This is a genomic window from Alteromonas sp. ABV4_515 (genome assembly GCF_056160345.1).
In genome coordinates this window covers 57,672-115,342 of the sequence record NZ_JBSWWZ010000008.1, presented here as the reverse complement: position 1 = coordinate 115,342, position 57,671 = coordinate 57,672, and the positions used below count along the sequence as shown (strand labels likewise).

The 57,671-nt window shown below is 50.4% G+C and carries 49 protein-coding genes (2 of these 49 cut by a window edge); 20 read left to right on the top strand and 29 right to left on the bottom strand.

Annotated features, from left to right (window positions below):
- A protein-coding gene (locus tag ACXAGX_RS18440) for an efflux transporter outer membrane subunit (protein ID WP_474840151.1) crosses the window boundary here: on the top strand, positions 1-1,030 show its 3' portion. Its footprint begins 374 nt before the window's first position; the window shows 1,030 of its 1,404 coding nt (coding positions 375-1,404); the start codon falls outside the window, past its left edge; it ends in the stop codon at positions 1,028-1,030.
- Positions 1,031-1,044: 14 nt separating this feature from the next.
- Here the strand turns inward: ACXAGX_RS18440 and ACXAGX_RS18435 are convergent, their stop codons facing one another.
- A complete protein-coding gene (locus tag ACXAGX_RS18435) occupies positions 1,045-1,764 on the bottom strand; it encodes a hypothetical protein (protein ID WP_474840149.1) in 720 nt (239 codons plus the stop codon).
- A 300-nt stretch (positions 1,765-2,064) separates the two neighbouring features.
- On the opposite strand from ACXAGX_RS18435, the gene ACXAGX_RS18430 reads away from it, so the two are divergent.
- Entirely contained in the window at positions 2,065-3,855 is a 1,791-nt protein-coding gene (locus ACXAGX_RS18430) for a tetratricopeptide repeat-containing sulfotransferase family protein (RefSeq protein ID WP_474840147.1), read from the top strand.
- Positions 3,856-4,139: 284 nt separating this feature from the next.
- Complete coding sequence (locus ACXAGX_RS18425) at positions 4,140-7,247, top strand: TonB-dependent receptor domain-containing protein (protein WP_474840145.1); 3,108 nt, start codon at positions 4,140-4,142, stop codon at positions 7,245-7,247.
- Between the two features lie 182 nt (positions 7,248-7,429).
- Here ACXAGX_RS18425 and ACXAGX_RS18420 read toward each other — a convergent pair whose 3' ends face one another.
- Genes ACXAGX_RS18420 through ACXAGX_RS18410 form a run of 3 tightly spaced genes read right to left on the bottom strand, consistent with a single transcriptional unit; the run spans position 7,430 to position 10,269 of the window.
- Positions 7,430-8,449 (bottom strand): amidohydrolase family protein, encoded by a 1,020-nt coding sequence (locus tag ACXAGX_RS18420; RefSeq protein ID WP_474840143.1) that lies wholly within the window; start codon positions 8,447-8,449, stop codon positions 7,430-7,432.
- A gap of 28 nt (positions 8,450-8,477) precedes the next feature.
- A complete protein-coding gene (locus tag ACXAGX_RS18415) occupies positions 8,478-9,566 on the bottom strand; it encodes a 4-oxalomesaconate tautomerase (protein WP_474840141.1) in 1,089 nt (362 codons plus the stop codon).
- A gap of 4 nt (positions 9,567-9,570) precedes the next feature.
- Complete coding sequence (locus ACXAGX_RS18410; protein ID WP_474817640.1) at positions 9,571-10,269, bottom strand: 4-carboxy-4-hydroxy-2-oxoadipate aldolase/oxaloacetate decarboxylase; 699 nt, start codon at positions 10,267-10,269, stop codon at positions 9,571-9,573.
- A 120-nt stretch (positions 10,270-10,389) separates the two neighbouring features.
- On the opposite strand from ACXAGX_RS18410, the gene ACXAGX_RS18405 reads away from it, so the two are divergent.
- Positions 10,390-11,601, top strand: a complete 1,212-nt coding sequence (locus ACXAGX_RS18405; RefSeq protein ID WP_474840139.1) for a LysR family transcriptional regulator — start codon at positions 10,390-10,392, stop codon at positions 11,599-11,601.
- Positions 11,602-11,646: 45 nt separating this feature from the next.
- Here ACXAGX_RS18405 and ACXAGX_RS18400 read toward each other — a convergent pair whose 3' ends face one another.
- A complete protein-coding gene (locus ACXAGX_RS18400) occupies positions 11,647-12,531 on the bottom strand; it encodes a helix-turn-helix domain-containing protein (protein ID WP_474840137.1) in 885 nt (294 codons plus the stop codon).
- Positions 12,532-12,636: 105 nt separating this feature from the next.
- On the opposite strand from ACXAGX_RS18400, the gene ACXAGX_RS18395 reads away from it, so the two are divergent.
- Together ACXAGX_RS18395 and ACXAGX_RS18390 are read left to right on the top strand one after the other, a co-directional pair.
- Positions 12,637-13,038 carry a protocatechuate 4,5-dioxygenase subunit alpha gene (locus ACXAGX_RS18395; protein WP_474817637.1) on the top strand — a complete coding sequence of 134 codons (402 nt, stop codon included), beginning with the start codon at positions 12,637-12,639 and terminating at the stop codon, positions 13,036-13,038.
- Positions 13,031-13,876, top strand: coding sequence for a class III extradiol dioxygenase family protein (locus tag ACXAGX_RS18390; protein ID WP_474817636.1), 846 nt, complete (start codon positions 13,031-13,033; stop codon positions 13,874-13,876). The genes ACXAGX_RS18395 and ACXAGX_RS18390 overlap by 8 nt, the downstream gene beginning before the upstream one ends.
- Before the next feature lie 95 nt (positions 13,877-13,971).
- Here ACXAGX_RS18390 and ACXAGX_RS18385 read toward each other — a convergent pair whose 3' ends face one another.
- From ACXAGX_RS18385 to ACXAGX_RS18370, 4 genes are all read right to left on the bottom strand, one after another.
- Positions 13,972-14,958, bottom strand: a complete 987-nt coding sequence (locus tag ACXAGX_RS18385; RefSeq protein WP_474840136.1) for an aldo/keto reductase — start codon at positions 14,956-14,958, stop codon at positions 13,972-13,974.
- A gap of 182 nt (positions 14,959-15,140) precedes the next feature.
- Positions 15,141-16,082 carry a Gfo/Idh/MocA family oxidoreductase gene (locus ACXAGX_RS18380; protein WP_474840134.1) on the bottom strand — a complete coding sequence of 314 codons (942 nt, stop codon included), beginning with the start codon at positions 16,080-16,082 and terminating at the stop codon, positions 15,141-15,143.
- A gap of 69 nt (positions 16,083-16,151) precedes the next feature.
- Complete coding sequence (locus ACXAGX_RS18375) at positions 16,152-17,045, bottom strand: amidohydrolase family protein (RefSeq protein ID WP_474817633.1); 894 nt, start codon at positions 17,043-17,045, stop codon at positions 16,152-16,154.
- 301 nt (positions 17,046-17,346) lie between these two features.
- Complete coding sequence (locus ACXAGX_RS18370) at positions 17,347-18,234, bottom strand: helix-turn-helix domain-containing protein (RefSeq protein ID WP_474840132.1); 888 nt, start codon at positions 18,232-18,234, stop codon at positions 17,347-17,349.
- 120 nt (positions 18,235-18,354) lie between these two features.
- On the opposite strand from ACXAGX_RS18370, the gene pobA reads away from it, so the two are divergent.
- Positions 18,355-19,563, top strand: a complete 1,209-nt coding sequence (gene pobA, locus ACXAGX_RS18365) for a 4-hydroxybenzoate 3-monooxygenase (RefSeq protein ID WP_474840130.1) — start codon at positions 18,355-18,357, stop codon at positions 19,561-19,563.
- A gap of 92 nt (positions 19,564-19,655) precedes the next feature.
- Here the strand turns inward: pobA and ACXAGX_RS18360 are convergent, their stop codons facing one another.
- Entirely contained in the window at positions 19,656-21,236 is a 1,581-nt protein-coding gene (locus tag ACXAGX_RS18360) for an L-lactate permease (protein ID WP_474840128.1), read from the bottom strand.
- A 328-nt stretch (positions 21,237-21,564) separates the two neighbouring features.
- Here ACXAGX_RS18360 and ACXAGX_RS18355 point away from each other — a divergent pair, with 328 nt between their 5' ends.
- Positions 21,565-22,308 (top strand): class II aldolase/adducin family protein, encoded by a 744-nt coding sequence (locus tag ACXAGX_RS18355; RefSeq protein WP_474840126.1) that lies wholly within the window; start codon positions 21,565-21,567, stop codon positions 22,306-22,308.
- Between the two features lie 163 nt (positions 22,309-22,471).
- Here ACXAGX_RS18355 and ACXAGX_RS18350 read toward each other — a convergent pair whose 3' ends face one another.
- Both ACXAGX_RS18350 and ACXAGX_RS18345 read right to left on the bottom strand, forming a co-directional pair.
- On the bottom strand, positions 22,472-23,374 hold the full coding sequence (locus tag ACXAGX_RS18350) for a lactate/malate family dehydrogenase (protein WP_474840124.1): 903 nt from the start codon (positions 23,372-23,374) through the stop codon (positions 22,472-22,474).
- A 385-nt stretch (positions 23,375-23,759) separates the two neighbouring features.
- Positions 23,760-24,710, bottom strand: coding sequence for a LysR substrate-binding domain-containing protein (locus tag ACXAGX_RS18345; RefSeq protein WP_474840122.1), 951 nt, complete (start codon positions 24,708-24,710; stop codon positions 23,760-23,762).
- 93 nt (positions 24,711-24,803) lie between these two features.
- Here ACXAGX_RS18345 and ACXAGX_RS18340 point away from each other — a divergent pair, with 93 nt between their 5' ends.
- Positions 24,804-25,718: a dimethylarginine dimethylaminohydrolase family protein gene (locus ACXAGX_RS18340; protein WP_474840120.1), complete on the top strand. Its 915-nt coding sequence runs from the start codon at positions 24,804-24,806 to the stop codon at positions 25,716-25,718.
- Positions 25,719-25,728: 10 nt separating this feature from the next.
- On the top strand, positions 25,729-26,967 hold the full coding sequence (locus ACXAGX_RS18335; protein ID WP_474840118.1) for a M20 family metallo-hydrolase: 1,239 nt from the start codon (positions 25,729-25,731) through the stop codon (positions 26,965-26,967).
- A 74-nt stretch (positions 26,968-27,041) separates the two neighbouring features.
- Here ACXAGX_RS18335 and ACXAGX_RS18330 read toward each other — a convergent pair whose 3' ends face one another.
- The 6 genes from ACXAGX_RS18330 to ACXAGX_RS18305 all read right to left on the bottom strand — a co-directional run bounded on the left by ACXAGX_RS18330 (position 27,042) and on the right by ACXAGX_RS18305 (position 35,475).
- The gene (locus ACXAGX_RS18330; protein WP_474817624.1) at positions 27,042-27,362 is read right to left on the bottom strand and encodes a 2Fe-2S iron-sulfur cluster-binding protein; all 321 of its coding nucleotides are present in this window, start codon (positions 27,360-27,362) and stop codon (positions 27,042-27,044) included.
- Between the two features lie 108 nt (positions 27,363-27,470).
- Positions 27,471-28,607, bottom strand: a complete 1,137-nt coding sequence (locus ACXAGX_RS18325; protein WP_474840116.1) for an aromatic ring-hydroxylating oxygenase subunit alpha — start codon at positions 28,605-28,607, stop codon at positions 27,471-27,473.
- A 186-nt stretch (positions 28,608-28,793) separates the two neighbouring features.
- The gene (locus tag ACXAGX_RS18320; RefSeq protein WP_474840114.1) at positions 28,794-30,167 is read right to left on the bottom strand and encodes a YjiH family protein; all 1,374 of its coding nucleotides are present in this window, start codon (positions 30,165-30,167) and stop codon (positions 28,794-28,796) included.
- 391 nt (positions 30,168-30,558) lie between these two features.
- Positions 30,559-31,416, bottom strand: coding sequence for a hypothetical protein (locus ACXAGX_RS18315; protein WP_474817621.1), 858 nt, complete (start codon positions 31,414-31,416; stop codon positions 30,559-30,561).
- Positions 31,410-33,020 (bottom strand): tetratricopeptide repeat-containing sulfotransferase family protein, encoded by a 1,611-nt coding sequence (locus ACXAGX_RS18310; RefSeq protein WP_474840112.1) that lies wholly within the window; start codon positions 33,018-33,020, stop codon positions 31,410-31,412. Before ACXAGX_RS18310 ends, ACXAGX_RS18315 begins: the two co-directional genes overlap by 7 nt.
- A 79-nt stretch (positions 33,021-33,099) precedes the next feature.
- Positions 33,100-35,475 (bottom strand): TonB-dependent receptor, encoded by a 2,376-nt coding sequence (locus tag ACXAGX_RS18305; protein WP_474840110.1) that lies wholly within the window; start codon positions 35,473-35,475, stop codon positions 33,100-33,102.
- A 319-nt stretch (positions 35,476-35,794) separates the two neighbouring features.
- Between ACXAGX_RS18305 and ACXAGX_RS18300 the strand changes: the two genes are divergently transcribed.
- Positions 35,795-36,700 (top strand): LysR substrate-binding domain-containing protein, encoded by a 906-nt coding sequence (locus ACXAGX_RS18300; RefSeq protein ID WP_070127323.1) that lies wholly within the window; start codon positions 35,795-35,797, stop codon positions 36,698-36,700.
- Entirely contained in the window at positions 36,700-37,521 is an 822-nt protein-coding gene (locus ACXAGX_RS18295; RefSeq protein ID WP_474840108.1) for a response regulator transcription factor, read from the top strand. The genes ACXAGX_RS18300 and ACXAGX_RS18295 overlap by 1 nt, the downstream gene beginning before the upstream one ends.
- On the opposite strand, the gene ACXAGX_RS18290 is transcribed toward ACXAGX_RS18295, so the two are convergent.
- The 3 genes from ACXAGX_RS18290 to ACXAGX_RS18280 all read right to left on the bottom strand — a co-directional run bounded on the left by ACXAGX_RS18290 (position 37,510) and on the right by ACXAGX_RS18280 (position 39,418).
- On the bottom strand, positions 37,510-37,929 hold the full coding sequence (locus ACXAGX_RS18290; protein WP_474840106.1) for a type II toxin-antitoxin system YhaV family toxin: 420 nt from the start codon (positions 37,927-37,929) through the stop codon (positions 37,510-37,512). The genes ACXAGX_RS18295 and ACXAGX_RS18290 overlap by 12 nt on opposite strands.
- A gap of 47 nt (positions 37,930-37,976) precedes the next feature.
- Positions 37,977-38,306 carry a type II toxin-antitoxin system PrlF family antitoxin gene (locus tag ACXAGX_RS18285; RefSeq protein WP_474840104.1) on the bottom strand — a complete coding sequence of 110 codons (330 nt, stop codon included), beginning with the start codon at positions 38,304-38,306 and terminating at the stop codon, positions 37,977-37,979.
- A 161-nt stretch (positions 38,307-38,467) separates the two neighbouring features.
- On the bottom strand, positions 38,468-39,418 hold the full coding sequence (locus tag ACXAGX_RS18280; protein WP_474840102.1) for a LysR family transcriptional regulator: 951 nt from the start codon (positions 39,416-39,418) through the stop codon (positions 38,468-38,470).
- A gap of 97 nt (positions 39,419-39,515) precedes the next feature.
- On the opposite strand from ACXAGX_RS18280, the gene ACXAGX_RS18275 reads away from it, so the two are divergent.
- Positions 39,516-40,958 (top strand): NAD-dependent succinate-semialdehyde dehydrogenase, encoded by a 1,443-nt coding sequence (locus ACXAGX_RS18275; protein ID WP_474840100.1) that lies wholly within the window; start codon positions 39,516-39,518, stop codon positions 40,956-40,958.
- A gap of 3 nt (positions 40,959-40,961) precedes the next feature.
- Positions 40,962-42,248 carry a 4-aminobutyrate--2-oxoglutarate transaminase gene (gene gabT / locus ACXAGX_RS18270; RefSeq protein WP_474840098.1) on the top strand — a complete coding sequence of 429 codons (1,287 nt, stop codon included), beginning with the start codon at positions 40,962-40,964 and terminating at the stop codon, positions 42,246-42,248.
- A gap of 156 nt (positions 42,249-42,404) precedes the next feature.
- On the opposite strand, the gene ACXAGX_RS18265 is transcribed toward gabT, so the two are convergent.
- Both ACXAGX_RS18265 and ACXAGX_RS18260 read right to left on the bottom strand, forming a co-directional pair.
- Positions 42,405-42,836: a hypothetical protein gene (locus tag ACXAGX_RS18265; protein WP_474817612.1), complete on the bottom strand. Its 432-nt coding sequence runs from the start codon at positions 42,834-42,836 to the stop codon at positions 42,405-42,407.
- Between the two features lie 135 nt (positions 42,837-42,971).
- The gene (locus ACXAGX_RS18260) at positions 42,972-43,370 is read right to left on the bottom strand and encodes a rhodanese-like domain-containing protein (RefSeq protein ID WP_474817611.1); all 399 of its coding nucleotides are present in this window, start codon (positions 43,368-43,370) and stop codon (positions 42,972-42,974) included.
- A 104-nt stretch (positions 43,371-43,474) separates the two neighbouring features.
- Here ACXAGX_RS18260 and ACXAGX_RS18255 point away from each other — a divergent pair, with 104 nt between their 5' ends.
- A complete protein-coding gene (locus ACXAGX_RS18255; protein WP_474840096.1) occupies positions 43,475-44,419 on the top strand; it encodes a GlxA family transcriptional regulator in 945 nt (314 codons plus the stop codon).
- A gap of 35 nt (positions 44,420-44,454) precedes the next feature.
- Here ACXAGX_RS18255 and ACXAGX_RS18250 read toward each other — a convergent pair whose 3' ends face one another.
- The 5 genes from ACXAGX_RS18250 to ACXAGX_RS18230 all read right to left on the bottom strand — a co-directional run bounded on the left by ACXAGX_RS18250 (position 44,455) and on the right by ACXAGX_RS18230 (position 50,560).
- On the bottom strand, positions 44,455-46,002 hold the full coding sequence (locus tag ACXAGX_RS18250; protein WP_474840094.1) for a tannase/feruloyl esterase family alpha/beta hydrolase: 1,548 nt from the start codon (positions 46,000-46,002) through the stop codon (positions 44,455-44,457).
- A gap of 57 nt (positions 46,003-46,059) precedes the next feature.
- A complete protein-coding gene (locus tag ACXAGX_RS18245; RefSeq protein WP_474840092.1) occupies positions 46,060-47,025 on the bottom strand; it encodes an alpha/beta hydrolase in 966 nt (321 codons plus the stop codon).
- Positions 47,026-47,311: 286 nt separating this feature from the next.
- Entirely contained in the window at positions 47,312-48,298 is a 987-nt protein-coding gene (locus ACXAGX_RS18240) for an alpha/beta hydrolase (protein WP_474840090.1), read from the bottom strand.
- Between the two features lie 141 nt (positions 48,299-48,439).
- The gene (locus ACXAGX_RS18235; protein WP_474840088.1) at positions 48,440-49,636 is read right to left on the bottom strand and encodes an MFS transporter; all 1,197 of its coding nucleotides are present in this window, start codon (positions 49,634-49,636) and stop codon (positions 48,440-48,442) included.
- Positions 49,637-49,777: 141 nt separating this feature from the next.
- A complete protein-coding gene (locus tag ACXAGX_RS18230; protein WP_474840086.1) occupies positions 49,778-50,560 on the bottom strand; it encodes an alcohol dehydrogenase catalytic domain-containing protein in 783 nt (260 codons plus the stop codon).
- Positions 50,561-50,795: 235 nt separating this feature from the next.
- Between ACXAGX_RS18230 and ACXAGX_RS18225 the strand changes: the two genes are divergently transcribed.
- The 3 genes from ACXAGX_RS18225 to ACXAGX_RS18215 all read left to right on the top strand — a co-directional run bounded on the left by ACXAGX_RS18225 (position 50,796) and on the right by ACXAGX_RS18215 (position 55,521).
- A complete protein-coding gene (locus ACXAGX_RS18225; protein ID WP_474840084.1) occupies positions 50,796-52,145 on the top strand; it encodes an MFS transporter in 1,350 nt (449 codons plus the stop codon).
- Between the two features lie 2 nt (positions 52,146-52,147).
- The gene (locus ACXAGX_RS18220) at positions 52,148-54,487 is read left to right on the top strand and encodes a beta-glucosidase (RefSeq protein ID WP_474840082.1); all 2,340 of its coding nucleotides are present in this window, start codon (positions 52,148-52,150) and stop codon (positions 54,485-54,487) included.
- An 86-nt stretch (positions 54,488-54,573) separates the two neighbouring features.
- A complete protein-coding gene (locus ACXAGX_RS18215) occupies positions 54,574-55,521 on the top strand; it encodes a helix-turn-helix domain-containing protein (RefSeq protein WP_474840080.1) in 948 nt (315 codons plus the stop codon).
- 2 nt (positions 55,522-55,523) lie between these two features.
- Here the strand turns inward: ACXAGX_RS18215 and soxR are convergent, their stop codons facing one another.
- A complete protein-coding gene (gene soxR / locus ACXAGX_RS18210) occupies positions 55,524-55,955 on the bottom strand; it encodes a redox-sensitive transcriptional activator SoxR (RefSeq protein WP_474840078.1) in 432 nt (143 codons plus the stop codon).
- A gap of 158 nt (positions 55,956-56,113) precedes the next feature.
- Between soxR and ACXAGX_RS18205 the strand changes: the two genes are divergently transcribed.
- On the top strand, positions 56,114-57,196 hold the full coding sequence (locus tag ACXAGX_RS18205) for an efflux RND transporter periplasmic adaptor subunit (protein WP_474840076.1): 1,083 nt from the start codon (positions 56,114-56,116) through the stop codon (positions 57,194-57,196).
- A 2-nt stretch (positions 57,197-57,198) separates the two neighbouring features.
- On the top strand, positions 57,199-57,671 hold the 5' portion of the coding sequence (locus ACXAGX_RS18200) for an efflux RND transporter permease subunit (protein WP_474840074.1). The gene runs 2,599 nt beyond the window's last position; 473 of the gene's 3,072 nt are visible here — the first part of the coding sequence; its start codon is at positions 57,199-57,201; its stop codon lies beyond the right edge, outside the window.

Here is a 57,671-nt window from a genome sequence, read left to right as displayed (position 1 = left end):
CGGCCTGTCGTTAAGTTGGAATGCTGACCTCGCCGGTGGCCTGAAGCGTGCGCAGGAAGCCGCTTCAGCCCAGGCGCAACAGGCAACCATGCTATGGCAAGACGCGAAATTGCAAATTATCAGCCAGGTAGCTGCCAGCTATGGCGACTATCGCGGTGCCCAGCGCCGCCTGTTCTACGCCGAGATGAACCGCAATTTTCTGCAACAAAGCATGGACGTGATCCAGGCACAGATTGAAGCAGGCAGCGCTACCGAATTTGAAAAAGCCCAGCTTGAAGTTCAGATGCGCCAGGTAGAAACGCAGATCCCCGCCATTCGGGTAACGCAGAAAACTGCGCACAATACGCTGGCAGCTCTACTGGGCCAAACGGCTGAATCACTCACCATCGGCGGTGGTGCGGGTATTCCCGCACTGCAAACCCCGGTAAAAATTGATGACAGCATCAATTACCTGCAATATCGTCCTGACGTGGCCTCTGCCGAACGGAATCTGGCTGCCATGACCGCCCAGCAGGGTGTGGCGACTGCCGAGCTTTACCCAGACGTTTCAGTGAGCGGTTTTCTTGGCTTTTTATCTTCGCCGTCACTTGCGCTGAACAGCGCCAGTCAGAGCTGGAATGTCACACCGTCAATTAGACTGTTACCACTCAACCTGGCCGCAGTGAATACCCGCATTGATATGGCAGAAGCCGATACTGCCATCGCGCTTTCTCAGTTTGAGCAAACGGTTGTTGAAGCGGCCAACGACATGCAACTGTCTTTCGACACCTATGGCCTCACCCGGGAACAACTGGTAAGTGCACAAAGTCAGTTCGAAGCCAGTGAACGGGCGGCCAAAATTGCCCGGGCGCGCTATCGCTCGGGTACTACAGACTTCCTGCAGTTACTCGACAGTGAGCGGGAATTGCTAGATAGCCGGGATCAACTCGCGGTGGTAGAAGTGGCGCACTTTCAGCGACTGGTCGGGGTATACCGGGCGTTTTCCGGTGCTTTACAAACCGAATCTGAATTACAGGCATCAGCCCGATAACAGTAAGGGGCGCGTTACGCGCCCTGTGCTGTAAACAAAGAAGAAGAGACTGTTTGTGTTCTGGGCGTTGGCGACACATTGAACACAATAAACATCAGAAAGGTGCAATATACAGTCGCGACAAGCAAAATAAACGCACTGAGATCCTGTTGTATCAGCATTGCCAGCGGCACAAACAAGGCTACCGGCACGAAGGCCAGAAAGGTTTTCCAACGTAGCATCAACGTCAGCCAGATATGCTCACCCTGCTGACGGGAAAGGTTCAGGCCGTTACAGAAATGGGCAATCACGTATGGCATTAGTTGGGCAACACAAACTGCCGCGCCTGCGACCACAATTCCCATCACCGAAAAACCGTCCCACGTCATCGCCTGCTCCCCTCCACCAGAAAGCATCATCCCGGCTACAGACGTCGCCACAACATAACCCAGCCAACTCAGTGCCGTCATCGCCACAACGGCTGGCAAGAATAAGCGTTGCTGGTGTTTCAGTTCGTCAAATAATCCAGTCAGTGTTCCAAAACGATAGTGAATACTTACACAACACACTACCAATGTAACCAGTAGTCCGTAGGCACCCATTTTGAGTGGGAACAGAGAAAAAGGAATTGCCGTAACCGCAAAAGCTAATAGCAGTAGCGCACCCGACACAATGGGTGCATTGCCGATAAAGCGGCACATTTCCTTGTAGCCCCGGATATAATCCTTAGAAGAAAGATTAGTATTAATTTGCATAAGGAAGACCTCTGAAGACAAGTGGTTACTATATGCACAACGCTTAAAATTTGAAGACTTCAAACATTAAACCGGGTATCACTAACACTACCCACGTATAGCTTTGAATACCTTTTGAGTTTTATCCATCTACACAAATTGCCTGCAAATCAGCATGTTCGGTTCTCGCCAACCACACTTCCGCATTAAATAATTGCTGCAGCGATAAATAATTGCTGTTAGCCTTTTCGGTGAAATTTCCGCTGCATGCCACCATCGGTCTTATTACAACAACCATTACTCAGGGCTTTTTATTTACCCATGTCTCACGCACCTAAACAGCAACTGCTAGATCAGGCTAATCACTTCATTGATGCGCAACAATGGGACGAAGCGGTGAAGGTGCTGTACATAGGCGTTAAGCAATTCCCTGAATTTTATGAGGCGTGGTTGCTATTTAGCCGCGGCTTATATGAGGTGGGACATATGAGGGAAGCCGTGCAAATTGTCCAGCATGCTGAACAGTTAGATCCGCTACAATCCGACTTTAAATATATTCAGCAGTGTATGCAACGCCAGGCGCTCGCTGAGGCAGAGCAGAGAGCCAGACAAATGCTCTCACACACTGCAAATCACCCGAAAGCGTGTTTTAGCCTGGCGAGTATCGCGTTAACGCAAAATCAACCCGATGAAAGCATTGCCTGCCTGGAGCCAGCAACAAGGGTGCACCCTGCTAATGCAACCCTATGTCATTTGTTGTCTACCAGCTACGATAAGGCCGGGCGCTTTGAGGATGCAATAAAAGAGGCGACAAGGTTAGTCTCACTCGATAATGGGCTAGACCCATTGTGGATGCTCATCAATTTGCTACTCAAGTATGGTCAATACCCGGCACTACTGGCTCGCTGTGACGAGGCAGAGAAACACCTTGCCAGCAATTCCGAAGAGCTCAGCAAACTCAATGTTATTCGCGGTCAGGCGTACCGCATTTTGGGTAAACGTGAGCAGAGTATTCGTTGCTTACAGGCCAGTCTTAACGCCAATGCTAATAATGCCGAAGCCTGGTGGGCGCTGGCAGACTTTAAAAATTACCATTTCAGTGACGACGACAAAGCAAAATTGGGCAGCTTAGTTAATAGTAACGTTCCTGCCCACATTCGTTGCCCGGCCACCTTTGCTTATGCCAAATTAAGTGAAGCTGACAACCGTCCCGCAGAATCGTTTGCGCTATACAAACAAGCCAATGCATTAAAAGACACGGCAGGTTTTACCCCGATGGCAATGCAGAAAGAATGTGAAAATCGCATTCATACGTATCGTCGTTCATCGCTCGCTTCCCAAGCCACAATAAACCACCAGCAATCGGTGCCCATATTCATTGTGGGCCTGCCCCGCTCCGGCTCCACGTTAATCGAGCAAATGCTGGCAAGTCACACACAAATTGAAGGCACAATTGAACAGCCCACGCTGCCCGCCATTGAACGCCAGGCAGAACGGCTGGCAGCGAAGCAATATGGCTGCAACTTGTCGGACGCGCTGTACCAGCTCAAATCGGATGAACTTGCCTCACTTGGGCAAGCCTATCTCGATAATGGCAGATTATTCCGTACAGGCGAACGTCAGTTTTTTACCGATAAACAGCCCTTCAATTACCGTTTGGTGGGGCTCATTCATAAAATTCTGCCGCAAGCGAAGATCATCGATGTCAGACGCAATCCCATGGATTGTGGGTACAGCCTATATAAGCAGTACTTCCCCCACGGTGTTTATTTCAGTTATGACCTTGTCCATATTGCCGATGCGTTCAATGCCTATGAGGCGTTAATGCATCACTGGGATGATGTGTTGCCTGGAAAAGTGCTAAAGGTGCAATATGAGAATCTGGTGGCTGCGCCGGAAGACGAGTTAACGCGTATTTTGCACTATATTGGTTTGCCCTTTGAACAAGCATGCCTCAACTTTCAACATTCCGGGCGAGCCGTTCACACTGCAAGCAGCGAACAGGTGCGCCAACCTATCAATTTTAATGGTATTGATAGATGGAAGCCGGTTGCAAACGAGCTTGATGATCTAAAAAAGCGGCTGAATTCACTTAAAATGGTGCAAAAATAGTTATTCAGCCAAATGATATATCTATTCAACTTGATTAGTTATCCATTCAACGATAAATTCCCGCCCAAAAAACACAGACTGCTGTAAGTGCACCTTAAAAGTGCAAACTGTCGCACCAAATTGGTATATCACCCCATTTTTTTGCTCTTTTCGTGCTCACTGACCGCACCATCCAGCTTCATTAAACTTGGTATGAAGTGTGCTCAGTACATTACTTAGTCTTACCGTGTCATAAAAATTACAAAAACATACATAAATAAAAATCTGTTTCACAGGAAACCACTATGAAAGAACACACACATCAACTTGGCAGAAAACGTTCTGCGGTCTCTTTATGTATTGCTGCGGCGTTAAGCTCAGGATATGCCTTCGCTCAGGAAGCCGAAGAAAACCTGCAAGACGTTGAGGTGGTGAATATCACCGGTTCACGCATTCCTACCGATCCTAACGTGATTTCTTCTGTACCCGTTCAATCGCTGAACAGCAAAGATATCTCAATGTCCGGTGAGCTTAACCTGGCTGACGTAGTGGCCGACATTCCTGCACTGATTTCCTCGTCTACTGCAGAGAACTCTTCTACCGGAGCTAACTCTCTGAACCTGCGTGGCATGGGCGGTGAAAGAACCCTGACTCTGGTTAACGGTCGTCGTCACGTTGCTGGTTTCCGTGGTACCTCTGCGGTTGATATCGGTACCATTCCTCGTGCCCTGGTTGAGCGTGTTGAAGTGACCACTGGTGGTGCTTCTGCAATTTACGGTGCCGATGCGGTAACCGGTGTGGTGAACTTCATCCTGAAAGATGACTTTGAGGGTGTTCAAATTAATGCGACCGGCGCGCTGCCAGAAGAATCGGGCGGTGACTCCTATGCGTTAGACGGCGCGTTCGGTAAGAACTTCGACGATGACAAGGGTAACATTGTGCTTACCTTGTCTTACGAAAAAGAACAGGAACTGCTGCACGGCGATCGTTCCTGGTCTCGAAACAACGGCATTTCTCGCATTGTTGCTAACCCAGGCGGTGACACTCAACTACAGTTAGCTGATGACGTTCGTTATTGGCTCACCTCAAACGAAGGGTCTGTAGCGCCTGGTTTTGGTGGTCGTGATGTCACTTACCTTGATATCAACAGCAATGGTGTTGCTGACTGTCAGGAGTCTTTAGGTGGTCAAACTGGCTATCTGGCAGGCTGCTGGCTCACAAATCCTGACGGCACTATCCGTGTAAACAGCGATGGCCCGATTTATGACGGCCTGTTAAGTAGCGGTGGCGATGGCGCGAAAGCAACGTTCGATAACGACACACTGATGCCAAATACCGATAAGGTAATCGTTAACTTAAATGGTAACTATCAGATTAACGATGAGTTAAATGCGTTTTTTGAAGCAAAATATGTGAAGGCGGATACCACGTCTTACGCAGAATACGACTCATACTACGACACTCTGGCTATCCTGCCAGATAACCCGTTTGTCCCGCAACAATTACAACCTGTAATGGATGAAACCGGCTATTTGTTGATTACCCAGGATGCCATCGGCTGGGATGACGATGAAACCACATACACCCGTGAAACTCAGCGCTTTGTAGGGGGTTTCACCTGGGATTATTCTTACGACCACTCGTTAGAATTTGCTGTTAACTATGGCCGTTTTACCCGTGAAGACGAATACTCTGAACAAATCACCGACCGCGTATTCGCGGCAATGGACGCCACTACCGATGCGAATGGAAACATTGTTTGCCGTTCCGACATAGACCCTACTGCGGCATACGAAATCGATTATTTCGTAGCGGGTAACAACTATGCCAATGGTGCTTATTCCAGCAGCAACTATTACACCTTCACGCCTGGCGATGGCCAGTGTGCGCCGCTGAACCCTTTCGGTACTTTTGCCGCAAGTCAGGCAGCACAAGACTTCATTACTGCCCGTATGCACGACAAAACCACTCTTGAGCAAACCGTGGTTAGCCTTACCGGTGTTGGTCAGTTTGAAGTGATGGAAAGCGTATTGGACGGCCCACTGGGTTATGCCGCGGGTCTTGAATACCGTGAAGAGTCGAGTGAAAGCATACTGGACCCACTTGCCCGAGGCATCCTGCCAGAAGGCACGCCTTATACAGCTGGCCAGTCGGTTAACGAAGTATCGCCGTGGTTGTACTTCCTTACCGGTATCGATAACGTTCAGCAATTCAACACGTCGGGTGAATATGACGTGATTGATGCATTCTTAGAAGTGCGCCTGCCAATCTTTATGGACCGTAAGTTTGCCTACGAATTTACGTTGGATGGCGCCATTCGTATGGCTGACTACTCCACGTTGGGTAATGCAACCACCTGGAAAGTCGGTTTCTCTTACAGCCCCATCGAAGACCTGAACCTGCGTGGTACCTACTCTGAAGCGGTAAGAGCACCTAACATTTCAGAGCTGTACGACCCGCAAATTCCTATGACGGTTAACCTGAACCTGGACCCGTGTGATCCAAACAACATAGACGCAGGCACTTCATCACGGGTTGCAAACTGTGTTGCTGGCCTTGAAGCCGCTGGCGTACCTACTGAAGATATCGTCGACGCCGATGGTAACTACATCTGGCTTAACCCGCTGACAGCCCGTTTCTCAGGCACTTCAGGCGGTAACCCGGATCTCGATGTTGAAACTGCTGAAACCGTAACTATCGGTACCGTATATCGCCCAAGCTACCTTGAAGGCTTCAGCGTAACATTGGATTACTGGAGTGTAGAAATTGAAGATGCTATCGCCGCGGTTGGCTCGGCAGACATTCTTCGAGGTTGTTACGATTCAGCAAACTACCCGGGACTGGAATACTGTAATCAGTTTACTCGTCGTGCCGATGGTGGTCTAAACAGCCTGACAACCTTCTCACAAAACTTCGCTTCAATTGAAGCTGAAGGTTATGACTTGTCTGTCAACTACCTCTTCAGTATTGGTGCTAACGACTTCGGTGTAAGTTTAGTGGGCACCCGTCAGGAAAAACTGAACCGTTATGTTAATCCGCTTGATATGTCTGACGTTGATGTTGATCTTGAAGAAATCCGTACGCCGGAAACAACAGGAAACATCGAACTTAGCTGGACTCGTGGCGACCTGAGCATGTCATTCCAAACTACCTATCAGAGCCGTCAGGCTTATCGTGAAGTAGAAGAAGCGCTGGGTACAAACGGTTATCAACAACTGTTTGGCGCCGGTGGTGGTTTCTTTGGCAGCACGCTTATTCACGATATCAACGTAAGCTACCAGCTTGAAGAAGGTCTGGCAGTATTTGGTGGTATCAACAACCTGGCTGATGAAGAACCGTTCGCTACGCAAACAGCATGGCCTGTTGGCCCACGTGGTCGTACCCTGTTCTTAGGTGTTAACTACACCATGTAATTCACCTTGCAACGTGTAACTAACGGCGGGCCGGTAAGCATTATCGTTCCGCCAATCCAGTTCAGTGTATAGCAGCAAAAATAAAAACGGTTGGTTACATCAGTAACCAACCGTTTTTTTATTGAGTTTCGGGGCAACACTCTCAAGAGAAAGCAGAATGTGACAACCTTCCCTGTCAGGCGTTACATGCCCATAGATTTGAGCTTAGCGTCGAGCCGTGGGTAGACCCGTCGTGCATTGCCTGAGTAAACCTGCTCGCGGTGGGCATCGCTTAGATCCAGCGAATCCACATACCGCTTTGTATCATCAAAATAGTTACCGGTTTCCGGATCGATACCCCGCACTGCACCCACCATTTCTGAGCCAAACAGAATGTTGTCAATGTCGATTACGTCGAACAACAGGTCGATCCCCGGCTGGTGATACACGCAGGTATCAAAATATACGTTTTTCATTACATGCTCACGCAGTGGCGGTTGACCCAGCATGTCTGCAAGTCCACGATAGCGGCCCCAGTGATAAGGCACCGCACCACCGCCGTGAGGAATAACGAAGCGTAGCTCAGGAAAGTCTTTAAACAAGTTGCCTTGCAGGAATTGCATGAAAGCGGTGGTATCCGCATTCATATAATGGGCACCGGTGGCGTGGAAGTTGGCATTACAGGAACCCGATACGTGCACCATCGCAGGCACATCCAGCTCTACCATTTTCTCGTAGAACGGATACCAGCTTTCATCGGTCAGCGGCTTTGATGTCCAATGTCCACCTGATGGATCAGGGTTGAGGTTACAACCAACAAAGCCCAGCTCTGTCACACAGCGCTCCAGTTCTTCCACCGAGTTTTGAATTGGTACGCCGGGCGACTGGGGCAACTGACAAACGCCAATGAACCGTTCAGGGTAAAGATCCACCACGCGCTTGATCAGGTCGTTACATGCCCTGGTCCACTGCTTGGATACAGCCTCATCACCTACGTGATGTGCCATGGCAGACGCCCGGGGGGAGAAAATCGTCATGTCCAGACCACGCTCGTTCAATAATCTGAGCTGATTCTTCTCGATACTCTCTCGGATCTGTTCATCGCTGATATGAGGGACTTCCGGTAGCGCTTTACCGGTCTTGTACGCTTCAATCTGCGCTTCGCGGAACAACTGAAGCGGTTCCGGTGCCGTGGTGTAATGGCCGTGGCAATCAATAATCATAATGCTTCCTACCTACTTGAATTCAGGTTCAGCGCGAAAAAAACGCGCTTTCAGGGATCATCACTTCACCGCGCATTAGCAGTCGGGCAGTTCGCACCAATGCTGCTTTTTCAACGGTGAGCGTATCCAGCGAATCAGCACCGCTAACCTGCATAGCAACAGTAAACTGACCGGTGGGATGTTCAACCTGAATGGATGACAGGTTGCCCCAGCCTTTGCAGTATCCGTAGGCGATGGAACCGTCTACCACGCAGGCTGTTGCAACACTAACTGAACCGAGAACACCAATTGCATCGTGAACCCGGTGTGGAATAAAGGAGCGGGTATTTATTTGCCCGCCGTTCTGTGCCGACGAGACCAGCGTCATCTTCGGCACCGTTTTGCTGGTAACGTCGCCCAGGTTCATTGCCTTACCTGCTTCCAGACGAATAGCTTCAACTTTTTCTTTCAGCGCAGAGTTGGCTTCGAGCGTTTCCGGACTTTCGTCACCGGTAACCCCTAAAGCAGCGGCATCGATGATGACTACTGGCATACCGTTATCGATGCAGGTGACTTCTACACCCGCGAATTCGTCTTTCACGTTACCGGTAGGGAACAGTGCGCCGCAGCTCGAACCGGCCACATTTTCAAAGTCGATCAGCACCGCTGCAGCGGTTCCTGGCACGCCGTCGATGGCGGTATCACCTTCATATACCGGCTTGCCATCACGCACTTCTACCTGAGCCGTTGCCAGCGCACCCGTATTTACCATGTGGATACGCACGTTGGTTACGCCGTTTTGCACCTCCACCAGGCCATGTTCAATGGCGAACGGGCCCACACCTGCGAGGATATTGCCGCAGTTCTGCGCGTCACTCACCACGGCTTTATCAACAACCACCTGTAAAAACAGGTAGTCAACGTCGGCATCGTCACGGGTTGACGGACTGACCACCGCCACCTTGCTGGTGAGCGGATGGGCGCCGCCAACACCATCAATTTGTCGGGGATCGGGAGAACCCATGGCGGCAAGTAGCACCGCATTACGGGTTTCAGCATCGGCGGGTAAATCGCTGGCCATAAAATACAGGCCTTTAGATGTTCCACCGCGCATTAAACTACAGGGAATGGCGCGCACTGCCCTATTCTCCTTTGCTGTGTTCTTCGTAGGTCACATATTTGAGACCTTTCTCAGCCAGGCGGCCACGCATGTTGTAAATATCTAGGCCTAACTCGCCAGCAGCTAATCGGTCACGCTTAGAGGCTTCGTTTTCAACACGCTTCAATACTTTCTCGTGCACGGCATCGGCTTCGTTGCGAGCAACCGCCACCACACCGTCATCATCCGCCACAATCATGTCGCCGGGATTAATCAGCGCACCTGCACACACCACCGGCACGTTAACGCTTGCAATGGTTTCTTTAACTGTGCCCTGTGCAAAAATCGCTTTTGACCATACCGGGAATTCCATTTCTTTCAGCGTCGCTGTATCGCGCACGCCGCCGTCAATGATCAGGCCCTTCACGCCACGGGCTTTTAACGACGTCGCTAGCAAGTCGCCAAAGAACCCATCAATACACGGGCTGGTTGGCGTAACCACCAGCACATCACCGGGCTGACACTGTTCAACCGCAACGTGAATCATCCAGTTGTCACCCGGCGCTACCTGACAGGTTACCGCAGGACCTGCAATGGCAGCGGGTCGATAAATCGGACGCATATAGTCGGCTAACAAGCCTTTACGGCCTTGCGCTTCATGCACGGTGGCCGTTTCGGCTCCCTGATAGTTTGCAATAGTTTCGTCGCCCGGACGTGGGCAGCCAGTCACACAAATTGCCATGTTAATAACCTTCTTTGTTCTGATGACAAAAGTATGCGCCTGCGGACGTAACAAATCCGTTTAGAAAGATGTAAAAATCCATTAGTATTTGCTATATCGAATTTAAAATGCGAGATAACTGTGCAGCTACTGAATATCCGCCATCTTTACTGCGCCCTTGAGATACGGAAGTTTTCCAACCTTTCCGAAGCGGCAAGACAGGTTCACCTTACCCAGTCTGCCCTCACCCAAAGCATTAAGAAGCTGGAAGATAAGATTGGTTTCCGGCTGTTTTCACGGGGCACTACCGGTATGTATGTCAGTGAAGAAGGTGACGTGTTCCTTAGGCGTTTTGAGCGGGCTTTTGCGCTACTTGAGCAATATGCCAACGGGCAATTCACCACCGATCGCACGGCCCGTATTACCTTTTTGCGTGGCATTAATTCCCGCCAGCTTTCAGCCATTATAAAAATGGTAGAGCTACAAAATTATACCCATGCCGCACGTGTGCTTGATATTGCTCAGCCCACCCTGCATCGAACCATACGTGATTTAGAAGCACTGTGCAGTGTCACCTTGTTCAATCGTTCACCTTCCGGCGCGGAACCCACGTGGCGAGCCCGGCGTCTTGCCCGTGTGGCAGGCTTGTATTTTGCTGAATTGCAGCAAGGCTTTGATGAGGTAAAAGCCCTCGACGGTAAACACTTTGGTACTCTCAAAATCGGCAGCTTGCCACTGGCACTCACTGAACTGGTGCCCGCAACGGTGCTTAAAGTCATGGACGCAGTACCGCAGTCAGACGTGAGTATTGTCGATGGTCCGTACGAGGAACAGCTACATGCCTTACTGCATGGTGACATTGATGTGTTGATTGGTGCGCTACGCCCACCGGATATGGAAGACCTTCTGGAACAGGTGCCCTTGTTTGAAGACAGGTTGTCTTTGGTCGCTCGCGCCAACCACCCCATTTTACATGCCGACACCATGGAAAGTGGCGACTGGCAACAGGTTCAGTGGATTGTGCCGAAAAAAGAAACCCCTGCCCGGCTTATCTTCGACGAATTTATTGTGTCGCGTCAACTTCCGGTGCCCCATGATGTGATTGAATGTAACTCTCTCACAGCCATTCGCGGCCTGCTGATGAAGAGCGATCGGGTTGCCATGCTACCAGCCAGACAAGTAGAGGTGGATGTTCGTGCGGGCTTACTGGCGATTTGTGATATGAAATTAAAAGATCCGCCGCGGGCCATTGGCTACACCATTCGTAAAGACTGGGTACCCACCAAATTGCAAAATATGTTTATTTCCGTACTGCACGCCGAATGCGCTGCAGGGTCGATAATCTCCATTTAAATAAAATATCGCACCAGCACGAAACCCGCGAGGGAACGAAAGCCGTCAAGCTTTCCCTTCGCGATCATGGTTTCGTGACTGTTCTCGAAACCCTTTTGGCGACACCTTTTCGTGCTTGCGAAAAAAACGAGAAAAATGTGAGGGCTCGTTAAAACCGAGGCGGTCCGAAATAGTAGCAATACTCATATCAGCGAACACCAGATAGCGTTTGGCCTCTGTTAACAAAAACTGATGAATGAGTGCCAGCGCATTTGCGTTAGTGGCGGTTAAACAAATTTGATTAAGATGCGCGGCGGTTACACCAATTTGCTGTGCGTACCATGCAACATTGTGGCGACTTGCGCCATGCTGTTGAATGAGCTGCCTGAACTGGGTAAATTTTTGCTCCGGCTTCGATATGCGACCAGATTGTTCGGGCATCGATCGCTTAATACGAGCCAGCGATATAAACAACTGCTTTAGCAGCACCTGAATCATTTCAACACGATAGCTGTGCCAGTTGGAATCTTCCGTTTCGAGCCGCGAAGCCACTTCAGCAATATCTTTCTCATCACCCGGCGGTACCGCAATTACTTTACCTTCGCTTAGAAATTCTGTGCCCGCAGCAGGTAGCCACAATTCATTGACAATAGGCGACGCCACTGAAAACACCGTGCCTTCTGATCCTTCCCGCCAGCGAAAACCGTGTATAAGCCCCTCTGGCACCGATACCACGCACGGCGCGTTCACCGATGAGGTTTTGCCATCAAGCACAACTTCTCCGCCACCTTTTAACACCAGAAAAAGTTGATGTATGCCTTTATGCCGGTGGGGACTGATTAACCAGTCATGCCGGGCACTGCGGGAATAAAGTGGCTCGCTGTAAAAGAACTCTTTGTGACTGGTTTGTGGATCTCCATAGAAATCCACATAGTCCATGGGAGTTAACATTAAATTAATAAATACGCGAAATTGACAAGTAATAGCTAAATATAGGCATTCTTTAGTTAAAAAATCTACCTAAAATACAACAATCTTTGTCAATAGGAGAGCATCATGGGATGGCAGGAACGAGATTATGACAGCATTCCAGGCACGTATGTGTTCGACGGCAAGCGTGCTAACCCAGCGTATGCGCTAAATAAATTACTGTATACCCTCAACGAGGAGCACTGTCGTTTGGAGTTTGCTGCAGACCCGGAAGCATACTGCGACAAACTCGGTGTAAAAGGCGAATTTAAAAAAGCCGTTCTGGAAGAAGACTTCCTCGGCATGCTTCGGATGGGCGCCAATATTTACTTCATGGCTAAAATGGCAATTCCACGGGGCACCTCTGTTCAGGATGCAGGGGCAGCATTTCAGGGTATTACCACCGAAGAGTTTATCGCCAATCTGCAAAAACGTGCGGAAGGCCTGTCTGACAAGATTAAATCAAGAGGAGACTACTGGAATGGCTAAAATTATTGGCGGAATCACCAGCTCCCACATTCCTGCGGTTGGCAATGCCATCAGCAATAACCTGCAACAGGAACCCTATTGGAAGCGCTTTTTCGATGGCTACGGCCCAGCGAAAGAATGGCTGAAAAACGCGCGTCCAGATGTTGTTATCGTGGTGTATAACGACCATGGTCTTAACTTCTTTTTAGATACCGTGCCGACCTTTGCCCTTGGCTGCGCCGACGAATACCACAACGCTGATGAAGGTTGGGGGCTAAAACCGGTTGCACCGTTCAAAGGCAACGCACCACTCTCCTGGCATCTTGCCGAATCATTGGTGGAGCAGGAATTCGACATCACCATGTGTCAGGAGATGAAAGTGGATCACGGCTTTGTGAACCCCATCCGCGCACTATATGGCGACCACGAAATCTGGCCAGTAGAGGCCATTCCGCTGGCAGTGAATACCGTGCAACATCCCGTGCCTACGGCTCGCCGCTGTTACAAGCTGGGTAAAGCGCTCGGTAAGGCGCTGGAAAGCTATCCTGAAGACACCCGCGTAGTGATTCTGGGCACCGGTGGTATGTCGCATCAGTTACAAGGGGAACGGGCCGGTATTATCGATACTGATTTCGATTTGGAGTGTATGGACAAAATTGCCACTGATCCAGAATGGTTTGCCAACCTCTCTAATACCGACATCATGCGGATTGCCGGTACCGAAGGTATTGAAACCATTATGTGGATGGTAATGCGCGGTGCACTAAAAGACGATGCCAAAGTCATTCACAAGCACTATCACGCACCTATTTCAAACACGGGAGCAGGTGTATTAGTGCTGGATAACGAAGCGGAGTAAAGGCACTTTTCTATTTCTTCGTTATAACATTCGCCCATAAAAAAAGGCCTGTCAGTGAAAACTGGCAGGCCATTTTTTTATTTGCGATAACGCGTTTAGAAATCTTCGGTATCGATATCTGCTTGAGCGCCCGCACCATAACGTGCGCCCTGCACACTTTGACGGTTAATAATGTCGTCGGCGTGGGCCAGTACAGAATCTGCGATGTCAGCGTCACTGGCACCGATATCTTCAGTAAGATGGGCTTCACTTTTTGTACCAGGCAGCGCATGAATATGTTCACCCTGCGCCAGTACCCAGGCAATCGCCAACTGCGCCGGTGTCACGCCGTTGTTTTTCGCCAGGTCTGCAAATTCTGCGTAAAGGGATTTATTGGCAATCCAGTTTTCGCCCTGGAATCGCGGCATCCCTTTTCGAATATCGCCCTCAGCCAAAGCAGCCGGATCATCAATACCTCCAGCCAGGTAGCCCCGAGCCAACGGGCTAAATGCCACAAAGTCGATGCCCAGATCGTTACAAGCGTCCAGAACGGCAATTTCTGCATTACGCGTCCACAGAGAATATTCGGTTTGTAATGCTGCAATGGGATATTCTTTATGTGCCCTTCGCAAAGATTCTGCGGACACCTCAGACAAGCCAACGGCGGCAATTTTGCCTGCTTTCACCATATCGCCTAACACGCCTACGCTTTCTTCCACGGGTACGTCTTTGTCGATGCGGTGCAGGTAATACAAATCGATTTGCTCTACCTGCAGATTTTGTAATGCGGTATCTAACGTTCTCACCAAGGTTTCAGGACGACCGTCGATAACACGTTTGCCGTTAACGCCGGTCATGCCGCACTTACTGGCCAGAAAAATCTCGTCGCGGAAACCTTTGATGGCTTCGCCCACCAGTTTTTCATTCTCGCCAAAACCATAAAGCGCGGCAGTATCGAAATGGGTAATACCCTGCTCAAATGCAGAGGCCAGCAAACTGCTGGCCTGTTGTTGAGAAACGGAATCACCATAAGCATGGTTGAGGTTCATACAGCCGAGACCGATCTCGGACACTGACTTACCTGCCAGTACTCGTTGTCTCACTTTTTCTCTCCTTAGCTCAGACAAAGCCGCTTCTTCTTCTGTGCGCGCAGGTAAAGGCAAAACACGCCGTGAATCCATCCTTGGAGGCTCTGCTGCAGCATCCATGCTGCAGAAGGTTTCTGACTTTACCCGCGCTCCCATCAGCGAGGAAGCAACCTGCCCTTATTTGCGTCTGTCGTGAATTACGCGTTTAACTGCTGCTCAAGATCGTGCAGGACTTTGTAGCAGTTAATGACTTTATGTACGCTGCTGTTCGGTTCACGGCCTTCTTTAATGGCTGCCAGGAACTCGCGATCCTGCAATTCGATACCGTTCATAGACACATCTACTTTAGAGACATCGATCGCGTTTTCGCGACCATCTACCAAATCATCGTAACGGGCAATGTAAGTGCCGTTGTCACAGATATAACGGAAGAAAGTACCTAAAGGACCATCGTTATTGAACGACAGCGACAACGTACAAATTGCCCCATTTTCTGCCTGTAGCTGAATAGACATATCCAGTGCAATGCCCAGTTCTGGGTGAATCGGTCCTTGGATCGCGTTCGCTTTCACAATGGGTGAACCGGCTTGGTATTCGAACAGGTCGACGGTATGCGCAGCATGGTGCCACAGCAGGTGATCGGTCCACGAACGGGGCTCCCCTTTGGCGTTAATGTTCTTGCGGCGGAAAAAATAAGTTTGTACATCCATTTGCTGGATATTCAGTTCGCCTGCGGTAATTTTGTTATGCACATACTGGTGTGACGGATTGAAACGGCGAGTATGACCCACCATACAAATCTTGCCGGTTTCCTGCTGGGTTTTTACTACCGCTTCAGAATCTTCCCAGCTATCAGCCAGTGGAATTTCAACCTGGACATGTTTGCCCGCCTTCATACATTGAATTGACTGGGCCGCGTGTTGTTGCGTAGGGGTACAGAGGATAACGGCATCCGCATCTGATTCCAGCGCGTCTTCCAGCGAGGTGTAAACGTTTGGAATGCCATATTCGTTAGCAACGTCTTGGTTTTTTTCTGCGTTGCGCCCTACCAGACCGACGACTTCTGCGCCGTCGATGTTTTTCAGGCCATCCAAATGTTTAATCCCGAACGCGCCGGGACCTACCACGATTACTTTCATTTTGTTCTCCCAAATACTGTTCTGCATTCACTCGGGTAGCGCAATCTAAGTTTGCTACCCTACTGAAAATTAATCCGCCCAATAAAGGCGCATAGGGTTATCAATCAATAATTTTCGTTGAAGTGCCTCGGTAGGCGCTATTTTCGGTATCACGTCAACCAAGTGACCATCATCAGGCATATGGTTTTTCATATTTGGGTGCGGCCAGTCGGTGCCCCACAGTACGCGATCTTCAAAGCGGGTTACCACTTCGCGGGCAAACGGCACCACATCGTCATAACGGCCTTCAGGACCCACCAACGATAACCGTTCCGGACAGCTCACCTTCGACCAGAAGTTCTTGTTCTCTTCCATTAATTTAAGGAACAGCGCAAACTCAGGGCCATCAACCGGTTTGGAAATATCAGGACGGCCCATGTGATCGACCACAACCGTAGTAGGCAAGCTGGTAAAGAAATCATACAGCTCCGGTAACTCCTGCGATTCGAAGTAAATCACAATATGCCAGCCCAGCGGCTTAATCTTTTCTGCAATGATGCCCAGTGAGTCGAAGGGTAATGCATCAACCAAACGTTTTACGAAGTTGAAGCGAACCCCACGAACGCCAGCGGCATGTAGCGCTTGCAGCTCTTCGTCGGTAATGTCGGCTTTTACCGTAGCGACGCCACGGGCCAGCCCATTGGAATGATTCAGCGCATCCACTAGCGCACGATTGTCAGCACCATGACAGGTAGCCTGCACAATGACATTGCGACTGAAGCCAAGGTAATCTCTCAATGCCCAAAGCTGATCTTTAGAGGCATCGCAAGGGGTGTATTTTCTTTCGGGTGCAAAAGGGAACTGATCGCCAGGACCAAATACATGACAGTGCGCGTCGACCGCACCTTCCGGCACTACAAATTCTGGTTTTGACGGCGACTGATGCCAGTGCAACCAGTCAGCATCAACAGTAAATTTACCCATTCGGTAATCCTTGGCTTGCAGATTAAATTGTACAATCAGTACATTAAGAAAGACGCTGTTCGCGGTAACTGGCCGATAGTTCAGGCGCGAAATACCGTGAACATATTCACATATCACCAGTATGCCTAATTGGGGTGCATGCTGCTCTTTAGAAATTCGTAAACAGACATTATTTTTTTCTATAACTAAACCTTAAAATAGCCACAACAATCCTTCACGACACCATATGTTGTGCGGTTCTCGCTGTAATAAATAAATCTGATATTCAGTTTTAAGACACAGACGATGCGCCCCGTTGATGTTAAAGGTCGCTGTTGCGCCGGAAGTCACCTGCGGTAACACCTTCAGACTGTTTGAAGAAGCGGCAAAAATAGCCGGTATCCTTGAAACCTAACGTTGTCGCAATTTCTTCCAGTGACTGCCGGGTATAAATAAGCCGCCTTTTGGTTTCGTTAATGAGTTTCTGATGGATCAGTTTTTTGGGTGTGGTATGCAGGTGATGCTGACAAATACGACTTAACGTAGATACCGAAATATACAATCTGGATGCGTAATCCGCCACAGTAAGATGCTCGGTAAAATGCTTATCGATAAGCTCCCGAAATCCCAGCAAAACTTTCGAATCACGGCCAGAAATGCTGGCGTGAGAACTGCCTTCTTTGACCTGGCGGGCAATAGAAATGAACAACAATTTGATAATCATGTTAATACTGAGCGCCGCCCCTACACCAGGGTTTTGCATTTCTTCGGCCAGTAATTTCAAGTAGTTGGAGAAGCGCTGCGCCTGCTCCTTCCCATTAAATTCAATGGCTCTTGGTGTCCACACTGCCTGGGTAAATTCAGCGATGTCACCGCCAGAACTGATTTCATTGATCACATCGGTATTCACCGATAACACATAGCCATGGGTGTAAGGGGCAAAATTAAACCCATGTACCACGCCAGGCGGAATGGTCACCAGCCAGTCTCCCGAGAGTTGCAGCGTTTCGTCGTCTAACTGCACTGTCCAGTTGTTGTCGAACACACAAAGAATTTGTAACAGTTTGGCGTGCCGGTGAAGCGAAATTTCCCATTCCAATCCCGCGCTGCGGGCACGAATATCTTCCAGATGCACGAAATCGGCACTGAGCTTGAGAAAAGATTCACCATATAAATCGTAAAACGGGATATCCGCAGACTTAGAAACCATTTACATTAATTACAAACCGTTAACTTGATTAAAAAGTACAATAGAATGCATCGAATTTGAATTATTCTTTGCAACTTTTTTACGCACTATGAAGCATATTCCCCTGTGTCAGGAAAGATTATGCAAACCATTAAAACGCAAGTCGCCATTATTGGTGCCGGTCCTTCAGGGCTGCTTCTGGGTCAGTTACTGGCAAAAGCCGGTATCGACAATGTGATTATTGAAAGGGTATCGGGTGAGTACATTCTCGGTCGGATCCGCGCTGGTATTTTAGAACAAGGGTTTGTCGATTTAGTTCGCGAGGCCGGTGTGAATGCGCGAATGGACGCTGAAGGCCATGTTCACGACGGTTTTGATATTGCCTACTACGGCAAGCGCTTCCGCATTGATTTAAACAAACTCACCGGTGGTAGCACCGTAATGTGTTATGGCCAGACAGAGATCACACGCGATCTGATGGAAGCGCGTGAAAGCAGTGGCCTCACAACTTATTATGAGTCGTCAGACGTTGAGTTACACGACGTTAAAGATGCACCTCATGTAACCTTTACGCAGAATGGCGAAAAGATCACCGTGCAGTGTGATTTTATTGCCGGTTGCGATGGCTTCCACGGCGTTTCCCGTAAAACCATTCCCGAGGAAAAGCGCAAAGAACATGAACGCGTTTACCCGTTTGGCTGGTTAGGCGTACTCAGTGATACGCCACCGGTTAGCGATGAACTGATTTATTGTAAAACGGCCCGCGGCTTTGCTTTGGCCAGTATGCGTTCAGAAACCCGCTCACGCTATTACCTGCAAGTGCCCCTTACCGATAAAGTGGAAAACTGGAGTGATGAGCTATTTTGGGAAGAGCTGAAGAAGCGTTTGCCAGAAGATGCCGCCAACCGTTTGGTAACCGGCCCGAGTATTGAAAAATCTATCGCGCCGCTGCGCAGTTTCGTATGCGAACCCATGCAATGGGGCAACCTGTTCCTGGTAGGCGATGCCGCTCACATTGTACCGCCTACCGGCGCAAAGGGACTGAATCTGGCAGCCTCAGATGTTTCCACTCTGTATAAATTGCTGCAGAAGTTCTACAAAGATGGCGATGAAAATGCGCCTACCCGTTACTCAGAAATTGCATTACGCCGGGTGTGGCATGGCGAACGCTTCTCATGGTGGATGAGTAATATGCTGCATGATTTTGATGAAACAAACGCATCAGGTATGGATAAAGCCACCTTCGACCGCTTTATGCAGTCTGAACTGGATTTTTACCTCAATTACGAAGAAGGCCAAAAAGTAATTGCCCGACAATATGTGGGCATGCCTTACGAAACAATTGAATAACCAGATTCGGTATCATGCTGTCAGCCGGGCGCCAGCCCGGCTTTGCCAACTCACTTTTACCGCACCGGAGCTTCACCCACTCTTTGGCGCTTTTATATAAGCACGCGCAGAATAACCTGCCCCATAAGCGCGGCAACCACCGCATAAACCAGCATGGGCAGAATAGTCCGCTTGATCATCGCGCCCTCCTGGTTATTGATCCCCAGAATCGAGCACACGGCGATAATATTATTCAGGCAAATCATGTTGCCCATGGAAGCGCCAACTGACTGCAGCGCCAGCACTACGCTCACCGGCAAGCCGGTCTGCTGAGCAATACTGTACTGGATGCCGCCAAAGGTCAGGTTAGATACCGTAGCGGAACCGGAGAAGAACGAACCAAGCGCGCCCAGCAATGATGCTACATAAGACCAGTTCGCCCCCAGGGTGTCTGCCAGCGTATTGGCAATGATGAAAATGGGCGCATTATCCTCCCCCTGCATCATAAAGTTCACCATCATCAACGCCCCGATTAACGCAATGACGGGAAGCTTTATGCGTTGCCAGGTATCGGACGTGGCTTGCTGTAACTGACTCCGTGAAAGCGAAAGTACTGGAATGAGTATCAGAACCGTTACCACAAACGGAATCATGGCGGGTACATAAAGGGTTTTATACGTCCATCCGACTGCGGTATCGAAGATAGTGTGCCAGGACAAAATAAGCGCCCGGCTGATGCCGAAATCACCAAAGGAAAATAGTAGCGTGGTATCGTTCAGCCAGCCTTTTACCGGCCACTGCTTTATCCGGGTAACGATAAGAATCACGATCAGTAACAAAAAAGGCGACAGCGCTTTTAAGACCTCAGCAGGATGTAACGCTACGCCTTGCGAGACGTGTTCATCACTTTGCTTTGCCAGACCAATATGAAACTTCGCAGCCAGAATAGAACCACAGAGCCCGACCGCGCCGCCAATCAGTGATGGAAATTCATAATTAACCTGCGCCAGCAGAAAGAAAGGTACCGTACAGCTCAGTGCGCTGATGAGAATAAAAATCAGATTAGTGCGAATCGCCTGCCAGCTAACCAGAAAACGCAGTGCCAGAACCGGAATAAAAAGACTGGCCACCAGATGAATTAACGCCGTCCATGCGGACGTTTCCAGCAACTGCGCCTCGCTCAACGCCAACGCCTCAAAGCCGAACCAGGCCGGCGTTCCCACCGCACCGAACGACACCGGCACGCTGTTCATCACCAATGTAAGCAGTGCAACCCGCATAGGATTGAACCCCAGCCCCACTAAAATTGGTGCCGCAATCGCTGCCGGGGTACCAAAACCAGACGCCCCCTCAAGCATAAACGCAAATGCCCAGCCTATGATCATAAGCTGAGCCACCTGATTATGGCTGATGTTTTCCAGCCATTGCTTTAAGGTATTTTCGGCACCGGATATTACCAGCACACGATTAAGTAGAATGGCACCGGCAACAATGGAAATAGGCGTAAGCACAGACAGCCCACCCGCCACTGCATTAGCCAATAAGGTGAGCTTGTCTGCGTGAAAATAGAAAACCTGTAGCAAACCCGCGAAAAGCGCAGTAAGTGGCAAGGCCACATGGGCAGCCAGGGGATGCTGCTTAGTCATACTCCAAACGAGAAATATCACGGGAAGTATAGCGATTAACGTATCCATGTCAGGCTCCGGAATAAATAGTAGGCAGGCGCGCCGAATCGCAGTGATTTACAAGTACTGTATCATTGGTCAGGGCTACAATGATGACTTCACTGTCCATACTCCCAAATATTAAGTCAGCATGTATTGATCTTCGTCCCTAAATGCTTTGCTGGTAAACAGTCTCCCAAAACGACTCAACCATACCAGCAAACCTTGCTAGATCCTTTGACCTGATACCCGTTGCCATGAACTTTATGCATAGCATCAGAAAAATAAATTAGTTGTGACAGAGCTAAAGAATTATTACCGTTTACGGCAAACCATTTAATGACTTAGGAATAAACGAATGGCAGTGAGTGACCAGGACGAAAAGCAGTTGAGGATCGACCTCGCCGCGGCATACCGATTATTGGATCTGAATAACTGGAGCGACATGATCTTTACCCATCTGTCTGCCCGTGTGCCAGGTTCAGAAGATCGCTTCCTGCTAAACGCCTATGGCTTGCTGCCAGAAGAGGTGTGCGCTTCAAACCTCATAGAAGTGGATGTTAAAGGTGAAAACGCTAACATCAGCCCTGAGTCGGTTAACCCGGCGGGCTTTACCATTCACAGCGCTCTGCACCTTGCCCGTGAAGATGCACACTGCGTCATGCACACCCATACCATGGCTGGCATGGCCGTGTCGGCGCTGGAAGAAGGCTTACTGCCAGTTAACCAGACCAACATGGAATTCTATAACCGCATCGCCTATTACGATTATCAGGGCGTACCGCTGGAATGTGATGAGCGTGAAGCCATTGTTGCCGCCATGGGTGATAAGAACAGCATGATCCTGCGTAATCATGGTTTATTAACCGTAGGCCGGAGTGTGGAAGAAGCCTTCTATCGCATGTATTACCTGAACAAAGCCTGTGAAATTCAGGTAGAAGCGATGAAGACCGGTGGCAAACTGCTGTTACCGGAGCCGGACGTGTGCGAGCACGTTGCTGAGCAAATGGCGAACCCACGTTACAACGCACAAAGTATCGACCTTATCTGGAAAGCTATGCTGCGTAAGCTGGACCGCATCGACACCAGCTATCGCGATTAACCGAACCTGGCATTGAGCGGATAACTGAAGCGGTGAGCGAATTATTTCTCACCGCTTTTTTGTAGAACAACTAAGTGAACTGAAAAAAAAGACCCGCAACGAGGCGGGCCCAACGGAGAGCGAAAAAACCGGAAATCTGGCCTTTCGCGAACACTCAGGAAATCTATTGATTGACAAATTTGCGGATTATCGCCGCCGAACCATCAAACTTAATTTGTTCCTGTTCATTTAGACCAAGGGTAAAACGCATCCCCAGCCCGTTTCGCAGAATCTGCGTGGGATGGCTGATATAGCATCCCGTCGTCTCGTCGAACACCGACACCGAAAACACCTTTTCGCTGTCGTCAAAAATCGCTTCACAAATTTTACTGGTGATACCGGCAATACCATATTCAGTACACTTTTTGCCGTTGTATATGGCTGTAGCAGCATGCGCAACCTGTCGTTCCAGCTCGTCTTTCGCCCCTTGTGGAATATCCCAGCTATCGATGTGACGATTTGCCACATGCACCGACGACCACACCACAAATTGTGAATCGCCATGCTCACCGCCCATGAAACCGTGCACATCGCTGGGACTTACCTTCAGCAAATTACCCAGCAGGCGTTGCAGGCGCAGGGTATCCAACGAGGTACCAGTACCGAAAACACGACTTTTCGGTAATCCGGACGCTTCCTGCAACACCTGTGTGATGACGTCACATGGGTTCGTGATATTAAGGACGATGCCGGCAAACCCAACCGTCTTAAGCTTGTTGGCAAGCTCAAGTATACCGGCGCTGTTCTCATAGAACTCGTCCAGACGATCAATCGACGTAATCACCTTCGGACCGATGGCCACGACGATAATATCGGCGCGAAGCATGGCAGACGTGTCGTTTGCGCGGATAGTCACATTACCGTCAAACGCGATGTTAGCATCCTGGAGATCAAGGGCATGACCTTCTGCCTTGCCGTTGTCTGCATCCATCAATGTGAGTTCTGAAACCATTCCTCTGGTTACCAAAACGTGTGCCAGTGATGAGCCGACATTCCCACAGCCAAATATCGCTACATGTCTGTTCATTGTTACTACTCCGATTAATCTGCGTACAGTTTAACCAGCTAAAAACTGCTGGTTCTAACGGCGTTTTTTAATGGTGCTATGCGTTTTTGTAATGGCATTTGCGGGGCGGTGCCGTGGACGGGATAAGATATTGAGAAAATGAACCGTGTATTGCAGGGCTGAGGCCGCTTGAGGGAGGAGGTGTTGCTAAAGCGAAACTTATCGAGCGGTGCCGTGGACGGGATAAGATATTGTGAAAATGAACCGTGTATTGCAGGGCTGAGGCCGCTTGAGGGAGGAGGTGTTGCTAAAGCGAACCGTCAGCCGCAGGGATGCGGCTGTCGAGCTCCCAGGGATGGGTTCACAGCGTGTTCGCTTTAGCAATTCCTCCTCCCTCTTACAGGCCTCAAATCCCCTCGATGGCTTCGTAGACGGCGCGATTCAGGCGCGCACCGCCTTTTTCCAGGCTGCTGATGATGGTTTTGAGTACGAGCAGCGTGCGCTGGTTCATCCGTTCTCTTGACTCGGTGACGAGGTAGACGGATTCGCCAATCTGGTGGCCGGTTTCAATTATTTTCATCAGCCTGCCCTGCTGAATGTCCTCCCGCACTTCCATCACGTCAGCCAATGCCATTCCCATCCCCAGACGTGCCGCTTCAATGGCCTGATACGCGTAATCAAAATACGTGTGTCCGGCAGCATCGCGTCTGTCGAGACCATGAGACGCCATCCATTGCTGCCACTGATTCAATCTGTCGTGCAGAAGCGGATGAGCCAGCAGCGCTGCCGGTGATGCCTGACGCTGACCGTTAACCAGCTTAGGGCTGCACACTGGCACATAGTATTCATCATAGAGCTTGCGAATAACCCGGCTTTTATCAACAGGCGCTCCCAGCGTCAGGGCAATATCAAATTCCTGACTCAGCGATTCCTGCAGTGGCTCCAGCGTTTTGATCCGCAGGGTAATTTCCGGATATTGTTTCTGCACGTTGGTAAGTACCGGCAACAGCCAGTTCATTGAGATAGTCGCTGTACAGGCGATTGTCAGTTCGCCCTCGATCTGTGTGGGGTTCATATAGTGCAACCCGCGATTCAGTTCCTGGAACGCCGCCTGCACCGACTCCAGCAAGCGGCTTCCGGCTGGCGTTAACTGGATACCGTTAGCCTCGCGGTGAAACAGGTTAATACCCAACCGCTCTTCCAGCTGTCGGATATGCCGGCTCAGAGCCGAATGGGAAACATGCAGCTCTTCGGCGGCCCGGCGCACATGACTATGCCTGCCTGCCGCCTCGAACGCCCGCAATGCTGTTAGCGGTATTTGTCGCAAATCCAGATAAGGAGATTGCTCTGGTCTCATTTTGTCACCAAGGTGGTAAATTTTCGTTACTTGCCTACACCAATTAACACCATAAACTGGAAAAAACATCAATGCTTATGGAGCAAAAAGTCGATGACTGATACCAGTTTTTTCCGTCGCCGTGTTGAGAACGGTGGCACTGAGAGAATGCCTCATTGGGGCATGAATTCTGAATACGGCGTTCTGCAGGACGTGCTGATTGGTCCCATGGACCACTACACCTGGCAGACGGGTAATGCCATGTCACGCCGCTCTATGCGCCTGGGTCGCAGCTTCGACAAAGAAGTCGCCAGACAGCAATATCAGGAAATGGTCGATATTTACGAGCACTGCGGCGTGAAAACCCATTTCCTCAAACCAGATTCAAACCTGCCGTATCAAATTTATGCCCGTGACTCATCGGTGATGACGCCGTGGGGCCCAATCGTTACTCAAATGTACAGCCCCTGGCGTCGTGGCGAATGGCTTGAAGTCGTGAAGTTTTATCAGCAAGCCGACATTCCCCTATACGACGTGGTGACCGCCGGTACTTTTGAAGGCGGCGATTTCATGGTGCTTGAGCCGGGTGTGATCCTGTGTGGTTACACCGGCGAGCGTACCAGTCAGGAAGGTCTTGACCAGGTGCGAGGCTGGCTGGAAAAAGAAGGCTGGGAATTTCGCGCTTATCAGTTCGACCCTTACTTCCTGCATCTCGATGTAAAAGTGGCCATGCTGGCCGAGAAACTTGCCGCTGTATGTACACAGGCTGTTGAACAAGAACAGCTGGACTGGTTTAAATCCCGGGGTATCGAGATCATCGATCTGTCTTACCGCTCTGTACTGGAACTGGGTGTAAATGTAGTAGCGCTGGGTAACGATCGCGTACTGGTGCCAGCAGGCAGCACCGAGCTGGTTGAAAAAGCCAGGGCACACGGTCTGGAAGTATTCAGCCCGGATATGTCTCAGTTCACATCAGGCGGCGGCGGTGTTCACTGCATGTGCCAGCCATTAAGCCGCAAAGACGCGTAGGAGAATAACAATGACAGCATTAGCAATAAATGGCGAACGCCTGTGGTCTACCCTGATGGAAATGGCCGAAATCGGCGGCACCGCTAAAGGTGGGTGTAATCGCCAGGCATTAACCGAAGAAGATAAAATTGGCCGTGAATTGTTTATTGGCTGGTGTAAGGATATAGGTTGCACGCTGCGCGTTGATAAAATGGGCAATATGTTTTTGCGTATGGCCGGTCAGGATAACTCTTTGGCTCCGGTGATTACTGGCAGTCACCTCGACACCCAGCCTACCGGCGGTAAGTTCGATGGTGTTTATGGCGTACTCGCTGGTTTAGAAGTACTGCGCACCCTTCATGACGCAAGCATTACTCCGTTGCGCCCCATCGAAGTTGCCGTATGGACCAACGAAGAAGGTGCACGCTTCTCCCCGGCCATGGTTGGTTCTGGCGTTTGGTGTGGCGAGTTTGATCTGGAATACGGATTGAGCCGCACCGACAAACAAGGCGTGTCGATTAAACAGGCGCTTGAGCAAATCAGTTTCCTGGGCAACGAGCCATGCAAACCATTCCCGGTAAAAGCAGCGTTTGAGCTTCACATTGAACAGGGCCCGATTCTGGAGTCACTGAAAAAGCCCATCGGCGTGGTGAAAGGCGTACAGGGTATGCGCTGGTATGACTTAATTATCAATGGTCAGCCGGTTCACGCGGGCCCGACTCCCATGGAGCAGCGCCGTGATCCGTTCATGGCACAGTCTGCTATCGTAACGGAATTGTATGCATTGGCAGCCGAATATTCGCCCTTAGCGCGCGCCACGTTTGGTGATATTAAAGCCGAACCAGGTTCACGCAACACGGTTCCTGCTCGCATTACCATGGCCGTTGATTTACGCCATCCCGATCAGGCTACCCTCGATGAAATGGACGCTAAGTTCCGTGAAATTGCAAAAAATGTCTGCGAAAAATTCAACCTCGACTTTGAAATCAAAGATGAATGGAACTCTCCCGCTGTGGAGTTTGATAAAACCTGTGTCGACGCCGTACGTGAGTCAGTGCAAGAAAAAGGCTATGCCTTCGAGGAAATGTTCTCGGGGGCCGGCCATGATTCGGTGTACACGTCGCGGGTTATTCCCACATCAATGATTTTCATCCCATGTGAGAAAGGCATCAGCCACAATGAAGCCGAGAATGCCACGCCCGAAGATATCGAAGCAGGCTGCAATGTGTTACTTGGGGCCATGCTGAAAGTGGCGAATAGTGCGGAATAAGCAGGATTTCAGTTTCCTAAATTAAACATACATAAAAAGGGCGCATCAGCGCCCTTTTTGCTTTGATAAACGACTTACCACTCGGCTTCAGGCACATGAATAATGGCACCGTCTAGAATGTCGGTCACTTTGATCTGGCACGACAGACGGCTGTTTGGCTGTGGCTCTATTGCGCTTTCCATCACCGACAATTCTACCTCGTCAGCGGTACCAATTTTGTCAATCCAGGCATCATCAATGATGCAGTGGCACGTGGCGCAAGAGCTGTTACCGCCGCAATCTGCAGTGATTTCCTCAATTCCCGCATCCACCGCTGTCTGCATGATTGAATCGCCCTCGAAAGCATCAACAACTTTAATGCTTTCGTCTGGCAGGATAAATGTAATATTTGGCATTGTGTTACTCCAACAGGGCTTTTTCTTCGCCTGATATAAACGGTTGAACGTGCGATGCAGCAGTGGTAACTGACTACGCCGCAGCAATAAAAGAAGGCTGTTGAGCGCTTATTTAGCCTGCATCTTAGTCAGCCACATTTTGTGGAATGCCATGCCCACCTGATCCCAGGCTTGTACCAGATGGCCTTGATCCGCCACGGCTGATGTACGGGTATGCTGCAGCTTATCTAACAGTTCGATGTCCTGCTGATTTACCTCGTTTAACACCTCGCTTAAGCGAGTGCGTTCTTCTACGAACTCGTCACTAGCCGCTTCATCACTGGTAACGTAAATCGTCAGTGTTTCATCGGTTTTCGCTGAGCCATTTGGTTTCACCACAATAGTTTGTACCCAACAAGGATCAACGAAAAACAACGTATTCGGGAAAATGCAAAACCACTGTTGCGTGCCTTGCTTTTCTTCGAGCAAACCGTTCCAGTGTGGTAGTTGTTTCGCGGTTTTCGCCGGCTTATTACTGGCACCGTGAGGCAAACGCAGGCCAACAATATCGTTAGACAGAAACAAATCATCCTGCCCCAATGCAGATTCAATCGAGCACGCCTGAGAATGCACAAACGGCACGTGATAACCATCGAGGAAGTTGTCCACCGCCAGCTTCCAGTTCACCTCACCGAAATAGTCGGTGGAACTCACATGACGCATATCCTGATGCGGATACTCTGCCAGCAGCTCGTCCAGCGGCTTAATAAATTCTTCAAACGGTTGAGCATCGCCAGACACGTTCACAAAAATAATGTCCCACCAAATTGCAAAGCGCACTGGGATAAGGCCTTTATCGGCTTTATCCTCTGCTGAGATGGGCTTGTTTTCGTTCCCATAGAAACGGGGCGCGCCCATGAGTTCGCCATCGAGTTTGAACGACCATTTGTGATAGGGGCACACCAGTGTGCGCTTGTTGCAGGGTTCGTCCACCAGCGGCGCACTCTTGTGACGGCATACGTTGTGAAATACCCCAATGCCGCCGTCTTTATTGCGAATTGCAATAAGCGACACACCGGCGATACGTACCGGCATAATATCGCCGGGCTTTTTCAGTTGTTGCGCGCAGCCAATGCTAGCCCAGCCGCTGGCAAAAACGTTGTCTTTCTCTCGTTCGTAGAGGGTTTGGTCTGCAAAAACAAAACCCGGCAAACCGTGTTTTGAAACCGCCTCGCTATCGATGTTTTCTACTTGGGTAATGCGCATTTAATTCACTCGCCTGTTGAGTCTGTTTTATCTTTGTTCTCTTTGTGGATCAGACCATATTCACGATCGGTCTGGTATACGAAGAATGTTATGTTTTGCTGAGTAAGCTGCGGTCCAAGCCTCTGCAGAAGAGGCGTCCAGCAACCTGAACGAACACCGTCCCCGGGCCAGAAGGGCTTATCCGCATCAGAACAACAAGTGCGCCATCACGGTGAGAATGGGCAGTGCAATGATGGTCCTGATGATGAAAATCAGTACCAGATGTTTCACTGACAGTGGAATGCTGGAACGCATGATCAGAATGGCACTTTCTGCGAAGAAGATAAGCTGAGTGACGGACAGACCAGCCAGTACGAACTTAGTGATTGGCGATGTCAGTTCACCCGCAATAATGGTGGGAACAAACTGATCGAAAAGCCCCAGTACTACGCCCGGAGCCGCTGCCGAGGCTTCAGGAATATTCATGACATCCAACAGCATACTGATTGGATATGTTAGCGTTTGGAACACTTCAGTGTTGTAATACAGTGCCAGCGTGAACAGTTCGATGGTCATCGCTGCCGGCATCATCATCAGATAAATATCCATCATCGAGTGCCAGCCGCGAGCCAGGGACTGCTTTGGTGACGGCGCTTTTTCAGCCACGCCCACTGCGCGGGCAATGGCGTGTTTAATGCGAGATTCACCGTCATCCACGTCTTCATTCAGTGTTTTACCATGGGCAGGATAATACTCGTCTTTGATCCAGCTCAGCGGCGGTAACCGGGGCGTGATCACTGCACACAAGGTACAAATTAGAAACATGGTGCCATACAGTTGCAGAAAGTAATCGCCGATACCCGCTACACTGGCGGTGAGCAGCACAAAGGGAACCGAGACCACTGAGAAATTCGTCGCGATAACCGAAGATTCGCGCGCACTGTAGTACCCTCTTTCGTACTGCGCATTGGTGAGTACCACGGCAATAGACGATGAACCCACCCAGGAGGCAATGGTGTCGATGGTGGCGCGACCCGGCAGGTTAAACAGTTTCTGGAAAGGACGCTGTAGCATGGTACCGACGAATTCCAGCAGACCGTAATCGGTGAGGAACGGCAGCAGTAAACAGCCTAAACCCACCAGCAGAAATACCGCTCCAGCAACATCAACGTAGGCCGTCACACCAGTTTGGTCAGAAATCAGCCACTGCGGCCCCACCTGCATCACCGTCATCACGGCAAAAATGGCGGCACTAACGTTCACTACTACCCACACCCAATGTGAGGCAATGAGCCGGTCTGACATTGGCAGCTTCTGCGCCACGTGTTTCGGCGATACGTTGTAGATTACTGAAACCACTGCGGCCAGCACAAAACAGCCAGCGGTGAAAATACCCATGCTCTCGCCAAGCCAGTCTGAAATCTTGCCCGTTAAAATGCCCAGCGCAATGGTCCAGGACCCATCCACATAAAGCGGGGTCAGGAAAAATAAAACCCCGAAAAGGGAACAGCCAAGAAGCTTTGACCATGTTACTAAACTGCTGGAATCCCGCATGTCTAATGCCTGCTCGTTATCACTCATTTTTGTATCTCCGTAACACGTGCTGTCGGCCTCAGGTCCGATCCAACCGCGTTTTCAAATTGCTTCCCGCTCACTTGATAGCTTGACAATATTTTGCACATTAATATCGTTAATGTGTTGCTTGAACCATGCCAGTCTTCGCCTTATAGCCTGCTTATCCCGCCAATGACTGTTTGGTCAGATTTGCGTCATCAATGGCTAAAAATTGTGTGTAAATCGGCCAAAATGCTCTGTTCAGAGGCGTTCCGCTGAACCTGATGACGCTGAGCAAAGAGCCAGGACGGTTTACACTTTTACACTGCACCTCTTTGGCGCACTCGCCACCCAACTGTGGTGCACACGCCCCACATTGGGTCGCATTGGTCAATCCACTCCGTCCCGCCTGGCGAAGTCACGCGGATCTAACGGCCTTATCCCACAAGGTTTCTGCGGTTTCTTTCAACAGCAGGGCTTCTTCCCAGCGGTCGCTGAGCTCGTAGCCATCGGCACCAGTCATGGCATAAACTGGAGGACCAAGTTCGCTTAAGAACACACAGCGTGCATCGCTGTCTTTGCCGTGGCGGGCAATGTACTGTTCGAAACCTTCCTGCCACCAGCTTTGAAATAGCTCAAACCAGGGTTTGTGTTGAGGGAATAAAATTGGCACCTGAATTTGCTCACGGGTGGCAACCCGGCCATGAAAGGCTTCGGCGCGGGTAAGAAACTGAGACATACGTTTATGCGCATTTTCGTGAAGTGGCAAATACCATTCCTGATTCACCAGCGTATGAGATAAGTCAGCCACCATCAGAAGCTCAGGCACCTGCTCCATCAGCTGCAGGGTGAACAGCAGATCGTTGGTCATGCAGTTGCGGTGAATTTCCACGTGGGTTTTCACCCCACCTTCTTCGCCAATTCGTAGCCATGCTTTCGTTGTCGCTGCAACGTCTTCAACGCACCAGGGTTCAATCTGACCAACAATGGCGATAAAACGGGGTTGCACCGGCTGGCGGGCAACAAAGCTAACAATTTCTTTATAATGAGGAATGCTTTGCACGAAGGCGTTGTAGCAAAGGTCTAGTCCAAATTCCTGTAGCAGCGGCATGGCTTCTTCAACAATTTCTTCCGTGTGATAACCGAGGTCAAAACTCACACCTTTGAATCCCGCACCGGCGATTTTTTCTATCTTTTCCCGAAGGGTCCATTCGAACCCATCAGGCCGCTTGAACTCCATCGCCCACATGGACTGAAATACATCCAGTGCTACCATTTTATGTCCTCTTCAGTTAAGGGAGTCATACCCTCTTTTTCCAGTTGTTTTTTTAATGATGAAAGCGCGTCTTCGTAGTGTTTCCACTGCCCTACATAGCGGCTATGCAGTGGTTCTTTTATTTGACTGGCGCTGGCAGTTTGCGTGGCGCCAACCTGGTTATGAAATGCAAGGCAGGCTGGTTCCCAGCTGAGATTGCAGAAATCCAGCATGCTGCAAACGGTGTTTTCAGGCTGCGCAACGAGGGTTTCGTAATTCACCGTGAGCATGCGCTCGCCGTAGGTTTGCTGCCATTGATTCATCATCTGCTGATATACCGACATGTAGGCAGCAATATCATTCAGCGAATAGGAATAGTCGTAGCCGCGGGAAAAAAGCATTTTGAAATTGCTGAACGCGGTATCCATGGCGTTACGGGTCACCTGAATGATTCTGGCATTGGGAATAGCGGCCAGAATAACCGGCACAAACAGCGCATTCAGCGGCAGCTTGTCGGTAAATATCCCGGTGCAGTCCAGCAAGTCGCGGCTCAGTGCCATATAGCGTTCGCCGATGGCGTTAAAATTGACGCCGGCGATTTTTTCAAGCGCTTCAGCCGTCACGCCTTCCGGCCCTTCAAACCAGCTTTTGCCGCTGGCTTCCAGTAGCGTCATGGGCATAAAGTTCAGCTCGCCGCCACTGGTAACAGAAGAATGGGTTGAGAGAATACGCTCAACCAAGGTAGTACCGGTGCGCGGCATACCAACAATAAATACCGGGCCAGGCTCATCACACTGCGCCTGAGCAGGAAAAGTATTGTTCGCCACCAACGACTGCATGGCCCGGATGCGAGCAATTTCTAGTTCAGTGGTAAAAGTCTGCATCGCTTTTTTTGCTGACGCGCCTTGACTGAATGCATCAAAGGCGGCAGTAAAATCCCCCTGCTCTTCCAGCACTTTGCCACGAGCGTAATACAGAGCAGCCAGTGCAGGTTCATCAGGCCCGGAAGTAGACGTATTTGCACTCAGGCATGCGTCAATGCGGGCCAGCGTGTCATCGTACACGCCGTGTTTTTTCACGTGCGCCAGCGCACTGCAAGCTTCCGCATCGGCGGGATTGTTGTCTAGGACAGCACGCAGCAGCGCAGCCGCTTCGTCCAGCTTACCGGTATAGCGCAAAATGGCAGCGAGATTATATTTCGCTTCAGCATTGTCACTGTCGACGGTAAGGAGTTGTCTGTAGACATTCTCCGCTTTCGCGTAATCCAGCCCCTGAAAGTACAGCAGTGCCAGTGCGGCTAATTCACACACAGTCATGGTCGATGTCAGAGCATCAAGCCGGCTCAGCACTTTACGGGTGGCATTCCATGCGCTGAATCCGGCATACGTCTGTGCAAGATGTAGCAGGTAGGCGGGGTTTTCAGGTTCGAGAGCCACGGCTTTCAATGCCGCGTTTACTGCCATGCGATTTTGTTTGAGGTGCAGGCTTACTTTAGACAGCAGTTGCCAGCCACGGGCATCGTTTGCATAGTTTTTGACAAGTTGAATACAGTCCGCCGCAGCCGCATCGAAATTACGCTGTGCAATATGTTGCTCAATTCTGGCGTGGGTTTCAGACTGGTTCATGTTTTACTCCGACTGTATTCAACTTAACAAAATGAGAGGGCTGGCTGACCGCAACCGGTCAGCCGTGCTCTTTATTGAATCAGAAAGAATAACTAGCTGAAATACCGATGGTACGCGGGCGCACGCGGTATGCCGGGTCGGCCAGCTGATCAGCATACTGCAAACCATATTTCGGACTGGAGTACAGTTCGTCATTACCACTGCTTGTCATGTCATCGGCGTTGGTCAGGTTGTCGGCGTAAACGCGCAGCGTCCAGTCGTCTTTACTGAAGGCAATGGCGGCATTAAGTAGCGTAGAGCTGTCGATGGTATCGATGGTTTGCTCGTCGTAGCCGGTGATGAATGACCCTTTGTACGACACACCTAAACGGCTAACCATTGCTATACCATCGAACACTTCGGTACTGTGCACCAGGCTTGCAGTGAAGGTATTTTCAGGCACGCCCGGCATGGTTTCACCAGCACTTGCCACCAGTAATTCTGATTCCACACCATCGGCAACGTTTGGACGGTAGAAGTCTTTGGTCAACTCTGCCTGGGTGTAGCTCCAGCCGAAGTTCAGTTTCAGCGAATCGGTTAACGCGGCGTTGATTTCCATTTCAAAACCTCTCGATTCAGCTTCGTCCGCATTAAACATCACCGGGAAACCACCGTTCGGGGTTTTGAAGTTCAGGATTGGGTTTTCCCAGTCGATGTAGAACAACGCCACTGAGTAGTTCACCTGACCGTCGAGCAGCATGCCCTTGGCACCAATCTCGTAGTTGGTGGTTTTATCCGGATCGAAGTACAGGTAATCCGGGTGTTCAGCGTAAACGCCGCCTTCTACGGTGTCTGTAGAGAGATCATCAACCGGCGCGCCGTTTGCCCCACCATGTCGGAAACCCTGGGCGATGTTGAAATACACCTTGGTATCTAAATTCAAATCGTAAGACGTATTCAGGCGATACAGCACATCATCGAAATCACGCTCACCTTCACCAGAACTGTAACCGGTTGGGCCTTCACCACAATAAATGCCGCAGGGCGGAAGCTGAACTGACTGGAATGCCCAAAACGTCTGGTCGAAATAACGCAAGCCACCAGTCACCTGCCAATCATCTGATATGTGATAGGTTAACTCACCAAATACCGCCCGATCTTCAAACTCGGTGGCTTGCACATTGCGGTAACCAAGATCTGAGGCGATGGGATTTACCATGGCGTAGAAGGTATCAACACCAAAAATGAAGTCATCGGCGGTTTCATCGTAGTCCTGGTCGGCGTAATACCCGCCAACTAGCCAATCGATGGTGTCAGTGGAACCGGCCAAACGCACTTCCTGGGTGAAAGTATCGGTTTTATATTGCTTTACACCCTGCACCACTTCTCGGGGAATACCGGCATAGAACTGCCAGAAGCCTTGATATGAGTAGCCATAGCTTTGGTCGTGCATGTTGTTTGCTTCATTAGACGTAAACGACGTCGCCGATGTGAGCATGGCGTCGCCTAATTCGTGTTCAATAACCAGCGATGTGATATCCACTTCCCGCTCGAACTCACCAATCATTTTCTCGCCGGTGTTGTAGCCTCCCAAGCCTTCAGAAGCCGCCGTCGAGCCTTTTACTTCATCTTTCTGATAAGCATAAGTAAGGGTAACGTCGGTCTCAGCAGATGGTGCCCAGCGCGCAGCGACTCGCGCCATGGTCACGTCAACTTCGTTAATATCATCACGTGAGTACACTTCGCCAGTAGGCTGACGGTTTTCGTCCAGGCCTTCAAGATAATCAGCATCGATGTAGCCGGCTTCGTGGATTTTGGCGACCACACCACGCACAGCGAATTCATCGGATAATGGCACGTTCAGTACAATATCGCCGTCGAAATCAGTACTGTCTGATTCTGCGTTTTGTGCCACTTTGCCGCTTACTTTGCCACTGAATTCGTCAAATTCAGGCTTGTTTGGAATGTAACGTAAGGTACCACTTAGCGAGCCTGAACCGTAGAGTGTAGACTGCGGGCCGCGTAGTACTTCCACACGATTAATATCGCGGATTTCCAGGTTAGCTGACATGGGCGTTTCACCCAGGTATACCGATACTGCAGGGTCAGTTTTAGAACCGAAGTTTTCAAACCCCGACGCGTTTGCGTTAATACCGCGAATAAAAATGCCGTTGGAAATACCGTTTTTACCGCGACCTACATCGTTTAATGTGAGGCCCGGAATGTTGCGGGCGAGAGTGGAGAAGTCTGTAATGCCATTTTCTTCCAGTGATTCACCGCCGTAAGCGGAGATGCTGTACGGCACTTCCTGAATAGTCGTTTCACGACGGGTTGCCGTTACACTGATCACTTCCAGGTTACTTTTCTCTTTTGCTTCCTGTTTCGCATCATCAGCAGCTGTCTGGGCCAGAGAACACAAAGGTAATCCTAGCAAGGCACAACCGATGGCGACATTCACTTTACTCAACTTCAACATTGTTGTTTCCCATTACACTCTTAAGTTTATAAATTCATTTTTTTATTTATTGCTCTTATGAAATTCATACTAGGGCCGCTGATTTTCACCATCAAACGATGAAAAGTTTTGCTGCCATTCCAAAATGTAATACCCCTGTCATATTGACGCGTCATAGGCTTTTGGGAGTGTTGACTACACCAGGTGAAGCGCGCTCAGCCTGCAAAAAGCAATGAGCGAGTAAAACTTCGTGATATGCTATTGGCCATCAAACAGGTATCGAACTGCCCCATTCCCCTCGCGACGGCGCAGTTTTAAAAGAAGATAAGGTGTTGTCTCGATGGCAAGAAAACTCCCCAGCATTACTTCTTTGCAGTGCTTTGATGAAGTGGCAAGGCACCTGAATATGACTTATGCAGGCGACACATTGCACCTTACGCAAAGTGCGGTGAGTCGGCAGATAAAAAACCTCGAAGCCTTCGTTGGCAGACCACTCTTTTATCGCCAGGACAACCAGCTGAGCTTGACGCCGGTGGGCGAACAATACGCCGAAGAAGTGCATAAGATCCTGAAACACCTGGATGCCGCGACCCAGAAAATCTCTTTGAACAACGTATCGAAAAAAGCGGTTGAATTAAAAGTGGTTACCGAGCCAACGTTCGCCATTGCCTGGCTGATGCCCCGGCTTACCGAGTTCTACCTGAACTATCCAGATATCGAAATTACACTGGGTACAGACTATGAAACGGTTACCCGAAATACCCGAAAATGTGATTTTGCGATTTTATGGGGGCATGGTGAATGGCCGCCTTATGCCTCTGAGCCCTATCGGAAAGATACGTACCTGGCAGTCAGTACGCCGCGTTACATGAAAGGTCGTCAGCCGGCCAGAACCATGCGGGATGTCACCCAGTTCAATTTTATTCACCAAAGTAGTACGCCCTCCACCAGCCATGAGTGGCTTAAGAAAGCAGGATTAACCGACCAGGAAATTTCGCAAATGGGTGGACAAAGCTTTGAGTATTTTATGTATTTACTGCAAGCCGTGAAAAGTCACCTCGGGGTATCTGTGTTTCCTGAATATCTGGTGAAAGATAGCTTGGCTTCCGGTGAACTTATTCTGGCTTGTTACGAAACCTTCGAGCCGGAGGAGTCCTTCTATCTGCTGTACCCGGAAGAGCGTAAGGAAGACTACGCCATCCGCCAATTTCGTAAATGGTTATTAACCCACAAAGACGATCGTTAATGAGCCCGTTGCCTACTGCCTTAGCTCCACAGGAATTGCATCGCCACTTGCCTGCCGTTATTCGTGAATTGGGCACAACCGCTTTCTGGTCTGCATTAAATGACTGGCTGTGCCGTTTTATTCCCGTAGATAGCGTATCGGTGATCGCCTATTCAGAGAACCAGCCACCAGTGCTGCTATTTGCAGTATTGACTGAACGTGAGCGGGATATTTTTTTCGCCCGCTTTATGGATGGTACCTACATTGCCAGCCCGTCGTACCGGGGAGTATTGGAAAATTTCACCGCCGGTGTATACCTGTGGCCGGAACTGATGCCGGACGATTTCCGCGAATCCGATTTATATAAATCTTATTATCAGGCTAGTCAGATTGAAGATCTCGCTTACGTGTTCTGTACACCCGCTCCAGGCTTGCATATCCAGCTAGGATTAGGTCGCCATCATCCCAATCCCCCATTCAGTGAAAACGACATTACGAATCTCTATGATCTGGAAACGTTGGTACTGGAATTAGTGAACAAGCATTGGCGACTGAATGGCGAGCAGGTTCCACACGACTCCAGGTCGTTATCAATACACGTTACCCAGCGCGTAAAAGAAGTATTAAACGGCTTTGGCGAGAACATTCTTACTGAAAGAGAGCGGGACATTGCCCGCTTGATCATTTCCGGCTATTCCTCACAAGCCGCCGCCGACAAACTGAATATATCACCAGGCACTGAGCGAGTTCACCGCGCCAAGGTATACGCCAAGCTGAATCTGCGCTCCAACTCCGAATTGTTTTCGCTGTTTCTGAGTCGGCTAACGGCGCTATCGGAGTGAGTTAGAGGCTTCTAGCAGGGCATCCCAATCGTCCGGCGGATTTCCGGAAGCCAGCATGTGAGCAAAAACCCGATAAGCATCGCTTTTGCTCTCATAAGCACGTTTACTTTTTTCGTCGTTAACCCAGACGTAGACAATAATTCGAGCGCGACTGTGATAACGAAAGAACAGTCGATACTGCTGAAAAAACTTAGCCCTAAACCAGTGCTTATTTTTTTCACCCAGGGTTTTACCCTGCCTAAACTCGGGGTTCGCTGGGTTAGATGGAATGATGTCGTAAATTAATTTATTAATCGCCGCAAGCCGCTTCGTTGCATGTTTGTTTTGATATTCGTCAGGATTTATTTGTTTTAGGCGGGTAACTTCAGTAATCAGCGATCGGTATTGTTCTTCAAATAGTGGATGCATACACAACTTCCATCCATTCACGTTGCAGGTGGAAGACTCGGCCAAGTTCAGTTGTCCTCTTCTTGCAGTGCAGAATCTAAATCGACCGGTATACCAGCAGTCAACGTCAGAGCCTGCCTTTGCAGATCCTCACTCAACGAGACCAGGTGCTCTGGACGATTCGCCATGTCACTTTCTAGAAAGGACAAGAACTTATCAAGTACAGGATCGTCGTTATGGTTTTCGACTTTCGAAATCATGACATTGCCATCGCCAAGGATCGTGTATTTAATTTTATCTCTTTTTGTCAGGTTAAGTGCCTTTCTGACAGGTGTTGGCACTGTGGTCTGGTAACGATCAGTCATAGTTGATTGAGACTCAATTGATAGCTTGCTCATTGTTCACCTGTTAGCTTTGCTTCTGCAATTTTGACTGAGCAAATAATAGCCCGCGGCCACAGGTAATGCAATTGCATTACATTAAAGTTATGCTTTCAGCTTATCCTCCAATGGAACGTATTCCGACTGTCCATAAGAACAGATATTTTCAGATTTGAAACTCATTCCTCACCCGCACTCTTATCCCTAATCTCCGGATAATCCTGCACACACTGTTCGAGTAATTCCAAAAACAGCTTTATCTTCTTGGGCTCTGCGGGTACTTCTTTGTGCACCACCGATTGCGAGAAGTGATACACATAGCGACTGGCAGATAGCACTTTGAACCTCCCCTCCTGTATATCATCTTCAATATGACTGTGTGGTAAATAGCCGATGTAACGCCCTGAAGCTATCAATGCTTTACGGGAATCGAACTGATAGGCCGTGGCGCCGGGGATCAGCTTTTTAACCTGTGCCCTGCCCGCCTGACTGATTTCCACGCCGGGTACCACCGCCTGATGATCCAATAAAATTTCATCAGTAATCTCTTTCTCTTCGGCAGTGAATAATGGATGGTGCTGACTGCAACACAGAAATATCTGTTCATCAAAAGCCGGCTTGTACCGAAGACCGGCCATGCGACGATAATCGGGAAACAGTCCCACATGGGCCTTGTCTTTCATCAGTGCCCGTTCGATATTTTCTATGCGATCGCCGTCAACGGTAAGCTTAAGTTCTGGTGCGCGCTCACTGATTTGCGCCACAATATCGGCCAATAACCGACTGCGGGTCTGGTCTAGAATATCCGAATGCAGGATCACCAGACTACCGCTCACCTGCTGACTGAGTTGGGATACCGAATTAGAAAAATCACTCAAAGCATCAAACAAAGTCAGTGACGCCAGATACACCTGACGACCATCTGGTGTAAGCACGAAACCACCTCGTCCGCGCTGGCACAATGTCAGGCGTAACCGGGTTTCGAGGTTATTCATATGAATGCTGATAGTCGAGCGTGCGAGCCCGAGTTCATCTTCTGCAGCAGCAAAACCACCATTTTCCACAACCGATTTAAAAACGTTTAACAGTTTTATGTCGTACTCAGTGATAACACGCCCAGCAATTTTCATAAGTTTAATATTTTCAAACTTTAGGTTTAATGTTTGGTATTTAACTTCTTTAAATCTGCTGCTTCAATAGAATCATGAAAAATAATCAGGTGATGATATGAAAGAACAAATTTCTGCACTTTTTCAATCTGGCTCATTTGTAGGTGGTCAATGGCTTAGCGGAGACAACACCTTTGCCGTGTATGACAAAGCCACCGGCGAGAAACTGGCCGACATCGCCGATGCGGGTGAAGCAGAAATGCAAACTGCGGTTCAGGCGGCGAAAGCCGCTTTTGAAAGCTGGTCTGCCATGCCAGCCATCGAGCGCAGCAAATTACTGCGAAACTGGTTTACCCTGATGACCGAGCGCAGCGACGAGCTGGCTGAATTAATGACCCTGGAACAGGGCAAGCCGCTTGCCGAATCCAAGGGAGAAATCGCCTATGGTGCGGGCTACGTTGAGTGGTTTGCTGAAGAGGCCCGCCGACTAGACGGTGATATATTGCCTGCTAACAGCGCCAGTCAACGCATTTATGTAAGCCGTCAGCCGGTAGGCGTTGTGGGTGCTGTTACACCTTGGAACTTTCCGAACGCGATGATCACCCGTAAGGCCGCCGCCGCATTGGCAGCAGGCTGTACCTTCGTGGTGAAACCAGCCAGCGAAACGCCATTATCGGCCCTGGCGCTAGGCACATTGGCAAAAGAAGCCGGTATTCCAGATGGCGTCATCAATATTGTTGCGGGAACCAATTCTAAAACCCTGGGGGGGGTACTAACCCAAAGCCCTGATGTGGCGAAGTTTTCTTTTACCGGTTCTACCAAAGTCGGAAAAATTCTTACCGCCGACTGTACCAGCACCATGAAACGGGTAAGTATGGAATTAGGTGGTAACGCGCCCTTTGTCGTTTTTGATGACGCCGATCTCGATGCAGCCGCCAGTGGCGCGATGGCCTCGAAGTTCCGTAACGCCGGACAAACCTGCGTGTGTGCGAACCGATTTATCGTTCACGAAGATGTGAAGGACGCGTTTGTCGACAAGCTGCTGGCAAAAATGGCCGACCTGAAAGTCGGCAACGGCATGGATGAAGGCGTAACGATTGGTCCGTTGATCAAAGAAGGCGCAGCAGAAAATGTACACCGCCTGGTGACATCGGCCATTGAACAGGGCGCGATCCTGAAAGTGGGTGGAGAGTGGAAAGCAGGCAGCTTTTATCCCCCCACGCTGCTGGATAATGTCAGCACCAACATGGACATTGTTAACGAAGAAATATTTGGTCCGGTAGTCACTATTATGACATTTAAAACCGATGACGAGGCCGCAAAGCTGGCAAACGACACTCCATTTGGTTTAGCCAGCTATTTTTATTCACAAAATATTAGTCGTATTCATCGGTTCTCCGACGCACTTCAGTTCGGCATGGTGGGCATTAATGAAGGTGCTATTTCTAACCCTGCCGCACCGTTTGGTGGTGTGAAGGAATCGGGCTACGGGCGCGAAGGTTCAAAATACGGGCTGGATGATTACTCATTTATTCAGTACCGGTGCTTAGGAGGAATTTAAATCATGTCAGTGAATGCTGAGCTGCACGCAAGAAGAAATGCCGCCATTGCCAATGGCCAGGGTACCCTTTATCCCGCCTACATCGAACGCGCAAAAAATGCGGAATTGTGGGATGTGGAAGGGAACCGCTTTATCGATTTCGGCGCGGGTATTGCCGTATGTAACACCGGTCACGCCCACCCTAAGTTGGTGAAAGCAGTTACGGAACAAATGGAAAAGTTTAGCCATACCTGTGTGATGGTGAACCCCTACGAGTCTGCCGTTTTACTGGCAGAAAAGTTAAATGCGGCAGCGCCTGGCGATTCACCGAAAAAATTAGCATTTATTACCACCGGGGCGGAAGCGGTAGAAAACACCATCAAAATCGCTCGTGCGTATACAGGTCGTCGCGGTGTGATTGCCTTTAACGGTGGTTTCCACGGTCGTACCAATCTAACTATGGGCCTTACCGGTAAGGTTACCCCTTACAAAGATAAATTCGGCCCGTTCCCGGGTGAAATTTATCACGTGCCGTTCCCAATCCCCATGCACGGCGTAAGCGAGCAGGATTCACTGAAGGCAATCAAGAATCTATTCAAAGTGGATATTGTGCCCAGCGATGTGGCAGCGTTAATCATCGAACCCATTCAGGGTGAAGGGGGTTTTTATGAAGCGTCACCGGCGTTTTTAAAGGCCCTGCGCGAACTGTGTGACGAACACGGTATCGTGATGATTTGTGATGAAATTCAGTCTGGTTTCGCCCGTACCGGCAAAATGTTCTGTACCGAATATGCAGGCATCGAACCGGACCTCATTACCATGGCAAAAGGTATCGCCGGTGGTGTGCCTCTGTCTGCAGTTGTGGGCAAACAACACATCATGGATGCTTCTCCGGTTGGTGGCTTAGGCGGCACCTACGGCGGTTCTCCACTGGCCACTGCCGCGGCGCTGGCCGTGCTGGAAGTTATCGAAGAAGAAAGTCTGATTGAACGAGCGCAGTTCATCGAAAGTCAGTTCCGCGAAACCTTGGGTAAGCTAGCAACGGAATTCCCACTGCTTGTTGGCGACATTCGCGGTAAAGGTGCCATGATGGCTATTGAATTGGTTGAAGACGGCGATGCGGACAAGCCCAACGTCGACCTGACTAAAGCCATTATCGGTGGCGCTATGGAACACGGCCTCATTTTGCTGGCCTGTGGTTTTTACGGCAACGTCATCCGTTTCCTGCCACCGCTGACCATCGACGATGCCACCCTGGCAGAAGGTCTAAACACCTTCTGTGACCTGTTCCGCAAGGCGGCAGCGAAGTAATCCGCTACCTGCAGGTGAAGGTATATTGACGACTTCACCCTATCAAGACTATCCGATGTAAATGCCGGTCAGCCCTGCTGCCGGCATTTTTTTCAGACCTGCAAATTGCCTGGAATTATTCTCAATATAGTACCTAGGCATTACGAGTCGATTAAGTTATAAACTGGTCAATTCGGGATCGTATGTCACATTGATGACTTTCAAATGGCCAGAGTAGCGGTTTCTTGAAAACACCACACGACCTTCATTCTCATACAGCCAGTCAGAGCGATGGGTATCTGTACCGTAGTAAAACGGTATCCAGGCTTTTCCAGTCTGATACATATTCGCATCATCAGGGTCACCGGCTAAATTACGCACCCGTGTATCACTCATTCCAAGTTCTATTTTTGACAATGGTGAGGTCTTAGGGATTGCGGCCATTCTCGCCAGCATTTCCTGCTCGGCTTTCTCTTTTTCTTCCGCGCTTACTTCTTCTTTAGCTACAGTATCGCCAGACTCACCGGTAGACATACATCCACCTAAAGTTACAGCTATTGCGAGCAAAGCAATATAGGGAGTGCGAGCAGATTTAGTTTTTGAATTCACTGTATTTCCTCCGTGAAAATTTTTGAGATATGTGCAGATAACAAGAACTTCCCTACCTATAATTATCTGCGTTTTTTACTATATTAGACAATTAGAGCAAAAAGCAAACTATCTTCAGTATATTCCCTCACCACTTTATTCATCACGCTCCAGCTCAAACCCTTCATCCAGCCAGCCGGTGACGCCGCCAATCATTTTCTTCACCGGCCGGCCCAACCGGGCCAGGCGTATAGCGGCCTTTTCCGTGGCGTTGCAGTGTGGGCCGGCGCAATACACCACAAAGCAGGTATCGTCAGGATAGTTTGCCAGTGTGGCTTCGTTGATGGTGGCATGGGGCATAAATACCGCGCCTTTCACGTAACCTTTCTTTGCAACTTCAACGGCCCGTACATCCAGCAGTACAAAATCGTGCAGGTCATTATTCAGCGCATAGTGCACATCCCAGCAGTCGGTCTCAAATCGCAGTAAATCCTGAAAATGACGCAGCGCTTCTTCACTGGGAGCCGGTTTTGGTCTGACAACATTTGAATACATGCATAATTCCTCTGAGTGATGGTTCAGTGAAGATTATTGCGCGTTTATAAAATCAACGTTATTGTCTAAATAGACACTTATCGTAACTTTCCGGACAAAACACCATGAACGATATCAGGGTGCTTATCTTACTGACTGAAAACCTGTCGCTGTTTGAATATGCCTGTGCCACCGAATTGTTTGCGCTGCCCCGGAATGAATTTACCCGCTGGTATCACACCGATACAGTGTCATTATCGGCCTCACGGTATGACGGGCTGGCAGGCAGTCAGCTAACTTGCAGGCAGGTTGATGCTCTGCCTGCGTGTGATTTGCTGATTATTCCTAACTTTCCGGTTACCACCGACCCGGTGCCTGAAGCATGGCTTCAGGCCGTCAGGCAACATCACGCGTCGGGCGGGCGCACCATCAGCTTCTGTTCCGGCTCTTTTTTACTGGCGGCTGCCGGACTACTCAACGGCCGTGTAGCCACGACCCACTGGCGCTATGCTGACGCGTTCAGACAGCGATTTCCTGAGATTACTTTTCGTGACGATATTCTTTATCACTATGACGGCCAGGTGGGCTGTTCCGCGGGCAGTGCGGCAGGCATCGATTTGGGCATAGAAATGATCAGGCAGGATTTTGGTCATGCGGCGGCGAATGTGGTCGCCCGCAGGCTGGTTTTACCGGCTCATCGCAGTGGCGGCCAGTCACAGTTTGTAGAGAAGCCGTTTTCTGTGGGGTCATCGGGTTTATCAAAAAGTCTGGAATGGGCACTTAAAAACCTGACTCACACGCTTTCGGTGGACGATATTGCCAGACGGGCAAACATGACCCGACGCACCTTTGACCGCCACTTCAGAAAGCACTTTAATGAAACACCACAAATGTGGCTAACCCGGCGCAAACTGGAAATTGCCCAGCAGTTGCTTGAAAACACGAACCTGAACATTGAGCAGATTGCCCGCCAGGCGGGCTATGAAAACAGCACCACCCTGCGGATTAATTTTAAGAAGTATGTGTCGGTGTCTCCCAGTGTATACCGCGAGCAGTTCGGCAGGATGTAAAGCAACAGCCAGTGGGCTGCTGCTTGGGTCTGGTTTTACTCTGGCGCTACACAGCTGTAGCTGTCGATAGCATTTGTGTCACCACCGTTATATTTCGCGTACGCAGGATAATCACAAAGCGGCATTTCCCTGCCCGGCATGGTCGGTGCCGTGGCAGGCATGAATGCAGGCTCCTGGCCTTTTTCCTTCCAGTTTTCCAACACAGTCAGCGGGTCAAAATCCTCAAAAGCAGGCCCGCCACCACAGTGGGTCATACCCGGCACCATGAAGAGTTTGGCGAAGTCTGTGCCGGTATCCTGCTGTGCCTGCTGATACCACTGCGCAATATCTTCAGCAGAGAAGATAGGATCGGCTACGCCCTGAAAAATCACCATTTTGCCGCCACGCTGGGTAAACGTGCTCAGAAACGTGTCATTGGCATCAAAATACCCGCCAACTTCTTCGATATTCTGCGCCATGCTGGCAAAATCAGGTTTCTCAGGCGTCTGCTGAGGCGGTGTCATGAACACAGCCCCGGTGGAGGGCACACTCAGTGTTTTATGCATCGCAGGGCGCTTATCACTGCCCAGTTTCCATGCACGCCAGCCATCAGCGTTAATACCCGGATCCCACGGCCAGCCGGTGTAGAGGCGGTTACCGTTCTCGTCGATGGCCCCGTTCATCACGGTTTTAAGTGTATCCAGTTTGGTGTCGGACAGCTTACCGCGTAATGCCTCAGGATCGAAATCGCAGGCAGAATAAGCGGCAACCACGCCGTCCTTCAGGCCATCGATGGCATCACACTGCTTCAGGATTTCCTTCGATACCTTATCGAGATCAGCCTGAGTCAATGCTTTTGACAATTCGCCACCCGGCGCGATTGCCTCAAACTTCGGCACTTCCCAGGTCGCGCCCACAGCGGCATGTGTCAGATGAAAGCCGGGATTCCCCGCCACCACGCCATCAAATTCCAGCGGAAAGCGCTGTGCAGCCATCATCGCTTCGCGACCACCATTGGAGCACCCCATAAAATACGACACCTTAGGTGACGCATCGTAGTAATTACGCAGAATCGTTTTCGCCGTTGTCGTTACCTTACCAATCGAGGCATAGCCAAGATCGAGACGGGCCTGCTGGTCGTGAGTAAAGTCCAGACTACGTCCGTTATGGCCGCCATCCATACTCACTACCGCGTAGCCGCGTTTGATAGCAGGTGTGGCTGTGCTGCCCGTACTCGGAATAGTGCCGATAGCAGGGGCGATGAACCCATCTACACCACCACCGCCCTGAAACAGGAATTTGCCGTTCCAGTCTTTCGGCAGTCGCATCTGAAAGTTAATCCCATAACGCCCGTCTACACCTTCACGGTCTTCAATTTTACCTTCGACCAGACAGTGCTCTCCCACATCAACAGCCTGTGGCGAACTGCCGGTCATCGCGCTCATCGGATCCGGCGGCAGAGTTTGTGCCTCCTGTAACGTCGCAGAAGTAATATCAACGTTATGCAGCTTCAGCTCAGTCAGTACCGAACACTCATCAGCCATGGCGGGCGCAGCCGCTATACCAGCCAGCGCCAGTGCGCTGTATAAGAAACTTTTTTTCACAGTCACTCCGTAAAGAAAAAAAGCGCCTTTCAGCGGGTGGCCTCAGGCGCGGGGGAATTATTTGAGATTTTCAGCAAAGAAGCTGTCGATGCGATCAAACGGAATTTTATCGTGTTGATCGTACAGGTCGCAGTGGACCAGGCCATCGAGGATCAGCTTCTCTTTAGGTTCAGCAGCCGCTTTGTAAGCATCGTCGGTGAAGTAGCGCGAGTGAGCTTTTTCTCCGGCAATTAACAGTACCGGGCGCGGTGCAATTTCGTTGATGTATGTCATCAACGGCATATTCATAAACGACAGTGCGGTAGTAGCCGTCCACTGTCCGTTTGAGTTAATCGAACGCGGATGGAAGCCACGGTCAGTTTTATAAAAATCAAAATAGCTGGCAACAAATTCCGGCTCATCACCATTCAGCGATGAAGGCAGGCCCTGCGGCGCCAGTGTCGGGGTACCGTTTTTCGCATCTTCCCAACGCTGTTCGCTCATTTGCGCCAGTGCGGCATCGCGCTCTTCCGGTTTCATGGAGTCGAAGTAGCCTTTCGACATCACCCGGGACATGTCATACATGCTGGTTGTTACGGTGGCCTTGATGCGTTTATCAACAGCGGCTGCATTCAGCGCCATTCCACCGAATCCGCAAATGCCCACCACACCGATTCGGTTGCGATCGACCTGCTCGAGTAAACCAAGGTAATCCACCGCAGCACTGAAATCCTCCGTATTGATTTCAGGGGAAGACACATTGCGGGGCTCGCCACCGCTCTCACCGGTATAAGACGGGTCGAATGCCAGCGTGATATAGCCGCGTTCTGCCAGCGTCTGCGCATACAGGCCCGAGGCCTGTTCTTTTACCGCACCGTACGGACCGCTGACAGCAATGGCTGACAGACCGCTTACAGCAGCACTTTTGGGGACATACAAATCCGCTACCAGGGTGATGCCATAGCGATTTTTGAAAGTCACTTTCTGGTGATTAACGTTGTTACTTTGCGGGAAAATTTTGTCCCATTCTTGCGATAGTTGCATCTTCGATTCCAATTTCTGATTATCGGCTTAAAAGCGCATCCATAACGGATACCGGCATGACATTTCTTCGTCCAGCCCTGCGCTCATCTGATGCCTGTATTTTCTCAGACACCGGCGGCTCCCCGTTACATAGAAAGTCTTTTTTTATTGCCTGATAGTCCGAATTAGCAAACTAACAAAAAATCGCTCCTCAGCGCACTTCAGATAATACTCTGCGCGAAGAGGAGCGATTGTGGCAGGCAGAATGTCAGCATATAACTGACATTTAGCCTAATTGACATGGCGCTTATTTCAGTGCATCACCGAAGAAGGACATGAGTTTGTCGAACGGAATTTTATTCGTGCGATCGTATAAACCCACGTGTCCGGCATCCGGGATCAGCAGCTTCTCTTTGGGCTCAGCCGCGAGCTCGTAAGCATCTTCGGTGAACTCCAGGGAGTGTGCATCTTCACCGGCAATGAACAACATCGGACGCGGAGAAATGGTATCGATGTCATTGAACGGATAGAAGTTCAGGAACTTCACGTTACTCGACAGCGTCGGATGCGTGGTGGTTGCTTCAGACACGCCGGTAGGCGTGTACTGACCACGCTCTGTGCGGTAGAAGTTATAAAACTCTTTACCTGCTGCCGGAGTATCACTGTCAATTTCATGGGGGCAACCGCCGGTATATTGCAGCTCTTCACCGTTAAATTCGGCAGTGCGCTGGGCAGACGCCTGTTTAATTGACTCTTTGCGGTCTTCCAGACTAATCGAATTACCGATACCTGTTCGGGTGGCCGCACCCATGTCATACATACTGACGGTTGCTACCGCTTTGATCCGCGAGTCGATTTTTGCTGCCGCAATCAGAAAGCCACCGCTACCGCAGATACCCACGCCGCCGATGCGGTCGCTGTCCACCAGCTCAAGGGAACTCAGGTAATCGACGCCGGCACTGAAGGTTTCAGCGTACATATCGCCGCTCACCGCGTTACGTGGCTCACCACCGCTCTGACCCCAGTAGGCCATATCCACCGCCAGGGTAATGAAGCCCTGCTCTGCCAGCTTGTTAGCATACAGTGTGGCGCTCTGCTCTTTTACCGCCCCCATAGGGTGACCAATAACAATGGCCGGGTATGTGGTGCCCGGCTTGGCATTTTTCGGTACACACAGGTTACCTGCAACCGCCATTTTATATTGATTGGTGAAACGCACACCTTTCATTTCCACACTGTCGCTGCGATAGAAATTATTGGCGTCGTCAGGAATTGTTTGATCAGATGTTGTCATAACGGTTCTCCATTCAATAGATTAGCTTTCCTGCAGCACGCCGGAACCCAGGTTCATGGCCGCGCTGCATAGTCATCATGGTTACGGAGACCCGACGGAAAAGCGATTACCTGAATAATCGAATGCTGTTGTGAATCAGATTCATTGATCCGTCTGCGCAGACTCTTCCACTTTCATTTTGCCTGAGGCAAAGAACGCGATGGTGGCAAATACCAGTCCCAGTGCCACATAGCCTACACAAATCTGAAACACCGAATAGTGGATCGCGGCCCAGCTTGCAGCCATGGCGGGAAATACAGCGCCTGAATAGGAAATCACAAAGATCGTCGCCAACAAGGTGGCCCGGTGATCTTTAGCAATGCCGCTCAGCAGCGCTTTAACACATGCGGTAGTAGCAATGCCCTGCGCAATCCCCACAAACAGGCTTGAGACCAGAAACACGATGAGGTTTGAACTGGTGAGTGCAGCGATGATCGACAAGACGGCAATCACATACATCACCATGCCGACTTTAACTGCAACCCGTGGCGATATTTTTCCACCCAAAGGGCCGCCGAGAGGCGTCAGACACATCACCGACGAGAACGCCAGAGCCGAGGCAATGGCGCTGGTGGTACCCAGTTCCTCGGCCACAATCGATGGGCCAAATGCCTGATAAAAGCCGCCAATTGACCAGGTAGCCACCAGCACGCCCACCGCAGTAGTCATGCCCCAGCCACGGCCTTCCGGGACAAACAGTTTGGGTTTCAGCGAACCCAGCACACCAGGCTGACGCTGGCGGGTTTCCGGACCAAACGCCAGGATAAGCGAACAAATCAGCATCAGCGCGAAGATAATTTCGAAGATCAGGGTTTTCGGAGCCGGCCCCCAGGTTGCCAGTGCGCCACTGGAAATGGCACCAAGCGGGATCCCCATCATCGGAGAGGTGCTGGTTACTGACGCCACCAGCCAGCGGGGTTGCTTCTCCCCGGTGTCTACCACGTAGGTAGCAATGCTGCTTGAAGCAATGCCACAGGCAAAGCCCTGAAACATCCGCGCAATAAATAACAGCGGCGTGCCTTCAATATTAATCAGGCTGGTGCAGGATATCATTGCACATAGCCCGGTAAGGATAATCATCGGTTTCCTCCCCACGTGATTTGAAACACGTCCGAACACCAGCAAGGCCGTTGCAGCTGCGAGAAAATAAGCCAGTGAAACCGTGCCAAGATCGGCGTGCGTAACCCCATAGTCCTCGCGGTAAATATTGAATACAGAAATGGGGGCCCCGGCAGTGGCAAAGGTGAGGATATACATCAGTGAGGCAGTGAAAAAGGCAGTGTTGTTCGAGACTTTCAACGTAGCAAACTCCGGCAGGCAGGAAATTAAAAAGACAAAAAGCCTCCGCTTGCAGCGCAGCGGAGGCATTTGAGGTCAGGACGCAGATACAGCCCGGGCAGAGTGCAACCGCCCGGTTTATACCGTTTGCTTCACATAAGATTAAAAGGTAGCCGCATCAATCACATAGCGATAACGTGCATCTTTGTTCACTACGTTTTCCCACGCTTCGTAAACCTCTGCGCCCTTCGATACGGAAATTTTTATTGCCAGATGACCGAGACCGCCAATACCTGCGATGCCGACTTTGGTACCCGGCTTAAGATCGAATTTCATCAGCGGAGAATAGGTGGTGATACCGGCACACATCAGTGGCGCCGCTTCTTCAAAACTGACGTCTTCTGGTACCGTCATCACGAAGTTTTCTTCAACAACGATACGATTTGAGTAACCGCCCTGGGAGATTCCGGTCGGTGAACGTTCGTCCGGATAACCATAGGTAAAAATGGTACCCGGCAGGTATTGCTCTTCTTTGCCTTCAGTTTCCTTGTAATGATTACCAACCATGCAACCTACACCCGCTCGGTCGCCCGGCTTGAATTTGGTCACGTTTTTACCAACCGCTGTCACCACACCAACGATTTCGTGACCCGGTACCTGGGGATACTGCTGTTTGCCCCAGTGGCCTTTTTCCTGGTGAATGTCAGAATGACAAATACTGGCATATTTAATGTCAATTAAGACATCGTTATCACCCACCGGACGACGCTCAAACTTCCATGGCTTCAGTTTGCCACTTTCGTCAAATGCCGCATAACCTTTCGCCGGTACGTTTTTGTTTTCTTCACCTGCAGCCGCAAATACGCTTGATGAACCCGCCATGGCAGCACCGACACCCACTGCACTTGATAACTTAACAAAATGACGTCTTGATTCCTGGCACATAATTAACTCCTTAGCGTTGATAAGAAACTTGGCTTAGATTGCTATTATCCCGCAGTCAGGGCGATGATTAATTACACAGAGATGTGATTTTATTGCCTGATACTACGAATTTCCGGTGAAATGACTCATGGTTAGCAAATGCGCAAAATGCGCCAAGGGTTCAGGCAAATATCAGGAAGCAACATTTTGTTAACTTGCTAATCTAATCGGGTTAACGATAAAAGGGTTTCATACTATGCCTACATCCCACACCTACGTATCACTCTCTGTTAAAGAGAAGTTCGGCTACGGGCTGGGCGACTTTGCTTCGAACCTGTCGTTTGGTTTCGTATCCTTGTTCCTGCTGTTCTTCTATACCGACGTGTATGGCATCACAGCGGCTGAAGCCAGCCTGATTTTTGTGATTGCCCGGGTAATTGATGCCATATTCAATCTTGCCGTAGGTGTGGTGGTGGACAAAACCCACACACGCTGGGGCAAAATGCGTCCGTACCTGCTATTCGGCGCCGTCCCTCTGGGCGCACTCACTGTACTCTGTTTTGTCACGATGGCCGGGTCGTTCAGGTTCGGCTTTGCGTTATTAACTTACACCCTGTATTGCCTGGCTTATACTACGGTGAATACCCCCTACTCAGCCCTTACTAATACGCTCACTCAGAATGAAAAGTCCCGTGCATCGCTGTCGGTGTACCGGTTCGCGCTGGCCAGTATTGGCTATCTGGTGGTGTCTACCACTGCCGGCCCTGTGGTTGAACTGTTCGACAGTCCGCAAACCGGCTATACCGCGGCAGTAGTGTTTTATTCGATACTGGCAGCGGTCGCCTTTCTGATGTGTTTCTGCATGACCTACGAACGGGTGAATTCTGCCGCCTCGACGACCAGCATGGGCTGGCGTCAGGTGCTGCGGGTTATTTTCCGCAACGGGCCGCTGCTCAACGTGTCATTGTATACGGCGCTGTTTTACATTGCTTACACGGTGTGGATGGCAATTGCCGTGTACTTCATCCGATATGTCATTGGTGATGCGGGTTTCAGCACCGCGTTTTTCATGATTCAGACCGCGGCATACACGTCCGGGGTTATCCTCTCCGCCCCGCTGATTGCGAAATTAGGTAAGAAGGCCGCCACGCAGATTGCACTGTCTTTCGGCATGTGCGGCCTGCTGCTGCAGTATTTCTTCGCCGACGGTAACCTGATCATCATCATGATTGGTGTATGCAGTTTCAGCCTGACCCTGGGCGCAGGCTTCGTGACCATGTGGTCGATGGTGCCGGATACCGTGGAATATGCAGAGTGGCATCATGAGTCCCGGGCAGAAGGCGTTATCTACGGGTTCTATAATTTTGTTACCAAGATTGCGATGGCGCTTGGCGGTGGCTGTGCCGGACTGCTGCTCGACATGTTTGACTACTCTTCTGAAGCGGTTTCAGAGACCGCGCTGGAAGGGATTAATTTCGCCGTAACCCTGTTTCCGGCCATTCTGTTCGGTTTATGCATTGTGGTTGTCACCCGCTATAAACTGAATGAAACCGCCTACCGCGATTTACTCGCCAACATCCGCCAGCGTTCACTGCAAGGAGAATGATTATGTCATCAGAATATCAGGCGTTTTTCTCTACCATGACCATCGATGATAAAGTCGCTCTGCTGACAGGTAACGGCTTGTGGAAAACCGCTTCGCTGCCACACCACGGCATCGACAGCATCAAGATGACCGACGGCACCTACGGTGTGCGCTACAGCCCGGACCAGATTGATAATGACGGCAACTGGAGCATCGCCGACTTCCTCGGCGTGGTGAATCAGTCTGCCGATCAGCAAAGCGATAAAAAGGGGAGCGAGGCCCTGTTCGGTCGTACCCTGCCCGCCACCTGTTTTCCTAACGGCTCCTCGCTGGCCTGTAGCTGGGATGTGGAACTGGCAGAGAAAATGGGGCAGGCGCTGGCCCACGAATGTCAGGCCCTTGGCATCAGCATGCTGTTGGGGCCGGGTATTAATATTCGCCGCACACCGCTATCAGGTCGTGGCTATGAATACTATTCAGAGGATCCGCTGTTGTCCGGCGATCTCGCAGCCGCCGTTATCAATGGTCTGCAGAAAGAAGGCGTTGCTGCCAGCCTGAAACACTTCGCCTGTAACAATTCCGAATACCGACGCACCGAGATGGACTCAGTGGTGGATGAACGTGCGCTGCACGAAATCTATCTTTCCGGGTTCAAACGGGCTATCGACAAAGCTAATCCGTGGACGGTGATGTCCTCTTACAACCGCCTTAATGGTGAGCAAACCTCCCAGCATCACTGGCTGCTAACAGAAGTTCTACGTGAACAATGGGGCTACGACGGACTGGTGATATCCGACTGGTACGGCGTGAAAGACCGCCCGGCCTCTCTGCTGGCGGGTAATGATCTGGCCATGCCGGAAGTTCAGCGGGACAAGCAGGAACTGAAAAACGCTATCATTAATGGCCGTGTTCCCATGTCTTTGGTAGACAACGCCTGTGAACGGATGCTGCGGTTCCTGCTGCGGGTCTCTAATCCGGTGAAACGTGACAGCATTGACGTGCAAACTCACCACCAGCTAGCCCAGCAGATCGCGGAAGAATCCGTCGTATTACTCAAAAATGACGATGATATTCTGCCCGTTTGTCAGAGCTGGGTTAAATCCATCGCTGTCATTGGTGACGGCGCACAGCGTCCGGTGATTCAGGGTTCTGGCTGTGCTACCACCGTCCCCAGCATGCTGGATACGCCACTGGATGAAATTATCGAGCTGGCCGGCGACAAGTTTGATGTCAGTTACGCCCGCGGCACTGCTGAAAGCGGCGAGTTGTGCGAGCAGGAACAGCAAAAAGCGGTAGATGCCGCCCGCAACGCCGATCTGGTGGTGCTGTTTATGAACACGGTGGTCGGTGAGGACGGCGAAAATGGCGATCGCAAAGATTTATCGGTCATCGAATCTCACATCACACTTCTGTCGGCCCTGAACGCAGTAAACTCTCACATTGTGGTAGTGCTGTCGAACTCCGATGCTGTCGTTATGCCTTGGCTGGATAACTGTAAGGGCCTGCTGGAAACTTTCTTCGCTGGTCAGGGGTTTGGTCGTGCCGTGGCCAGGCTATTATTCGGTGAAGCCAACCCTTCCGGCAAACTGACCACCACACTGCCCAATACTCTGGAAGAAACACCGGCTTATCTGACCTACCCTGGCGATGGTCTGCGCCATCACTATGCTGAAGGTATTTATGTGGGCTACCGCTATTACGATAAACGTAACATGCAGCCGCTGTTTCCTTTCGGCTATGGTCTTAGCTACACCCGCTTCCGTTACGACAGTGTAAGTCTGGACAAACAGGAGCTGGAGTCAGGAGGCGTGATAAAAGTTAGCGTCACACTGACGAATTCCGGCAGACTGGCCGGCAAAGAAATTGTTCAGCTGTATGTAACGCTGCCACAGCACGACCTGCAACATCCGCCGCTGGCCCTCAAGGGCTTTGCAAAAATATCACTGCAGCCCGGTGAAACCGGCACTGTGATTATTCCTTTACACGCCGATGACCTGCTGGCCTGGCATCCGGCTCTTCAGCAGTGGATCCTGTCAGCCGGCGAGTACATTGTTCATGCAGGCGGTCATTCCCGTGATCTGCCACTAACAGAAACGGTTACCGTGAAAACGCAGAACTATACGCCCCCCCTGCAGGAGGACAGCTCGCTGGTGCAGATCATTGAAAATGAAATCGCGTTTGAAAAAATCGTCTCGTTAGTTGCAGAGAAAAGTGAGCTCGATGCCGCTATAATCAAAACACGACTAACAAAAATTGCGCCGGAATTATTCTGTGGTGTGTTCATTGCACTAACAGAATTTCTGGGGGTAAATGTGAGCAGGCAGGAATTGCGTGCCGCGCTCATTCCGGATAATAATTCCTGATGTTCAGTGCCGGACAGGCAGACCCGGGGAAATAGCTCCGGGCCCGGCATACGTTCCTGCCCCCTGCGACATAGAGTGACAAGATTATGCAGCCTTTTAATTCGATATCGCAGGATTTCACTTCCACCGGTAACCTTCCCACTGTCTGTGAACTGGTTACCTTCGACTCAGCGTTTCTGAATGTATTCGCTGCCGAGGTGAACTATTGTCCGCCTCACTGGCACCCGGCACCGGAATTACTCTACGTGCTGAAAGGGGGCTTCTGTCTTATTGTTAACGAACAGGAGATTATCCTGAACAAGGGCGACTTCCTGTTTGTCGGCGCTGATACTATCCACTCACTGGAATTCAGACAGCCCGGGAGTACCGTGCTGACCTGGCAGTTTCAGCCTGATTTATTCGCCAGCAGCGCGTTGCTGCATCAGCGGTTTGCCCATTTTGCAGCCAGTCACAAACAGCGGAACGTTCTGCGTGATGTGTCGGAAGCGCATCTGGCCTTGCTCACCGAACCTGCCACGTCGCCGTTTCATCAGCAGGCCGGGCTATTTAATCTGCTGGGCATGCTTGATACGTTCATCGACGCACCGGTTGAAGCGATGAATACCGCTGCCGGTAAGCAACAAGTCGTGATCCGTGACAGTATCAGCTATATCAATAATCATTTTGAGGAATCACTGAGCATTGCTGATCTCGCAGAACAGGCGCATCTCAGCTACTTTCACTATTCCCGGTTGTTTAAGAAAATAAGCGGTTATACGCCCTCTGATTATCTGATGATGGTACGTGTAAACAAAGCGAAGTCGCTGCTGAAGAACATGCACAAGCCGATTACCGATATCGCGTTAGAATGCGGCTTTGCCGAACACAAATCCATGATTGCGGCGTTTAAAAAACATATCGGTCACACCCCCACGGAATACCGCAAAGTGTACTACGCTAATTTTGACTGGCGGGCCGCCGACGCCAGAGTAAGCAGCCATGAAAATAAACCGGTGCCGCTGCTCAGGGCACTGGATATGCTGAAGGCTGGCTGAGTCTAGTCTTCCAGCAGCTGTGCACCCGTTCCCTGTTTCCCGAGCACATCATCCGGGTTTCGTAACGGGCAATCTTTCAGTGACAGACACCCGCAACCAATACAACCGGCCATTTCATCCCTCAGTTGCTCCAGCCGGTGGATCCGCTCATTCAGCAGCGCATGCCATTCGGCGCTGAGTACTTCCCATTCAGCCACGCTGACCGGGCCATTGGGCAATTTGTCCAGGTGCGCCTTAATCTGCTTCAGCGGAATACCGGTGCGCTTTGCAATATTGATCATTGCCACCCTACGCAACACGCTGCGGTCGTAGCGGCGCTGATTACCGGCGGTACGCCAGCTTTTAATAAGCCCCTGCTGTTCGTAAAAATGCAGTGTCGACACGGCTACACCGGCACGCTTTGCCACCTCGCCCACAGTTAAATTTTTATTCATGTTTATCCTGCAAAAACCTGTTGACCTCAACATTACTTGAGGTCTTAGTATAGCCGCCAACGCTGTTAAGCAAAGAAAAAAATAGTTTTAACACACTCGAGGAACAGACATGAGCAGTAACGTCATTATTACACTTACCATTGTCAGGGAGACACGATATGGCTTCTAAAATTAAGGGACTTGTCATTACTGCAGCGGTGCTGGCATTACTGCTCGGCGGACTCTACTTCTGGCGACAGGCTGCGCAACCACAGGGCGGCGGCTGGCAACAACAGGCCGTGCCGGTAGAAGCCATTACGGTACAGCCGCAGCCGGTAACCGATACCATTACAGTAGTCGGCGAACTGCGCGCCATTCACGAAGTCATGCTGGCGCCTGAAGTGGCCGGTCGTGTCACCGCCATTAATTTCAACTCAGGCGATGAGACAGAGGCCGGCACGACACTGGTGAAACTGTTCAGCGGTGAAGAAAAAGCCGCCCTGCAAGCCGCCCAAGCCAGCCTGCAACTTACTGAAACCCAGTTACAGCGCACCCGCGAACTGGCCCCGCTGGGTGCTGAATCAAAAGAATTGCTTAACCAGCGCGTAGCAGAGTTCGAACAGGCCAGTGCGAGTGTGGAACAGGCTCAGGTACGACTGAAACTGAAGTCGGTTAATGCACCGTTTGCCGGTACCCTGGGGATCCGTCAAATCAACGAAGGCCAGTACCTGAATCCCGGCGACGAGATCGTCAGCCTCACCGATTTGTCCACCCTGTATGTGGATTTTGCGGTTCCCCAGCAACAGCTTGCGCTGCTTAAAACCGGTGCAATGGTAAAGGTCTCAGCCGATGCCTACGCGGATAACACCTTCACTGCCACTCTCGACACCATCGATCCGCAGCTGGACCCACAAACCAGGAATGTGAAGGTACGCGCCACACTGCGTAACGATGAAAAATTACTGCGCCCCTCCATGTACGTGGAAGCCAGCATTGATGCCGGTGCTGAATCTGATGCCATCGTACTGCCCGTTACAGCGGTAATGTACACCGCGCAGGGTAACAGCGTAGCGGTGGTCAGAGGCGATAACGCCACACAAAACGGCAATATCGAATTTGTCGGCGTAAAAACAGGCCGCCGCATTGGTAATGAGGTGATCATCGAGTCCGGCTTAAATGCAGGCGACGTGGTCGTTACCGCCGGACAGAACCGGCTGCAGCCACAGGCTCCGGTCACCGTGGTTCCGGCTCAGGAGCACTGATTATGGCCTTCACTGATGTATTCATTAAGCGCCCTACGCTGGCAGTTGTGATCAGTTTACTGATCCTGCTGATCGGGGTCAGCGCGTTCTATAATCTGCAAATCCGCCAGTATCCGAAAATGGAGAGTGCGACCATCACCATCGACACGTCCTTACCCGGGGCGACCCAGGAAATGATGCAGGGTTTCGTAACCCAACCCATTGCACAAGCAATCGCCACCGCCAGTGGAATTGAATATCTGTCGTCAACGTCCCGTCAGGGCAGCAGCCACATTTCAGCCAAGCTGGTACTGAATGCCGATGCTGACCGCTCAATGACTGAGATCCTTGCCAAGGTACAAACCGTTAAATACAAGCTGCCGGAAGGGGTCACCGACCCGGTGATCAACAAAATTACTGATGGCGCATCCGCTATCCAGTACGTGGCGTTTACCAGCGACCAGCAGTCAGCGTCGGAAATTGCGGATTTTGCGAC

Excerpts from the sequence above, each read along its gene's own strand:
- ACXAGX_RS18435 (WP_474840149.1), bottom strand. The coding sequence starts at position 1,764 with ATGCAAATTAATACTAATCTTTCTTCTAAGGATTATATCCGGGGCTAC.
- ACXAGX_RS18430 (WP_474840147.1), top strand. The coding sequence starts at position 2,065 with ATGTCTCACGCACCTAAACAGCAACTGCTAGATCAGGCTAATCACTTC.
- ACXAGX_RS18425 (WP_474840145.1), top strand. The coding sequence starts at position 4,140 with ATGAAAGAACACACACATCAACTTGGCAGAAAACGTTCTGCGGTCTCT.
- ACXAGX_RS18420 (WP_474840143.1), bottom strand. The coding sequence starts at position 8,449 with ATGATTATTGATTGCCACGGCCATTACACCACGGCACCGGAACCGCTT.
- ACXAGX_RS18410 (WP_474817640.1), bottom strand. The coding sequence starts at position 10,269 with ATGGCAATTTGTGTGACTGGCTGCCCACGTCCGGGCGACGAAACTATT.
- ACXAGX_RS18400 (WP_474840137.1), bottom strand. The coding sequence starts at position 12,531 with ATGTTAACTCCCATGGACTATGTGGATTTCTATGGAGATCCACAAACC.
- ACXAGX_RS18395 (WP_474817637.1), top strand. The coding sequence starts at position 12,637 with ATGGGATGGCAGGAACGAGATTATGACAGCATTCCAGGCACGTATGTG.
- ACXAGX_RS18390 (WP_474817636.1), top strand. The coding sequence starts at position 13,031 with ATGGCTAAAATTATTGGCGGAATCACCAGCTCCCACATTCCTGCGGTT.
- ACXAGX_RS18380 (WP_474840134.1), bottom strand. The coding sequence starts at position 16,082 with ATGAAAGTAATCGTGGTAGGTCCCGGCGCGTTCGGGATTAAACATTTG.
- ACXAGX_RS18375 (WP_474817633.1), bottom strand. The coding sequence starts at position 17,045 with ATGGGTAAATTTACTGTTGATGCTGACTGGTTGCACTGGCATCAGTCG.
- ACXAGX_RS18370 (WP_474840132.1), bottom strand. The coding sequence starts at position 18,234 with ATGGTTTCTAAGTCTGCGGATATCCCGTTTTACGATTTATATGGTGAA.
- pobA (WP_474840130.1), top strand. The coding sequence starts at position 18,355 with ATGCAAACCATTAAAACGCAAGTCGCCATTATTGGTGCCGGTCCTTCA.
- ACXAGX_RS18360 (WP_474840128.1), bottom strand. The coding sequence starts at position 21,236 with ATGGATACGTTAATCGCTATACTTCCCGTGATATTTCTCGTTTGGAGT.
- ACXAGX_RS18355 (WP_474840126.1), top strand. The coding sequence starts at position 21,565 with ATGGCAGTGAGTGACCAGGACGAAAAGCAGTTGAGGATCGACCTCGCC.
- ACXAGX_RS18350 (WP_474840124.1), bottom strand. The coding sequence starts at position 23,374 with ATGAACAGACATGTAGCGATATTTGGCTGTGGGAATGTCGGCTCATCA.
- ACXAGX_RS18345 (WP_474840122.1), bottom strand. The coding sequence starts at position 24,710 with ATGAGACCAGAGCAATCTCCTTATCTGGATTTGCGACAAATACCGCTA.
- ACXAGX_RS18340 (WP_474840120.1), top strand. The coding sequence starts at position 24,804 with ATGACTGATACCAGTTTTTTCCGTCGCCGTGTTGAGAACGGTGGCACT.
- ACXAGX_RS18335 (WP_474840118.1), top strand. The coding sequence starts at position 25,729 with ATGACAGCATTAGCAATAAATGGCGAACGCCTGTGGTCTACCCTGATG.
- ACXAGX_RS18330 (WP_474817624.1), bottom strand. The coding sequence starts at position 27,362 with ATGCCAAATATTACATTTATCCTGCCAGACGAAAGCATTAAAGTTGTT.
- ACXAGX_RS18325 (WP_474840116.1), bottom strand. The coding sequence starts at position 28,607 with ATGCGCATTACCCAAGTAGAAAACATCGATAGCGAGGCGGTTTCAAAA.
- ACXAGX_RS18320 (WP_474840114.1), bottom strand. The coding sequence starts at position 30,167 with ATGAGTGATAACGAGCAGGCATTAGACATGCGGGATTCCAGCAGTTTA.
- ACXAGX_RS18315 (WP_474817621.1), bottom strand. The coding sequence starts at position 31,416 with ATGGTAGCACTGGATGTATTTCAGTCCATGTGGGCGATGGAGTTCAAG.
- ACXAGX_RS18310 (WP_474840112.1), bottom strand. The coding sequence starts at position 33,020 with ATGAACCAGTCTGAAACCCACGCCAGAATTGAGCAACATATTGCACAG.
- ACXAGX_RS18305 (WP_474840110.1), bottom strand. The coding sequence starts at position 35,475 with ATGTTGAAGTTGAGTAAAGTGAATGTCGCCATCGGTTGTGCCTTGCTA.
- ACXAGX_RS18300 (WP_070127323.1), top strand. The coding sequence starts at position 35,795 with ATGGCAAGAAAACTCCCCAGCATTACTTCTTTGCAGTGCTTTGATGAA.
- ACXAGX_RS18295 (WP_474840108.1), top strand. The coding sequence starts at position 36,700 with ATGAGCCCGTTGCCTACTGCCTTAGCTCCACAGGAATTGCATCGCCAC.
- ACXAGX_RS18290 (WP_474840106.1), bottom strand. The coding sequence starts at position 37,929 with ATGCATCCACTATTTGAAGAACAATACCGATCGCTGATTACTGAAGTT.
- ACXAGX_RS18285 (WP_474840104.1), bottom strand. The coding sequence starts at position 38,306 with ATGAGCAAGCTATCAATTGAGTCTCAATCAACTATGACTGATCGTTAC.
- ACXAGX_RS18280 (WP_474840102.1), bottom strand. The coding sequence starts at position 39,418 with ATGAAAATTGCTGGGCGTGTTATCACTGAGTACGACATAAAACTGTTA.
- ACXAGX_RS18275 (WP_474840100.1), top strand. The coding sequence starts at position 39,516 with ATGAAAGAACAAATTTCTGCACTTTTTCAATCTGGCTCATTTGTAGGT.
- gabT (WP_474840098.1), top strand. The coding sequence starts at position 40,962 with ATGTCAGTGAATGCTGAGCTGCACGCAAGAAGAAATGCCGCCATTGCC.
- ACXAGX_RS18260 (WP_474817611.1), bottom strand. The coding sequence starts at position 43,370 with ATGTATTCAAATGTTGTCAGACCAAAACCGGCTCCCAGTGAAGAAGCG.
- ACXAGX_RS18255 (WP_474840096.1), top strand. The coding sequence starts at position 43,475 with ATGAACGATATCAGGGTGCTTATCTTACTGACTGAAAACCTGTCGCTG.
- ACXAGX_RS18245 (WP_474840092.1), bottom strand. The coding sequence starts at position 47,025 with ATGCAACTATCGCAAGAATGGGACAAAATTTTCCCGCAAAGTAACAAC.
- ACXAGX_RS18240 (WP_474840090.1), bottom strand. The coding sequence starts at position 48,298 with ATGACAACATCTGATCAAACAATTCCTGACGACGCCAATAATTTCTAT.
- ACXAGX_RS18230 (WP_474840086.1), bottom strand. The coding sequence starts at position 50,560 with ATGTGCCAGGAATCAAGACGTCATTTTGTTAAGTTATCAAGTGCAGTG.
- ACXAGX_RS18225 (WP_474840084.1), top strand. The coding sequence starts at position 50,796 with ATGCCTACATCCCACACCTACGTATCACTCTCTGTTAAAGAGAAGTTC.
- ACXAGX_RS18220 (WP_474840082.1), top strand. The coding sequence starts at position 52,148 with ATGTCATCAGAATATCAGGCGTTTTTCTCTACCATGACCATCGATGAT.
- ACXAGX_RS18215 (WP_474840080.1), top strand. The coding sequence starts at position 54,574 with ATGCAGCCTTTTAATTCGATATCGCAGGATTTCACTTCCACCGGTAAC.
- soxR (WP_474840078.1), bottom strand. The coding sequence starts at position 55,955 with ATGAATAAAAATTTAACTGTGGGCGAGGTGGCAAAGCGTGCCGGTGTA.
- ACXAGX_RS18205 (WP_474840076.1), top strand. The coding sequence starts at position 56,114 with ATGGCTTCTAAAATTAAGGGACTTGTCATTACTGCAGCGGTGCTGGCA.